Origin of the sequence: Enterobacter sp. 301B (genome assembly GCF_003850715.1) — a bacterium.
Lineage (GTDB): Bacteria > Pseudomonadota > Gammaproteobacteria > Enterobacterales > Enterobacteriaceae > Enterobacter > Enterobacter intestinihominis.
Map to the genome: position 1 here is coordinate 1 of NZ_PQTC01000016.1, position 57,299 is coordinate 57,299.

Below are 57,299 nucleotides of genomic sequence, written 5' to 3' on the forward strand. Positions count from 1 at the left end.
TAAACTTCGTAATGAATTACGTATGTTCACTCAGAGACTTGGTATTCATTTTTCGTCCGAGGACGTTAAGAATCCATGTCACTTTGAGTGCCCACACAGATTGTCTGATAAATTGTTAAAGAGCAGTTGCGACGCGCTTCAGCGCTCTGTCGCGAGGTGGCGTATATTACGCTTTCCTCTTTCAGAGTCAACCCGTTATTTCAGGATTTTTTCTCTTCAACCGACCGGGTTGTCTGTGAAGTGATTCACATCCGCCGTGTCGATGGAGGCGCATTATAGGGAGTTCCCGAGCGACCGCAACAGAAAAGTTGCAAAAAAATGACTGACTGCTGTATTCCCCAGCAAAACCCCGCCTTATACCCTTTTACGCACAGAGTTATCCACAATCCATTGACGATCCCGGTGCGATCCCGCTAATTGAACACTATACTAGCGGCAAATATTCCTCTCGCAGACCAACCTGATGACGACACAACGACTTCAACGTGACTGGCGTATCCCAACCGCCGGGCTCGCCGTGCTGGTGTTACTTATGGCAGGTTTCGCACTGCATACGCACTGGAATGCATTTATTCAGTGGTGCCTCGCCGCTCAGATCACCCTGCACCGTTATCTGGTGATGTATTTGCTGCAACTTAATAATCATCAGTACAGCGGTGGGCTGTGGTTGTTAACCGGTGCGTTTCTTTATGGTGTACTCCATGCCGTTGGACCAGGACACGGCAAATTTATCGTCGCCACGTATCTCAGCACCAATAAAGAGAGCCAGCTCGCGGCGCGCGTCGTACCGTTTATCGGTAGCCTGATGCAGGGCGTCAGCGCGATCCTCTTTGTGTTTATCCTGGCGGTTGGATTGAACCTCGCGTCAGGAGATATTAGCACCAGCCGTTGGTACGTCGAGAAAATCAGCGCCTTACTGATTGCCGCCTTCGGTGCGTTTATCATTTATCAGGCGCTCAGCAGCCTGCGTCCGCGCAAAATGGCGATTAGCGCCATCAAGCCGCATCATCAGCATAATGAACACTGTGGCTGCGGCCATCACGGCGTAGGGGTGGATCTGGCTAAAAGCGACTGGAAAACCCGTCTGGGCGTGGTGCTGGCCATTGGCGCACGCCCGTGCAGCGGAGCAATTATGATCCTGATGTTCTCGAATGCGCTCGGCATTATTAGCTGGGGAATTGCTGCTGTGATGACAATGTCGCTGGGCACGGCGCTGTCGATTATGGGGCTGTCGCTGGCAGTACGTTACGCGCGTGAACGCACAGTAGCCTGGTTTAGTGGCGGCACTTCCCTGAACTGGGTAATGCCGATGGTCAAAATAGCCGGAGGAGTTGTTCTGATACTGTTCGCAACTATCCTCTTCCTGACGGTGATCCCCGTCAGCGTCAGCGGCGACTATATCGCCGCAGGATGCTAATAAAAGAAAACCCGCCAGCGGCGGGTTTTTTATCACTCGTTAATTCGCGGATGCTGGTCAACCAGGCGAGAACGTTTTTTCTGAAGCTCTTCAATCTCTGCGTCAATATCTTCAATCTTCTGCTCTACGTTATCGTAGTGCTCGCGCAGGATCTCCTTCGCTTCCTGAATATCGGACGCCGCAGGCGTTGCCCCTTTCAGTGGACGGTTCGCCGTCTCCTTCATAGTAATACCGGTAATCAGGCCAATCACCGCAATAACCATCAGATAGTAAGCAGGCATCATCAGGTTCTGCGTGCTCTCCACCAGTGAAGCAGCAAGCGTCGGCGTCAGGCCCGCAATCAGAACGGAGATATTAAAGGCTGCCGCCAGCGCACTGTAGCGAATATGCGTCGGGAACATTGCCGGTAGCGTAGAAGCCATCACCCCGATAAAGCAGTTGAGGATCACCGCCAGCATCAGCAGACCGGCGAAAATCAGCCCCAGCACATTGCTGTTAATCAGAATAAAGGCCGGGATTGCCAGCGCGAACAGTGCGACGCTACCGAGAATAATGAATGGCTTACGGCCAAAGCGATCGCTCAGCAGGCCCATAATCGGCTGCACGAACAGCATGCCTACCATGATGGCGATAATAATCAGCACACCGTGGTCTTCCGAGTAGTGCAGGTTATGCGACAGATAGCTCGGCATGTATGTCAGCAGCATGTAATAGGTCACGTTGGTGGAAATCACCAGACCGATACAGGTCAGCAGGCTGCGCCAGTGTTTGGTCGCAATCTCCTTGAACGACACTTTCGGGCCATCCTGCAACCCTTCACGGTCGCCCTGCTCCAGCTTTTCAACGTGCTGCTGGAACGCAGGCGTCTCTTCCAGGGCGTGACGCAGGTAAAGACCGATGATGCCAAGCGGCAGCGCCAGGAAGAACGGAATACGCCAGCCCCAGTCGAGGAAGTTCTCTTCACCCACTACGGTTGAAATCAGAACCACAACTCCCGCGCCCATGACAAACCCGGCAATCGAACCAAAGTCGAGCCAGCTGCCCATAAAGCCGCGTTTTCGATCCGGAGAATACTCGGCGACAAAAATCGATGCACCGGTATATTCGCCGCCAACGGAGAAGCCCTGCGCCATCTTACAGATCAACAGCAGGATCGGTGCCCATATACCAATGGTCGCATAGGACGGAATAAGGCCGATACAGAATGTACTTATCGACATGATGACAATAGTAATAGCCAGGATCTTCTGGCGACCATATTTATCACCCAGCATGCCGAAGAACAGGCCACCGAGAGGGCGAATAAGGAAGGGAACAGAGAACGTACCCAGCGCGGCAATCATCTGCAAGCTGGGATCGGCACCGGGGAAGAACACTTTACCAAGCGCATAGGCAACAAAGCCGTAGACACCAAAATCGAACCACTCCATCGCATTACCGAGCGAGGCCGCCGTAATCGCTTTGCGCAGTTTCGCATCATCAATAATGGTGACATCGCGCAGCGTGATGGGTTTTACTTTTTTCCTTCTAAGCATAGCTTTCCTCGTAGACTCAGCCCCGTCCGTTTCACAGCGCATTTGCAAGCTGTGAACCAGAGATCCGCTCCATGCGAATCTCCTTATTCAAGCGTAGCAGGTTTACTTACATTGACGTTTTACCTCAATACAACCGAACCTGTTGACGCCTGTCTGGGCAGTTAAAGACCTTTTTACCCTACCAGCGTTTATATATGTGATCAACTTCACATATATTTTTCCGGTTCGTAAGTTGGCTTCAGGTTTTGTCAATTCACGATAAATAAGGTCATTCTCACCCCCCTTTATCAAGCACATCTTAACACCCGTTATTATTCCTCTTAAAACAAAAAACAATCACATTTCTTCACATCGAATTTACACAAAATTTAATTATTAACAGCGGGCATTCCTGTTTACATTCAATATGTGACGCAGATAACTAAAACAGTGTTTTATTTTCATTGAATCGCAATTCCAAAGATCGCATGATAAACCCGAACACAATATCCCAGCGGCTTTCAAATGAAGGAATGCTAAGCACCTGAATTTCGCTTTACAGCATAAGTAACGAATCGATTGGTCTTCAAAAAAGGCAATCATTTGAATTTGTTGATCTATTTTTTGAGATTTCCGCCAGCCACGCGGGCGAGATGTGAGGGTTAATGATGAAGATTAAAGCAACAATAGAACGCATCCCGGGCGGGATGATGCTGGTCCCGCTGGTACTTGGCGCGATATTAAATACGCTGGCCCCGAATACCGGTGCTTATTTTGGCGGTTTTACAAAAGGTATGATCACCGGAACGGTGCCGATTCTGGCAGTCTGGTTCTTTTGCATCGGCGCATCTATTAATTTACGTGCAACTGGTACGGTATTACGTAAATCAGGGACGCTGGTCATTACTAAAATTGCGGTCGCCTGGGTCGTTGCCATGATCTGCGCGATGTTCATTCCGGAGAATGGCATACAGACCGGATTCTTCGCCGGATTATCCGTTCTGGCCATTGTTTCAGCAATGGATATGACCAACGGCGGTCTCTATGCCAGCCTGATGAATCAATATGGCACCAAAGAAGAATCAGGCGCGTTCGTGCTGATGTCCCTGGAGTCGGGTCCGCTGATGACCATGCTGATTCTGGGTTCTGCCGGCCTTGCCTCCTTTGAACCCCACCATTTTGTCGGGGCGATCCTGCCGTTCCTGATTGGTTTTGCGCTAGGCAACCTCGATCACGATCTGCGCGATTTCTTCAGCAAAGCCACCCCGGTACTGATCCCGTTCTTCGGCTTCGCGTTGGGCAATACCATCAATCTGAACGTGATTCTGGAAACCGGCCTGCTGGGTATTGTGCTGGGTGTTGCCGTCATCGTCATCACGGGTATTCCGCTAATTATTGCAGACCGCGTCATCGGGGGCGGTAACGGAACCGCAGGTGTGGCCGCCTCGTCGGCCGCAGGCGCTGCGGTAGCTAACCCGGTGATTATCGCCCAGATTAACCCGGCCTTTGAACCAGTGGCGGCTTCCGCCACGGCCCTGGTTGCCGCCAGCGTGATTGTGACGGCGATTCTGGTCCCGATCATCACGGCGCTGTACGCCAGACGTTTTGGACAGGTTCCGGAAACCCAGGCAGAGCCGAAAGCGGTAGAAATGCACCACTAAGCCGTTCGCCCCCTCCTTAAAAAGAGGGGGCAATCACGCACTAAATATCTCTTCCACCATGCCATCCACCAGCCGTTTTGCCGAACAGAGTCTCGGCATACCCAGCGCGACCGTTTGCCAGCTCTGCGTCACTGACCAGCTCACCGGATGTTTATCCGCCTGACACCAGTCCCCCAGCCAGCCAAGCATATCTTTATAATCCATCAGACCAGGAGAAGCGGGCGTCGTCAGCCACTGATGGTAAAAATGCCGGGTGGTGGGAGAAGCGTTAATCCCCTGTGCCAGATAGTTTGCGGCCATGCTGCGCAGGTTATCTTTCAGCATGGCCGCCACATCACTATTCGCCAGACGACAGGCATCGCCAAACGCGCCCCAGCGCAACTCTTCCAGCACGATAAAGCAGCGGCCAGCCAGCGACCAGCCGTCATACTGCCCGGCTCGCCAGCGGGTAAAAATTTGCTCGCTGTGCTCGCCCGCCTGAACCGTAAGGCCGCGCTGCGCGAGCGCTTTCTCTTTATAGGCGGCACGCTGGTTGAAATGTGCGGAGAGCGCCTCGTACTGTTGCAACAATCCGGAAGGTTGAGGGAGGCGTGGATTAACCTGCTGGCGCAGGGCTACCAGCTTGTCGGACATGCGGGTCAGCGCCAGGTGTCCAGGGTCGAGCATACCGGCCAGTTTCTCCGCCAGACCCAGCCGCAGTGCTGCATTTTCGTTGAGCATTCCCGCCATTGCCCATGGCCGCAACCGGGTCTGCGTAACGATCTCCTGCGTCAAACGCTCACGAAATTGCAGTTGCTGTGGCCCCAGGAGGGTGTGACGAGCAGCATCCGCCCCCTGGACCAAATCGACCATAAATTTTGGATGAATACACTCCAGCGTCCGCCCGGGACCGTCCAGTAGCTGTGTTGTCATGGTTGCTCTGCCGCGAATAAGGTTTGAATATCATCGCGTAACAGTCGGGTATCTTCCTGAATCCACGCCGCTGTGGTCATACTTTGCTTCAACAACTGGCTAAGCGCCCGGGTTGAATGCTCATTCTGCTGCCGCACGGCAAGGCTATCACGCAAGCTTTCCTGTAACCCGGTCAGGCACAACGAAAACTCTGCAAAGAACGTTGCCATACCTGCCGTAACAGAGACATCGACCTGCGCGGCCAAAGCTTTACGTATTTGATCGCAAAACTGATCGGTATGCTGCGTAAATTTGCCATGAAGCTGGGCGATATCGATGACATATCGGGTGCGCGTCTCCACATACGCTTCCCAGCCCCAGCCGGGATGATTGAGCCAGCGCGAGACGGTATTACGTACGCTGCCCGCCCCTGCAGGCTGACTGGCGGGAGGGGTGTCCTGCACAATGGCATCATTAAATAAGCCGCGCGTATTGAAGTTAAGCTGGTTTGCCTGAAACGCCGGAAAGCTAATCCGCGCCCGAAAGCCGGCATGACTGAGCTGTTCCTTAATTTGCATCTCGATGGGGCGCATCGCCTCATTCAACGATCGGGCGAGCGTAGACTCCAGCTGATCGAAGCGTAACGCCAGCTCCCGGCTAATTCTGCTCTGCGCATTCAGCAAAATCTGCTCGCATGACGATCGGATCTTGCTCAGGACAATCTGTGCCTGCCCTTCATCGTCAAGCACCAGTTGCTGGTTCCCATCCGTGTCGTCTGTACGCATGCTGGATGGCTCGCGCCCGGCTAAATCAAGAATTAACGGGCGGCTAAACATGTCGTCCAGCGCCTGGTGAAGTTCGCCTTTCTGACTAAGCAGAAATGTATCCGCTGCGTTGAGCGCCTCTTCAACTTCATGCTGGACCTCATCGCTCACTACGCTCTGCCGCTGACGCAGCATCGCCATGTCCTCTTCCAGGCGCTTAATATTCCGCTCCAGCTCATCAAAGGCGACCGTCAGTCCCTGATGGCGAAAATCCAGGTATTCTCTGGCATTTTGCGCATAGTTCAGCAGCTTATGCGATGCCGACCGCAGGGCGAACAGCGAGGCGTTGGCGTAAGCCGCGTAAATCAGCTTGCGGATGGGCTGTTCGAACAGCGAATCCTCCCACAGCAGATCCGCCGCATGGCGAATATGGTCACTATCGTCGAGATCGGCCGTACGCCAGCGGCGGCCCAGCGCGGCCTCGGCAAAATCCTGCACCCAACGCTGATCCTGATGATCGGGAAGCCGCCCATGGGTGTTCATCTCATAGCGGGCGCGGTTTGCCAGGTAGGCCCACATGGAAGAGACCGGATAAATTTGTCCCGGAGAAATATTCCCTTTCATCAGCGTGCCGGAAATCATCGCCCGAACCTGCTCTTCATCGTCGCTGTTACGATCTTTCTGATCGAATTTATTGACCAGGGCGTAAAGCGGCACGGATTTCCCCGCCGCCGAAATTGCCTGCCGAACCTCGGCGTCGGAAATGGATTTAAGCTGGGTATAGTCCATCACCGCCAGCACGGCGGAGGCGCGCGCCAGCTGCTCGCTGAGCATTTTTTGCAGGTGCGGCTGACCGGCCTCGTTCGGCCCCGGCGTGTCGAGCAGCGTCAGTTGCCCCAGGTGCGCATCCAGACCGGCGAGGTGCACAAATTCCACCTCAATCACCGGAATATGTTCAATCGCGGCGTACTCAGAAAAAGGAAACTCCACGCCCAGCGCCTGAGAAAGCCGCACCAGATCGTTCAGGCTTTTCAGACAATGAAAGATGGGCTCCGCGCCCAGGTGATGTTTTCCGAACGCCTCACCTCTTTCGATGCGCTCCAGCAGCGTATTCATGTCCTTGTCGATTTCCAGACGCCGCGCCAGCTTGCCGCGATCTATATCGCACAATTTCGTCTGCAACTGGGAAATCAGGGTATCAATGGGCGCAACGTGCAAAAAATGCAGCACCGGCTCCTTCTGGCCCGGCGTATGGCGGATCAGCGTGGGCAGCGCCGTCATCGGACGATTGCGGTTCGGCAGCACTTCCGTGCCCACAATCGCATTAATGGTGGTCGATTTTCCCGCTTTCATGGTACCCACAATCGCCAGCACCATTTCGAGGCGGGTTATTTTGCGTAATTCGTTATTCAGCAACGCCTGCTGAGCGTCGACACCCCGCGCGCTAAAATGTAATGGCAAAACGTTGTTATTAACGCCGCTCATGGCAGCGGCTGTGCTATCCAGCTTTGCAATCGGCATTGATTTTAATGAATCAAGATTGTTCAGAGCCAGCTGTAACAAACGTTCGGCTTCCTGGCTTAATTCAAATATGGTCTGTGTGTGCATGATAAAAGCCTTCCCTTAACGCAAATTTATTACTTTTATTAAGCCACGTTTTTTTAATTATACTGTTCAGGCTTATATGATCACGTATGGAAAACATGTTCATTTAATACAAGTAACTGAAGATAATGAGAATTTAAATCTCACCCTTCTAATACGTGTAAAACATCCCTCTGGTCAGAAGACCAAAAGTAAATAGACAAAACGCATTTTCAGGAAACATCAGGAGATATCATCGTTATTTACCCACCAAAAAAGAGAGGTATTCCCTGACACCAAAAGATGTATAGCATCAGAAAGGATAGATAAATAACGGTTTGTTCCTTCACCTTATCCGAAATGGCACAGCGTAGCAATTTGCTGTAATAAAATATTCGATATATTTATCATCATAACGATCACTGCCGTGCAGGGCATAAGCTTCCCTTAATTCACTGACAGTTCGTGTCATCTTTTACGCATTTTTGCGCTATTTTTCTAAAACAATATCACCGACAAAAGTGGGGATTTGCGTTATACTCGCTGCCTTTTTCGGCACACTGCCGTCATTTAGCTGGCGTTTTCCAGCGTGTTAACACTTTTGAGGATACCAACATGCAACTTCCACACTGCCCGAAATGCAATTCTGAATACACCTATGAAGACAATGGCATGTTCGTTTGCCCGGAATGCGCCCATGAATGGAACGATGCGGAGCCTGCGCAGGACAGCGATACGCTGATTGTGAAAGACGCGAACGGCAACCTGCTGTCAGACGGCGACAGCGTTACCGTTGTGAAAGATCTGAAGGTAAAAGGCAGTTCTTCCATGCTGAAGATTGGTACCAAAGTGAAAAACATCCGTCTTGTTGAAGGCGATCATAATATCGATTGCAAAATTGACGGCTTCGGTCCGATGAAACTGAAATCTGAGTTCGTGAAAAAGAACTGATTGACCCGCCCGGTGACGCTTCGCTTACCGGGCGTCCGGGAACTACACTTAACGGGCTTTTCTTACGTGAGGTAAAGATTATGCCGTTAAGTCCCTACATCTCTTTCGCTGGCAACTGTGCGGAGGCCACCGCCTTCTATCAGCAGGCCGTCGGCGCAGAACTCCTCTACAAAATCACCTTCGGCGAAATGCCTAAAGACGAAAACAGCGAAGAAGGCTGTCCGTCCGGCATGAACTTCCCGGATACCGCCATCGCCCACTCTAACGTCCGCATCGCGGGCAGCGACATTATGATGAGCGACGGGATACCGCCTGGCAGCAGCGCGCAATACGCGGGTTTCACACTGGTGCTCGACACCCAGGATGTGTCGGAAGGCAAGCGCTGGTTCGACAACCTCGCCGATGGCGGCAATATTGAAATGGCCTGGCAGGAGACCTTCTGGGCGCACGGATTTGGCACTGTGACCGACAAATACGGCGTGCCGTGGATGATTAACGTCGTTAAATCGTAGGCTGGATAAGCGCAGCGCATCCGGCAATAGCGTCCGGTGGCGCTGCGCTGACCGGGCCTACGGTGATTGTCATCAAATCCCCCTCAACTCTTCAAACTCCCGCAACCAACACTTAACCTGAATGTCATATTGATGCGCCAGCATGAGGCCACATTTATCGTGAGGCCCAGCACATGCAAACTGTCATTCGCGTCGAGAAACTGAGCAAAACCTTCCATCACAACAAGGCGCTGCATGCCGTTGATCTGACCGTCCAGCAGGGCGAAATGGTGGCGCTGCTGGGGCCATCCGGTTCAGGAAAATCCACCCTTCTTCGTCACTTAAGCGGCCTCATTACCTGTGACAAAACGCCGGAAAGCCGCGTCGAGCTGCTGGGTAACACCGTGCAACATGCGGGGCGTCTGGCAAGCGATATTCGCAAAAGCCGCGCGCAGACGGGCTATATCTTTCAGCAGTTCAACCTGGTGAACCGCCTGACGGTGCTCGAGAACGTGCTGATTGGCGCGCTCGGCAGCACCCCGTTCTGGCGCACCTGCCTGCGCTGGTTCTCCCCTTCCCAGAAACAAGAAGCCTTACAGGCGCTGACCCGCGTCGGCATGGCGCATTTTGCCCACCAGCGCGTCTCAACGCTCTCCGGCGGACAGCAGCAGCGCGTCGCCATCGCCCGCGCTCTGATGCAGAAAGCCAAAATCATTCTGGCCGATGAGCCTATCGCCTCGCTGGATCCGGAATCGGCCCGCATCGTGATGGAAACCCTGCGCGACATCAACCAGAACGACGGCATCACCGTGGTGGTGACGCTGCATCAGGTGGATTACGCCCTGCGCTACTGCGAGCGCATCGTCGCCCTGCGTCAGGGCCACGTGTTCTTCGATGGCGCCAGCCATCAGTTTGATAACGAACGTTTTGATCATCTCTACCGCAGCGTAAACCGCGTCGAAGAACGCGCGCAGGCTGCTTAACGCCCCGATAACGAGGAATGGAAATGAACTACAAAGCCGTTGCCGCGCTGGCCTTCACCAGCATGTTCAGCATCAGCACCCTGTTAAGCCCGGCCTGGGCAGAGGAACAGGAAAAAGCGTTGAACTTTGGCATCATTTCAACGGAATCACAGCAAAACCTGAAGCCGCAGTGGGAACCGTTCCTGAAAGATATGGAAACCAAACTGGGGATCAAAGTGAACGCCTTCTTCGCCCCGGACTACGCGGGCATTATCCAGGGAATGCGCTTCAACAAAGTCGACATCGCGTGGTACGGCAACCTCTCTGCCATGGAAGCGGTAGATCGCGCCAACGGCCAGGTCTTTGCCCAGACCGTTGCAGCAGACGGCTCCCCGGGCTACTGGAGCGTGCTGATCGTTAACAAAGACAGCCCGATCAACAACCTCAACGATATGCTCGCCAAACGCAAAGAGCTGACCTTTGGTAACGGCGACCCGAATTCTACGTCCGGCTTCCTCGTCCCGGGTTACTACGTCTTCGCGAAAAACAACATCTCCGCCAGCGACTTCAAGCGCACGGTTAACGCCAGCCACGAAACCAACGCCCTGGCCGTAGCGAACAAGCAGGTAGACGTTGCCACCAACAACACTGAAAACCTCGACAAGCTGAAGACCTCCGCGCCGGACAAGCTGAAAGCGCTGAAGGTGATCTGGAAATCGCCATTGAACCCGGGCGACCCGATTGTGTGGCGTAAAAACCTCTCCGAAAGCACCAAGGACAAGGTCTACGACTTCTTTATGAACTACGGCAAAACGCCGGAAGAGAAAGCAGTGCTGGCGCACCTGGGCTGGGCACCGTTCCGCGCGTCCAGCGATTTGCAGCTGGTGCCGATTCGCCAGCTGGCGCTGTTTAAACAGATGCAGGGCGTGAAGGACAACAAAGGTCTGAAGGAAGAAGAGAAGACCAGCAAAGTGTCGGAAATTCAGGCGCAGCTGGACGATCTCGACCGCCTGACCGCCGCGCTCGGGGCGATGACCAGCGTGAATAAAGCGGTGCAGTAACTCAAGTCCCCTCTCCCTTGAGGGAGAGGGTTAGGGTGAGGGGGAAAGGCGCACGCTGATGCCCTCACCCCGGCCCTCTCCCACAGGGAGAGGGAGAACAGATTAAGGAGCCAACATGCAAACCATCACCCTCCCGCCGCCAAAGCGCAGCTGGTTCTCGCTCATAAGCTGGGCTGTTCTGCTGGCGGTGCTCGTTATCTCCTGGAAGGGCGCGGAGATGGATCCGCTGCTGCTCTTCAGGGACTCGGGCAACATGGCGACCTTCGCCGCCGACTTCTTCCCACCTGACTTCAGCCAGTGGCAGGACTACCTCAGTGAAATGGCCACCACCCTGCAAATCGCCGTCTGGGGCACCGCCCTCGCCGTGATCCTCTCCATTCCGTTTGGCCTGATGAGCGCCGAAAACATCGTGCCGTGGTGGATCTACCAGCCGATGCGTCGCCTGATGGACGCCTGTCGCGCCATCAACGAAATGGTCTTTGCGATGCTGTTCGTGGTCGCCGTCGGCCTGGGTCCGTTCGCTGGCGTGATGGCGCTGTTCATCCACACCACCGGCGTACTCTCCAAGCTGCTCTCCGAAGCGGTTGAAGCCATCGAGCCCGGCCCGGTGGAAGGCATCCGCGCAACCGGCGCGAACAAAATCGAAGAGATCCTCTACGGCGTCCTGCCGCAGGTCATGCCGCTGCTCATCTCCTATTCGCTATACCGCTTCGAGTCCAACGTTCGCTCCGCCACCGTGGTCGGCATGGTGGGCGCAGGCGGTATTGGCGTCACCCTGTGGGAAGCGATTCGCGGTTTCCAGTTCCAGCAAACCTGCGCATTGATGGTGCTTATCATCGTCACCGTCAGCCTGCTGGATTTCCTCTCTCAACGTTTGCGTAAGCACTTCATCTGAGAAGCGAGGCTTTGATTGGTATGCACTTATCCAGACATCCGACCAGTTACCCTACCCGCTGGCAAGAGATTGCGGCAAAGCTCGAAGTGGAGCTGCGCACGCACTATCGGTGCGGCGACTACCTGCCTGCCGAGCAGCAGCTTGCCGACCGCTACGAAGTGAATCGCCACACCCTGCGTCGCGCCATCGATCAGCTGGTGGAACGCGGCTGGGTCCAGCGTCGTCAGGGCGTCGGCGTGCTGGTGCTGATGCGCCCGTTTGACTACCCGCTCAATGCTCAGGCGCGTTTTAGCCAGAACCTGCTCGATCAGGGCAGCCACCCCACCAGCGAAAAGCTGCTGTCTGTCCTGCGCCCGGCCTCCCGCCACGTAGCGGACGCGCTGGGGATTCAGGAGGGCGACAACGTCGTTCACCTGCGCACGTTGCGCCGGGTGAACGGCGTGGCGGTCTGTCAGATCGACCACTACTTCGCGGACCTCTCCCTCTGGCCCGTGCTGCAACATTTCGCCAGCGGTTCCCTGCATGATTTTCTTCAGGAGGCGACGGGTATCGCGCTCAAACGCACCCAGACGCGCATCAGCGCCCGCCGCGCGCAGGCTAAAGAGAGCAAGGTGCTGGAGATCCCCAACATGGCCCCGCTGCTCTGCGTGCGCACCCTCAACCACCGTGACGGCGACGTCAACGCAACGGAATACTCCGTCAGCCTGACCCGCGCCGACATGATTGAATTTACCATGGAGCACTGAATGCACTTCGACACCTCCACTCGTCAGCGCTGGATGCGCGTGCTGGCCCACAGCCAGCCTGCTGCGCTGGCTGCCCGCATGAACGCGCTCGGCCTGACGCCGGACTACGACACGATCCGCGCGCCGGAGATCGGCCTGGTGCAGATCCAGGCACGCATGGGCGGCACCGGTGAGCGCTTCTTCGCCGGCGATGCCACCCTCACCCGCGCGGTGATCCGCCTGAGCAGCGGCACGCTGGGCTACGGCTACGTACTTGGGCGCGACAAAACGCACGCCGAGCGCTGCGCGGTTATCGACGCGCTTTTACAGGAACAGCCGCATTTTCAGACCTTAATGGAAACCCTTATTGCCCCGCTGGAAGCTGACCGCGCCGCACGCCTTGCCGCGCGTCAGGCCGAAGTGAATACCAGCCGGGTCGACTTCTTTACGCTCGTTCGCGGAGACAACGCATGACGCTTCAACCTGCCTTTACCCTGGCCGTCCAGGATGCCCAACAGAGTTTCCGTCGCCTGCTGAAAGCCATGAGCGAGCCCGGCGTGATCGTCTCGCTGCACCAGCTTTCGCAGGGCTGGCTGCCGCTGAACCTCGCCTCTACCAGCGTGCTGCTGACGCTGGCGGACAACGACACGCCGGTATGGCTGTCAGGGGCATTGCTGAACGATATCGCCAGCCAGAACCTGCGCTTTCATACCAACGCGCCGCTGGTCGAGCAGCCCCAGCAGGCGGTCTTCGCCGTGGCAGACGAGCAAATCAGCCACGAGCAGCTTAACGCCCTGAGCGAAGGCAGCGCCGTCGCCCCGGAAACCAGCGCCACGCTGATTTTGCAGGTCTCCAGCCTGAGCGGTGGTCGCATGCTTCGCCTGACGGGTGCAGGCATCGCCGACGAGCGGATGGTCGCCCCCCAGCTGCCGGAGTGCATCATTCATGAGCTGACCGAGCGCCCGCATCCGTTCCCGCTCGGCATTGACCTGCTCCTGACCTGCGGCGAGCGCCTGCTGGCGATCCCGCGAACTACCCACGTGGAGGTGTGCTGATGTACGTTGCCGTCAAAGGGGGCGAGAAGGCGATCGCCGCCGCCCATGCCTTGCAGGCGCACAGACGCCGGGGGGATGACGCTCTTCCCGAGCTGAGCGTCGCCCAGATTGAACAGCAGTTAAATTTGGCCGTCGACCGCGTGATGACCGAAGGCGGCATCGCGGACCGTGAGCTGGCGGCGCTGGCGCTGAAACAGGCCAGCGGCGATAACGTGGAAGCCATCTTCCTGCTGCGCGCTTACCGCACAACGCTTGCGAAGCTGGCGGTGAGCGAGCCGGTAAATACGGCGGAAATGCGTTTAGAGCGCCGTATTTCTGCGGTGTATAAAGATATTCCTGGCGGCCAGCTGCTTGGCCCCACCTACGACTACACCCATCGTCTGATGGACTTCGCTCTGCTGGCGAACGGTGAAACACCGCAGCTCAGCGCCTCTGACGCTGAACAAGACGCCTCCCCGCACGTCTTTAGCCTGCTGGCAAACCAGGGGCTGGCGAAGGCGGAAGAAGACACCGGCAGCACACCGGATGACATCACCCGCACGCCGCCGGTCTATCCCTGTTCGCGCTCGTCCCGTCTGCAACAGCTGATGCGCGGCGACGAAGGCTATCTGCTGGCGCTGGCCTACTCCACGCAGCGCGGCTACGGGCGCAACCACCCCTTCGCGGCAGAGATCCGCAGCGGCTATCTCGATGTCGAAATTGTGCCAGAAGAGCTGGGGTTTGCGGTGAACATCGGCGAACTGCTGATGACCGAGTGCGAAATGGTCAACGGTTTTGTCGCGCCAGAAAATGAAGATCCACACTTTACCCGCGGCTACGGGCTGGTGTATGGCCTGAGCGAGCGCAAGGCGATGGCGATGGCGCTGGTTGACCGTGCGCTCCAGGCGCCGGACTACGGCGAGCATATTGCAGGGCCGGCACAGGACGAAGAGTTCGTGCTGGCCCACGCGGATAACGTTGAGGCCGCGGGCTTTGTCTCGCACCTCAAGCTGCCGCACTACGTCGATTTCCAGGCCGAACTGGAACTGCTGAAACGCCTGCAACGGGAGCGCGCCAATGGCTAACTTAAGCGGCTACAACTTTGCCTATCTGGACGAGCAAACTAAACGCATGATCCGCCGCGCCATCCTTAAGGCTGTGGCGATCCCCGGCTACCAGGTGCCGTTCGGCGGCCGCGAAATGCCGATGCCCTACGGCTGGGGCACCGGCGGTATTCAAATCACCGCCAGCGTGATTGGCGAAGCGGACGTGCTGAAGGTCATCGACCAGGGGGCAGACGACACCACCAACGCCGTGTCGATCCGCAACTTCTTTAAGCGCGTAACGGGCGTCAACACCACTGAAAAAACCGAAGACGCGACGCTGATCCAGACCCGTCACCGCATTCCGGAGACCCCGCTGACGGAAGATCAGATTTTGATTTTCCAGGTGCCGATCCCGGAGCCGCTGCGCTTTATCGAGCCGCGGGAAACCGAAACCCGCACCATGCACGCCCTGGAAGAGTACGGGATCATGCAGGTCAAACTGTATGAGGACATCGCCCGCTTCGGCCATATCGCCACCACCTACGCCTACCCGGTGAAGGTGAACGGCCGCTACGTGATGGACCCGTCGCCGATCCCGAAATTCGATAACCCGAAGATGGACATGATGCCCGCCCTGCAACTTTTTGGTGCCGGACGTGAAAAACGCATCTACGCCGTACCGCCGTTTACCCGCGTAGAGAGCCTGGATTTCGACGATCACCCGTTTACGGTGCAGGAGTGGGACGAGCCGTGCGCCATCTGCGGATCCAAACACAGCTATCTGGATGAAGTGGTGCTGGACGACACGGGCAAACGGATGTTTGTCTGCTCCGACACCGATTACTGCCGCCAACAGAGCGAGGCGAACAGCCAATGAAACCGCTGCTTTCGGTTAATAACCTGACTCACCTTTATGCGCCGGGCAAAGGCTTTAGCGACGTGTCGTTTGAGCTGTGGCCGGGCGAAGTGCTGGGCATTGTCGGCGAGTCCGGCTCCGGTAAAACCACCCTGCTGAAGTCCATCTCCGCGCGCCTGACGCCGCAGAATGGCGACATTTTGTATGAGGGCGTGTCGCTGTATGGCATGAGCGAAGCCGAGCGCCGCCGCCTGCTGCGCACCGAGTGGGGCGTGGTGCATCAGCACCCGATGGACGGCCTGCGCCGTCAGGTGTCAGCGGGGGGCAACATCGGCGAACGGCTGATGGCCACCGGCGCACGCCACTACGGCAATATCCGCGCCACGGCGCAGCACTGGCTGGAGGAAGTTGAAATCCCCGCCTCGCGCATCGACGACCTGCCGACCACCTTCTCCGGCGGCATGCAGCAGCGTTTACAGATTGCCCGCAATCTCGTCACCCATCCGAAGCTGGTGTTTATGGACGAACCGACCGGCGGGCTGGACGTATCCGTGCAGGCTCGCCTGCTCGACCTGCTGCGCGGCCTGGTGGTGGAGCTGAACCTGGCGGTGGTGATTGTCACCCATGATTTAGGCGTCGCGCGCCTGCTGGCGGACCGTCTTCTGGTGATGAAGCAGGGTCAGGTGGTGGAAAGTGGGCTGACCGACCGGGTGCTCGACGATCCCCATCATCCGTACACCCAGCTGCTGGTGTCGTCGGTGTTGCAGAACTGAGGGCGCTGTTGCCGGGTGGCGCTGCGCTTACCCGGCCTACGAACAGCGCACCTGTAGGCCGGGTAAGGCGAAGCCACCACCCGGCAAAACGAACACCGCACCCGTAGGCCGGGTAAGGCGAAGCCACCACCCGGCAAAACGAACACCGCACCCGTAGGCCGGGTAAGGCGAAGCCGCCACCCGGCAAAACGAACACCGCACCCGTAGGCCGGGTAAGGCGAAGCCGCCACCCGGCAAAACGAATCGCGAGGCAAAAATGATCCACGTTGAAAATGTCAGTAAAACCTTTGTGCTCCACCAGCAAAACGGTGTCCGCCTGCCGGTACTGCAAAATGCCTCATTAGAGGTCAGCAACGGCGAATGCGTGGTGCTGCATGGCCATTCCGGCAGCGGAAAATCCACCCTGCTGCGCTCCCTGTATGCCAACTACCTGCCGGACGAAGGCCATATCCATATCCGCCATAACAATGAATGGGTCGATCTGGTCCAGGCTCCCGCGCGCAAGGTGCTGGAAGTACGCCGCTCGACGATCGGCTGGGTCAGCCAGTTCCTGCGGGTGATCCCGCGGATCTCTGCCCTGGACGTGGTCATGCAGCCCCTGCTGGATCTCGGCGTGCCGCGCGAAACCTGCGCCGCTAAAGCCGCCAGCCTGCTGACGCGTCTCAACGTACCGGAGCGTCTGTGGCACCTCGCCCCGTCGACCTTTTCCGGCGGCGAACAGCAGCGCGTGAACATCGCCCGCGGCTTTATCGTCGATTACCCGATTTTACTCCTGGATGAACCCACCGCCTCGCTCGACAGTAAAAACAGCGCAGCGGTGATGGAACTGATCGAACAGGCCAAAGCGCGCGGCGCGGCGATCGTCGGGATCTTCCACGACGACGCCGTACGCCATCGCGTGGCGGACAGACTGCACCCGATGGGGACAAACGTATGATTATCAATAACGTCAGGCTGGTACTGGAAAATGAAGTCGTGAACGGCTCGGTTGAGGTCCGGTACGGTGTCATCCGCGCGTTTGCTGAAACCCAGAGCCGCTCACCGGACGCGATGGATGGCGAAGGCGGCTGGCTGCTGCCGGGGCTGATTGAGCTGCATACCGATAATCTTGATAAATTTTTCACGCCCCGCCCGAAGGTCGACTGGCCTGCTCATTCAGCGATGAGCAGCCACGACGCGCTGATGGTCGCCAGCGGCATCACCACGGTGCTGGACGCGGTGGCGATCGGCGACGTGCGCGACGGCGGCGATCGGCTGGAGAACCTGGAGAAGATGATCAACGCCGTGGAGGAGACGCAAAAGCGCGGCCTCAACCGCGCCGAGCACCGCCTGCACCTGCGCTGCGAGCTGCCGCACCACACTACCCTGCCGCTGTTTGAAAAGCTGGTGGGCCGCGAGCCGGTCTCGCTGGTTTCCCTGATGGATCACTCGCCGGGGCAGCGCCAGTTCGCCAACATTGAAAAGTATCGCGAATACTATCAGGGCAAATACGCGCTCAATGATGCCGAGATGGCGCGCTATGAAGAAGAGCAGCTCCAGCTTGCGGCGCGGTGGTCGCAGCCGAATCGTCTCTCCATTGCCGCGATGTGCCGTGACCGTAATATTGCCCTGGCCAGCCATGATGACGCCACGCACGACCATGTCCGAGAATCCCACCAGCTTGGGAGCGTGATCGCCGAATTTCCCACCACGTTCGAGGCGGCAGAGGCATCGCGTAAGCATGGCATGAACGTGCTAATGGGTGCGCCGAACATCGTGCGCGGCGGGTCGCACTCCGGAAACGTGGCGGCAAGCAAGCTCGCCTCCCTCGGCCTGCTGGATATCCTCTCATCTGACTATTACCCCGCCAGCCTGCTGGACGCGGCCTTCCGCGTCGCGGACGACGAAGGCAATAGCTTCACGCTGCCGCAGGCGATTCGCCTGGTGACGAAAAACCCGGCCTCGGCGCTTAATCTTCACGATCGCGGGGAAATCGCCGAGGGGAAACGGGCCGATCTGGTGCTGGCGCACCGTAAGGGCGAGCACATTCATATCGACCACGTCTGGCGTCAGGGAAAAAGGGTGTTCTGATGGGAAGACTCATCTGGTTAATGGGCCCGTCCGGCTCCGGGAAGGACAGCCTGCTGTCGGCGTTACGGCAGCGGGAACACTCACAGCTGCTGGTGGCGCACCGCTATATCACGCGCGATGCCAACGCCGGAAGCGAAAACCATATCGCCCTGAGCGAGCAGGAGTTTTTTACCCGCGCCGGACAAAACCTGCTGGCGCTAAGCTGGCATGCCAACGGTTACTACTATGGCGTCGGCATTGAGATCGACCTCTGGCTGCACGCGGGGTTCGACGTGCTTGTTAACGGCTCACGGGCGCATCTCCCGCAGGCTCGCGCCCGGTACGAAGCGGCGCTGCTCCCGGTCTGTTTGCAGGTTTCCCCGGAGGTTCTGCGTAGCCGGCTGCAAAAGCGGGGGCGCGAAAACGCACGCGAGATCGACCAGCGGCTGGAACGGGCGGCGCGCTACACCCCGTCGGGTTGCCATCTCCTCAATAACGACGGAAGTTTGCTACAGTCAGTCGAGACCTTTCTATCGCTTATTCGCCAGAAGGAGAAACAGCATGCCTGACTGCCAGCTTCGCCCCGCCATCGCCGACGATGCGCCGATCGTTTACGCTCTGATCTGCGAACTTAAACAGGCCGAGTTCGATCATCAGGCGTTTCACGCCGGGTATCTGGCCAACTTGCAGGATCACAATATGCGCTACCAGCTGGCCGAGCTGGACGGGAAGATCATCGGGATGATCGGCCTGCACATGCAGTTTCACCTGCACCACGCCCGCTGGATCGGCGAGATCCAGGAGCTGGTGGTGATGCCGCAGGCGCGCGGATTGAAAGTGGGCAGCCAGTTGCTGGCCTGGGCAGAGGAGATCGCACGCCAGGCAGGCGCCGAGCTGACCGAGCTTTCCACCAGCGTGAAGCGCGTGGACGCGCACCGTTTTTATGTTCGTGAAGGGTATACGCAAAGCCATTTCCGCTTCACCAAACCGCTGTAGAGGTGCGTTATGAGTCTGACGATCACGCTGACAGGAACCGGAGGGGCGCAGCTGGTGCCGGTGTTTGGCTGCGACTGCGCGGCGTGCCGACGGGCGCGTTTACAGGAAAATTATCGCCGTCGCCCCTGCAGCGCGGCGGTGAAATTCAACGATGCGGTCACCTTGCTGGACGCAGGTATTCCAGACCTGATGGACGACTGGCCCGCAGGGAGTTTCAGGCAGTTTTTGCTTACCCATTATCATATGGATCACGTTCAGGGGCTGTTTCCTCTGCGCTGGGGCGTGGGGGCGACCATTCCGGTTTACGGTCCGCCGGACGACGCAGGCTGTGACGACCTGTTCAAACATCCGGGCCTTCTCGATTTCAGCCACACGGTGGAGCCGTTTGTGACGTTTGAACTTCAGGGCTTGCGGGTCACGCCGCTGCCGCTCAACCATTCAAAACTCACATTTGGCTATCTGCTGGAGTCCGCCCACAGTCGCGTGGCGTGGCTTTCTGATACCGCCGGGCTACCGGATAAAACGGTGACATTTCTGCTAAATAATCAGCCGCAGGCGATGATTATTGACTGTAGCCATGAACCGCGCCAGGAGACGCCGCGCAACCACTGTGATTTGAATACGGTGATTGCGCTGAACGAGGTGATTGGCTGTCCGCAGGTGATCCTGACGCATATCAGCCATCAGTTTGACGTCTGGATGATGGATAACCCGCTGCCGGACGGCATTGAAGCGGGGTATGACGGGATGGTGCTGGTGCTGGATTAGGTTTTGCCGGGTGGCGGCTGCGCCTTACCCGGCCTATGCGTTGCGATACCGGGGTTTACCACCGATCGTAATCATCCTCTAACCGGCGCTCATCCTCCTCTAACCGACGCCGGTCGTCATCCAGCTGCCGCTGACGCTCGTCTAAGCGCTGGCGTCGGTCTTCTAACTGCCGGCGACGATCGTCGTACTGGCGGCTGTCGGTTTGACGGCTGCGATCGTAACGATCGTCGTCATCGTCATTACGGCTGCTGCCGGGGTTATAGGCGTCGTTGATCGCCTGCTGAATATTGCCAATAGCATCATCAATCACATCGGCATGCGCCAGTTGGCTGGTTAAAGTCAGCAGACCCAATAACAGAGCGGTAGAGTAACGTTTCATAAGGCCAGACTCGCAGGTGAACTGGCCTTAAAGTAATGACTGGCTGTTAGCGGGAGTAGCGGAGGAATCTCAAATTACCCTCACCTTGCGCAGCGCCTGCGCCAGCTGTGCGCGGGTGAACGGTTTTCGCAGTAACGGAACGTCCGGCAGCTGCGGGTTATGCGCCGGGCGCAAATCCTGCCCGCTGATCAGCAGAACCGGCAACTGCGGATAGTGGCTGCGTACATGGCCGATCACCTCCGCACCGCTCAGGCCGCCCGGCAACATCAGGTCGCTGATAAACATACCGATATCCGGCGACGCGTCCAGCATGTTCAGCGCCTGCTCGCCGTTTTCGGCTTCAAGTGTCAGGTAGCCAAGCTGGTGCAGTTGCTCGCACAGGGTCTGACGCACGCCCGCCTCATCTTCCAGGACCAGCACAAGCAGCTCACTTTCTGCCGGGGCCGTGGTCGCCAGCGCGGCATCATCGGAGAACGCGGGCAGCGTCGAGCGCGGCAGCTGGAGCCGCACGGTGGTTCCCTGCCCCGGCGCGCTTTCGATCTCAACGCGCCCCCCGGACTGACGCACAAAGCCGTACACCATCGACAGCCCTAACCCGCTGCCGCTGCCGGTCTGTTTGGTGGTGAAGAACGGTTCAAAGACCTGCGATTTCACCTCCTGCGACATCCCGCAGCCGTGGTCAATCACCTCCAGCGCGACCATATCCTGCCTGCGCCCGTCGCTGCGGGTCACACGCTGGTTCCAGGTGCGGATTTTGATCACACCGTATTGCCCCTCCATTGCATCACGGGCGTTCATCACCAGGTTGATAATGGCGTTTTCCAGCTGGCTGACGTCAATCCATGCGGGCCACGCCGGGGTTTGCGCTTCAATATCCAGCGTCAGCGTGGCGGGAAGCGAGTGCCGCATCAGCTCGCTCAGGTTCTCCAGCAGCGGCTTCATCTCTACCGCATGGGGTTGCAGGGATTGCTTGCGCGAGAAGGCCAGCAGACGCTGGGTGAGCATGGCTCCGCGTTCCGCGGCTTTAAGCGCACGGGTGATGCGCGGCGCGTCCGGTGATGCCGAATCGGTCAGCTCCAGACTGCCGATAATCACCGCCAGCAGGTTATTAAAATCATGCGCCAGGCCACCCGTCAGTTGCCCGACCGCCTTCATTTTCTGGCTGTGCAGCAGCGCCTCCTCCAGCCCCTGACGTTCGATGCGGTCAACCTCCATCTGTGAGGTCTTCTCCTTCAGCAGCCGCGTGGTGTGCTCCAGCGAAGCGGTATTGCGGGCGAAAACGTTAAACGCGCGCGCCAGTTCCCCCAGCTCATCACGCCGCTGTAGCGCGGGCACCGACACATCCTGCTCCCCATGAGCGAGACGCGACATCGCCCTTGAGATAGCCGTCAGGTTGGAGCCCAGATTGCGGTAAATATACCAGCAGGCACAGCCGGTGATGATCAGCGCCAGCACCGCGAAGATGCTGATAAACACGCTGATGGATTGCAGCTCGTGATGGCTCTGGGCCGTGCGAAGACGGGAAGCCTGCGCCACCTGTTCAACGTACTGATTAATGTCGCTGTTTAATATCGCCACCAGCGCCTTGATGTGGAACATGTACCAGCTGATGGACAGATCGCTCTCCTCCAGCTGCGTCGACAGTGGTGCGAGCTTGCGCAGCTCATCATTAAAATCCGGGAGCACCAGGTTGGCCACCGGTTGCAGGGCGCTCGCGGGTAACCCCGCGGTTACTGCATCCAGCTGCTGCACCGTGGCGCGCGGTGAAGGGGTATCAATGGCGGCAACGATCAGCCTGTCCATCTCTGCAAGCTGTCGGGCGTCTGGCACATTGCTCGCGTAACGGCGGTTGATATCCTGCAAATGACGCAGGTAGCTTTGGCTTTGATAGAGCGAGCTGAGCAGCGCGTTACGCTCCAGATGCCGCTTTTGCCCGCGCTCCAGCATTCCCGTCACGCTCTGCTGTAATTCATTACTCCTGCGAATAATTCGCGCCACCAGCGCCGGCTCCTGCTGCGCCAGCGGCGCATCGGCAAGTTGATCCAGCGAGTGGCGCAGCGCCATCTGCGTCTGTTTCAGCCGCTCGGCTTCGCCTTTGTACTCCAGCGCACCGACCACCTGCGACAGCCGCACCGCCGCCGTTGCCACATTTGCGGTATCACGGGCGAGGTTCATGCTGCCGGTCATGTCATCCAGCGTTTGCTGTTGGACCTGCTCCTGGATCTGGCTGGCGTGACGAAAGCCGAGCACCGCCACACCGCTCACCATCAGCGTGACGGCGACCACCAGCAGATTAAAAATCAGCAGGCGTCCGCGGGCGCTGGTGAAGAACGGGGGGCGTGAAGACATGGGTTTGGGCTCCTCTGCGGATTGGTGCCCTCACCCTGGCCCTCTCCCACAGGGAGAGGAAAAAGGAAAATGTGATGGCGATTAGCTATTCATAACTATGACAAATATGAACAGCTTCTGACATTTTGCATTTACGCGCCTGTGATGAAGTGCAGATATCGACATTCACAGGAGATCCGCCATGAGCAGAACCCCGGTTTTAGAGATGCGCAATATTGCCAAGACGTTTGGCAATTTCCACGCGCTCAAGGGCGTGGATTTGACGGTTTTCCCCGGAGAGATCCACGCGCTGATGGGGGAAAACGGCGCCGGAAAAAGCACGCTGATGAAGATCCTCGCAGGTGCCTATGCCGCCAGCAGCGGCGACATCCTCATCGACGGTAAGCCGTTTCATATCAAAGGGCCGAAGGATGCGCTGGCCGCAGGCATTACCCTGATTTATCAGGAGATGCAGCTTGCTCCTAACCTGACCGTGGCGGAAAACATTTTTCTCGGCAGCGAGCTGTCGCGCGGCGGGCTGGTCCAGCGCAAAGAGATGGCTGCCCAGGCGCAGGCGGTCATTGACCGCCTCGGTGCGCAGTTCAGCGCCACCGACCTGGTCATGAAGCTGACGATCGCCGAGCAGCAGCAGGTGGAGATCGCCCGCGCCCTGCACCGCAACAGCCGCATTCTGGTGATGGACGAACCTACCGCCGCCCTCTCCTCACGCGAAACCCACCGTCTGTTCGAACTGATTTTGCGCCTGCGCGATGAAGGCATGGCGATTATTTACATCAGCCACCGGATGGCGGAAGTGTATGAACTCTCGGACCGCGTCAGCGTGCTGCGCGACGGGCAATACGTCGGCAGCCTGACGCGCGACAGGCTCAACGCCTCCGAGCTTGTGCGCATGATGGTGGGCCGTCCGCTCAGCGATCTGTTTAACAAAGAGCGCGATATTCCCCTCGGCAGCCCGCGTCTTAACGTCCACCACCTCACCGACGGCAAAAAAGTACAGCCGTGCAGTTTGCAGGTGCGCTCCGGTGAAATCGTCGGGCTGGCAGGGCTGGTCGGGGCCGGGCGTTCCGAGCTGGCGCAGCTGATCTTCGGCGTGCGCAAAGCCACCGGCGGCATGATTGAGGTGGACGGCGAACCGGTGGTGATCCACTCCCCGCGCGCGGCCATTGAGAACGGCATCGGTTTTCTTACCGAGAACCGCAAGGAGCAAGGTCTGTTTCTGGAGCTGGCGGCGCAGGAGAACATCACCATGGCGACGCTGGAGCGCGACGCCACCTTCGGCTGGCTGAACCGCAAAAAAGCGCAGTCGATTTCCGATGACGCCATCGCCCTGCTCAATATCCGCGTGCCCCATTCACAGGTGCGCGCGGGCGGGCTCTCCGGCGGCAACCAGCAAAAACTGCTGATCTCCCGCTGGGTGGCGATAGGCCCGCGCATTCTGATTCTGGACGAGCCCACGCGCGGCGTAGACGTCGGCGCAAAAAGCGAGATCTACCGCATCATGAACCAGATGGCGCGCAAAGGCGTTGCGATTCTGATGATCTCCAGCGAGCTGCCGGAAGTAGTAGGGATGAGCGACCGGGTGTACGTGATGCGGGAAGGCAGCATTGCGGGTGAACTGCACGGGCGCGACATCTCTCAGGAAAACATCATGACGCTGGCAACCGGCGTAAACGACACACATCATCAGGCGGTGTAATTATGACAACTCCAACCCATCCGCAGCAGGTGGCGAAATCCGCCTCCGCCAAAAAAATGCTGATGAGCGATCTGATGCAAACGATCGGCATTTTGCCGATTTTAATCCTGATTGTGGCGGTATTTGGCTTTATCGCCCCGAACTTTTTCACCGAGAGCAACCTGCTCAACATTACCCGGCAGGCGTCGATCAACATTGTGCTGGCGGCCGGGATGACCTTCATCATCCTGACCGGCGGGATTGACCTCTCCGTGGGCTCGATTCTGGGCACCACGGCAGTGGCGGCGATGGTAGTGTCGCTTATCCCTGAATTTGCGATGCTCTCCATTCCGGCGGCGCTGATGCTCGGTATGGTGCTGGGGCTGTTCAACGGTGCGCTGGTGGCCTTCGCCGGACTTCCGCCGTTTATCGTCACGCTCGGCACCTATACGGCGCTGCGCGGCGCGGCCTATCTGCTGGCAGACGGCACGACGGTTATTAACTCCAACATTAACTTCGAGTGGATCGGCAATAACTACCTCGGCCCGATTCCGTGGCTGGTGGTGATCGCCCTGGCGGTGATTGTGGTGTGCTGGTTCATCCTGCGCCGCACCACCCTCGGCGTTCACATCTATGCGGTTGGTGGCAACATGCAGGCGGCACGCTTAACCGGCATTAAGGTCTGGCTGGTGCTGCTGTTTGTCTACGGCATGAGTGGCCTGCTCTCGGGCTTAGGCGGCGTGATGAGCGCTTCACGTCTCTACAGCGCCAACGGCAACCTCGGCACGGGGTACGAGCTGGATGCGATTGCGGCGGTGATCCTCGGCGGCACCAGCTTCGTCGGCGGGATCGGCACGATCACCGGCACCCTGGTGGGCGCGCTGATCATCGCCACCCTCAACAACGGCATGACGCTGATGGGCGTCTCCTATTTCTGGCAGCTGGTGATCAAAGGGGCGGTGATCATCATAGCGGTGCTGATCGACAAATACCGTACCCGACACCATCAAAGTGCATAACAACAATACCCTACGTGAGGAATACAGCATGAGATTGAAGCCCTTAGTGACCGCGCTCTGTGCTGGCGCGCTGCTGGCCGCAACCCCGTTTGCGCAGGCAAAAGATCTGAAATCCATCGGCGTGACGGTGGGTGACCTGGCTAACCCGTTCTTCGTGCAGATCACCAAAGGTGCCGAGCTGGAAGCGCGCAAGCTGGCGGGGGACAACGTCAAGGTGACGCTGGTCTCCAGCGGGTACGATCTGGGCCAGCAGGTGTCGCAGATCGATAACTTCATTGCGGCGAAAGTAGACATGATCATCCTCAATGCCGCGGATTCCAAAGGGATCGGCCCCGCGGTAAAACGCGCTAAAAAGGCGGGGATCGTGGTCGTGGCGGTGGACGTGGCGGCGGAAGGGGCCGATGCGACCATCACCTCCGATAACACTCAGGCGGGAGAAATGGCCTGTAAGTACATTACCGACCGCCTGAAAGGTAAAGGCAACGTGGTGATCATCAACGGACCGCCGGTTTCTGCGGTACAAAACCGCGTGGAGGGCTGCCAGACCGAGTTCAGGCGCCACCCGGATATCAAAGTGCTCTCGGATAATCAGAACGCCAAAGGCAGCCGCGAAGGCGGCCTGGAGGTCATGACCTCCCTGCTGGCTGCCAATCCGAAGATCGACGGCGTATTCGCGATTAACGATCCGACCGCGATCGGCGCCGATCTGGCGGCTAAACAGGCGCAACGCAATGAATTCTTTATCGTTGGCGTAGATGGCAGCCCGGATGGTGAAGAAGCCCTGAAGCGCGAAAACTCGCTGTTTGTTGCTACCCCGGCGCAGGATCCGCAGGTGATGGCGGCGAAGGCGGTGGAGATCGGCTATGACATTCTTCAGGGCAAACCTGCGCCGAAAGAGCCCGTGCTGATCCCGGTGACGATGATCGATAAAAAGAACGTCGGCACATATAAGGGGTGGACGGTTAAGTAAGCCCCTCACCCCGACCCTCTCCCCAAAGGAGAGAGGGTGTTCAAGTTCCCTCTCCCCTTTGGGGAGAGGGTTAGGGTTAGGGGGCGGCAAAAACTCAAGGAGTCCCCATGAAACGCTCCGACATCAATGAAATCCTCGGCCACACGCGGCAGTTCTTCTCCATGCACGGCGTGCATCTCCCGCCGTTTGCCAGCTTTCCGCCGACAAAATGGCAGCAGCTTGACCAGGCAGCATGGCAGGAGGTGTTTGACCTCAGGCTCGGCTGGGACGTGACGGCATTTGGTGGCAACAACTTCGCTGCACAGGGGTTAACGCTGTTCACCCTGCGCAACGGCTCCCCCAACGGCGTGCCCTATGAAAAGTGCTATGCCGAAAAAATCATGCACGTCCGCGACGGCCAGGTGACGCCGATGCATTTTCACTGGCGCAAGCGGGAGGACATTATTAACCGCGGCGGCGGGAATCTGATTATTGAGTTATGGAATGCGGGCGCGCATGAAGAGACCGAAAACACCGACGTGACCGTCACGATAGATGGCTGTCGGCAGACGCACATGCCCGGCAGCCAGCTGCGCCTCACGCCAGGGGAGAGCATCTGCCTGACGCCCGGCCTGTACCACAGTTTCTGGGGTGAACGCGGCTTTGGTGACGTGCTGGTGGGCGAAGTGTCGTCGGTCAATGACGATGAACACGACAACCACTTTTTACAGCCCATTGACCGCTACAACACCATTGAAGAAGACGAACCGGCGGTGCTGGTGCTGTGCAACGAGTACACCCTCTTTCGGATATAAGGAGTGAATGATGCCATTGATTTCTCTTGCCGACGGTCTGGCCCTCGCCAGGGAACACCGCTACGCCCTGGGCGCGTTCAACGTGCTCGACTCCCATTTCCTGCGCGCGCTGTTTGCCGCCGCGAAGCAGGAACGCTCGCCGTTTATCATCAACATCGCCGAAGTGCATTTTAAGTACGTGTCTCTGGAGTCGCTGGTGGAAGCGGTGAAATTCGAAGCTGCCCGCCACGATATTCCCGTGGTGCTTAACCTCGACCACGGCCTGCATTTTGAGGCGGTGGTGCGCGCCCTGCGTTTAGGGTTCAGCTCGGTGATGTTCGACGGCTCCACGCTGAGCTATGAGGAAAATATCCGCCAGACCCGGGAAGTGGTGAAGATGTGCCACGCGGTGGGCGTCTCGGTAGAGGCGGAGCTGGGCGCGGTAGGCGGGGATGAAGGTGGCGCGCTGTACGGTCATGCGGATGAAGCCTTCTTTACCGACCCGCAACTGGCGCGCGAATTTGTTGATTCAACCGGCATCGATGCGCTGGCGGTTGCCATTGGCAACGCGCACGGCAAATACAAGGGCGAGCCGAAGCTTGATTTTCCGCGTCTGGACGCCATTCGCCAGCAGACGGGCCTGCCGCTGGTTTTACACGGTGGCTCTGGCATAAGCGACACTGATTTCCGCCGCGCCATTGAACTCGGTATTCATAAAATCAATTTCTATACCGGCATGTCGCAGGCCGCACTTGCCGCCGTTGAGCAACGCATGGCGAACCGACAATCGCTTTACGATGAGTTTGCCGAGCTGCTGCTGGGCATTGAAGAGGCCATTACCGATACGGTTGCGGAACAGATGCGCATCTTCGGCAGTGCGGGGCAGGCCTAATGGAACGCAAAGGGATCGTCGCCGCAGGCAATATGCTGGTGGATCACGTCCACCAGATCGTACAGTGGCCGGAGCGCGGCTGGCTGGCAGAAATCACCCACAGCGAACGCTCAACCGGCGGTGCGCCGCTCAACGTTCTGCTGACGCTGGCAAAAATGCACGTCGGCCTGCCGTTACAGGCGGTGGGGCTGATTGGGGAAGACAGCGACGGAGACTATATTCTGGCGATGCTCGACCAGTATCACGTCAATCGCCAGCGCGTGCAGCGCACGACGTTCTCCCCAACGTCGATGTCGCAGGTGATGACCGACCCCAGCGGACAGCGCACCTTTTTCCACTCGCCGGGCGCCAACCGCCTGCTGGATCTTCCCGCCTTCGATCGTTTAGACGGATCGCTGAAGATCTTCCATCTCGGCTATCTGCTGCTGCTCGACAGCCTGGATATGCCGGACGAGGAATTTGGCACCCGCAGCGCGCGGTTACTGGCACAGATGCACGATCAGGGGTATGAAACCTCGCTCGATCTGGTGTCCCGCAAGGGCGACCCGCGCTATCAGCCGCTGGTGCTCCCTGCCCTGCGCCATCTTGATTATCTGGTGATTAACGAGCTGGAAGCCGGTGAGTTTAGCGGGCTTGAGATCCGCGACGGCCATGATGCGCTGAACATGGCCCATATCGCCGACGCTGCCGCACAGCTGCTGGCGGCAGGCGTGCGACAGCGGGTGGTGATCCACTGTCCGGAAGGGGCATGGGGTGAAGCGCCGGGTGAAAAAGGGCAATGGGTTCCGTCGTGGAAGCTGACGCAGGACGAGATTATCGGCAGCGTCGGCGCGGGCGACGCGTTTTGCGCGGGCTTTTTATACGGCTGCCATGAATCCCTGCCGCTGACGGAGAGTATTTATCTGGCGCACGCCTGCGCGCGGGCCAGCCTGCTGGCGGCTAATGCAATTGACGGCGCGAAAACGCTGGCCGAGCTTCAGACGTTTATTCAGGAGAACGGTCAGGCGGCTTTCTCATGATGGGAAACGTCCGTGGCAAAAACATAGCCCAGACCGCGAATGGTTTTGATCAGCAGAGGCTGGTGCGGATTGACCTCAATTTTTCGCCGCAACCGCATGATCAGCACGTCGATAGTGCGGTCAAAGACCTCAGCGCTTTCGCTGTGGGTCAGTTCAAGCAGTTGTTCACGGCTCAGTACCCGGCGGGCGTTTTGCGTTAATGCCAGCAGCAGGCCATATTCGCCCTGGGTTAACGGCACGGTATTACGCTGCGGATCGCTCAGCTCGCAGCGGGTGGTGTCCAGCGTCCAGCCGTTAAAGGCAATACCTTCAACGCGCGGCGCGGCAGGCTCCGCGGCCAGCGCACCGGTACGACGCAGCACCGCCTTAACGCGGGCGACCACCACGCGCGGATTGAACGGTTTTCCGATGTAATCATCAGCGCCCATTTCCAGCCCGACGACCACATCTGATTCACTTCCCAGCCCCGTCAGCATCACCACCGGTAGCGACGGTCGCCGCTTTTGCATCTGCAGCAAAACCTGTAATCCGTTGATATCCGGCAGCATCATGTCCAGCAGAACCAGCGCAATGCCGGAGTCCTGCTGGACACGGTTCACCGCTTCCTGACCGGTGTGACACGTCAGCACGGTAAAGACGTGCTCGCTGAGCACATCCTGTAGCAGTTCGCAGACTGCGACATCATCATCAACCACCAGAATCGCCGGTTTCATCGCATGCTTCCGTCAGGGAATTATGTTAAGTCTGAACCATTCTGCCGCTGGCTCCAGCCGAATTGTTTTTTACGTGACGGAAATTCAATCCATGTCACATCCCCTGCCCTTTCGACACGTCAATTTTGACGATTGGCTGTTTTTCGTCAGGGTTTTGCCCCGCAAAGGGTCGTAAAGTCAGGAAATACCCATAGTAAAAACATGGCATAGAAGCTGCATATTGGGCAGGTAAGAACTGTTTAACTGGAGCAAAGTGATGAAAAAAGTCGTCACGGTTTGCCCTTATTGTGCCTCAGGTTGCAAGATCCACCTGGTGGTCGATAACGGCAAAATCGTCCGGGCGGAAGCGGCGCAGGGTAAAACCAATCAGGGCACGCTGTGCCTGAAAGGGTACTACGGCTGGGATTTTATTAACGATACCCAAATCCTCACCCCGCGCCTGAAAACCCCTATGATCCGCCGCGAGCGCGGCGGCAAGCTGGAAGCCGTCTCCTGGAATGAAGCGCTGGATTATGTTGCCACGCGCCTTAGCGCCATCAAGGCCAAGTATGGCCCGGATGCGATTCAGACCACCGGCTCCTCACGCGGAACCGGGAATGAAACCAACTATGTGATGCAAAAATTCGCGCGCGCCGTTATTGGTACCAATAACGTCGACTGCTGCGCTCGCGTCTGACACGGCCCATCGGTTGCAGGTCTGCACCAGTCGGTCGGTAACGGCGCAATGAGTAATGCCATCAACGAGATAGATAACACCGATCTGGTGTTCATCTTCGGCTATAACCCGGCGGATTCTCACCCTATCGTCGCGAATCACGTGATTCGCGCCAAACAGAACGGGGCGAAAATCATCGTCTGCGATCCGCGCAAAATTGAAACCGCGCGCATTGCCGATATGCACATCGCACTGAAAAACGGCTCAAACATCGCGCTGTTGAATGCGATGGGGCACGTCATTATTGAGGAGAACCTCTACGACCAGGCGTTTGTCGCGAGCCGTACGGAAGGGTTTGAAGAGTATCGCAAGATTGTCGAAGGCTATACGCCGGAGTCCGTAGAGGCGATAACCGGCGTCAGCGCACAGGAGATCCGCCAGGCGGCGCGGATGTACGCCGGAGCGAAAACCGCCGCTATTCTGTGGGGTATGGGCGTGACCCAGTTCTACCAGGGCGTGGAAACCGTGCGCTCGCTCACCAGCCTCGCCATGTTGACCGGCAATCTGGGTAAAGCGCATGTGGGCGTGAACCCGGTACGTGGTCAGAATAACGTGCAGGGCGCGTGCGACATGGGCGCGCTGCCGGACACCTATCCGGGCTACCAGTACGTCAAATTCCCGGAAAATCGCGAGAAATTCGCGAAGGCCTGGGGCGTGGAGAGCCTGCCTGAGCACACGGGGTATCGCATCAGCGAGCTGCCGCACCGCGCGGCGCACGGTGAAGTGCGTGCGGCCTACATCATGGGTGAAGATCCGCTCCAGACCGACGCCGAGTTGTCTGCGGTGCGTAAGGGCTTTGAGGATCTGGAGCTGGTGATTGTTCAGGATATCTTTATGACCAAAACCGCGGCGGCGGCGGATGTGATTTTACCGTCGACCTCCTGGGGAGAGCATGAAGGTGTCTATACGGCGGCAGACCGCGGCTTCCAGCGCTTCTTCAAGGCTGTCGAGCCGAAGTGGGATCTGAAAACGGACTGGCAGATCATCAGCGAAATCGCCACCCGCATGGGCTACCCGATGCACTACAACAACACCCAGGAGATCTGGGACGAGTTGCGGCATCTGTGCCCGGACTTTTATGGGGCAACCTATGAAAAAATGGGTGAGCTAGGCTACATCCAGTGGCCATGCCGGGATGAGTCAGAGGCGGATCAGGGAACGTCGTACCTCTTTAAAGAAAAATTCGACACCCCGAACGGGCTGGCGCAATTCTTCACCTGCGACTGGGTCGCGCCGATCGATAAACTCACCGACGAGTATCCGATGGTGCTCTCCACCGTGCGTGAAGTGGGCCATTACTCCTGCCGTTCCATGACCGGCAACTGCGCCGCGCTGGCGGCGCTGGCGGATGAACCGGGCTACGCGCAGATCAACACCGCCGATGCCGAACGGCTCGGTATTGAAGATGAAGCGCTGGTGTGGGTGAACTCGCGTAAAGGCCGCATCATTACCCGCGCGCAGGTCAGCGACCGTCCGAACAAAGGCGCGGTCTATATGACCTACCAGTGGTGGATTGGCGCCTGTAACGAGCTGGTGACGGAGAACTTAAGCCCGATAACCAAAACGCCGGAGTATAAATACTGCGCCGTAAACGTGGAGCCCATAGCGGATCAGCGCGCAGCGGAACAGTACGTGATCGACGAATATAACAAGCTGAAAGCCCGCCTGCGTGAAAGCGCAATGGGATGAAGCTGTTAATTAATCGCTGACTAAATGGGGTGAGATATTCACCCCATTATTATTTCTGGCATCGCTATTAATAATATCAATATATTTCTCTGAAGACGTCTCGCAGAAAAATGTAATTTGCGCGAAAATTAATTACATCTTTGCATTTTAATTCAGAGGGATAAGATATACGGCGGGTGCTTAAGACTTTCTGTCTTGAGCATTGTTGAGGGACAGAAAGTGGAAAGCCCCGGGAAATTTGCATTTACCCGAGGCTACCCCTCAACCCCAACAAGTTGAGAGTAGCCTCTTATTCTTTTTTTCACAAGGAGTAAAAGGCATGACGCCATTAAAAACTGCGTTAGGCATCGTTTTTATTATTTGCCTGACGATAGTGATCTTTACCTTTATTACTCGCGGTAAGTTATGTGAGTTTTCAATAAAGAGTGAACATCAGGAGGTGGCGGCGAAATTAGCCTGTAATGCAGGCTAACCTCTTCGGGCGGAACCCGTGTTCCGCCCGGCTTGTGGGATTCTGAGGTCTTAACGCACCCGTTTTTTTCTTCTGTCACCGCGATTATACTGCGCGGCGTGTACCCAGATGATAAGAATCCATGAAAACCCTTTTTCTGTTGTTGTTATTTTTAACCGCGTTTGCCCATGCCGATGAGATAGGCAGCCAGTATAAAAAGCAGGCTGAAGCGGGCGATGCGCGCGCACAGTATTATCTTGCCGATACCTGGTTCAGTTCCGGCGACAGCAAGCAGGCCGCGCTGTGGGCCGAGAAAGCGGCGAAAGGCGGCAATGTCGACGCCATGGCGCTGCTGTCGCAAATCCTCTTTACGCAGGGCGACTACGCACAGGCCAAAGCTCTGGCCCAACAGGCAAACATTGCGGGCAGCAAACGCGGCGCGATCATGCTGGCGCGGGTGCTGGTGAATACGCAGGCAGGCAAGACCGACTACCCGCAGGCCATTAAACTGCTGCAAACGGCGACCGAAGACATCGATAGTGACTCGGCGGTAGACGCGCAACAGCTGCTGGGGCTGATCTATGCCAACGGCGTTGAAGTCCCTCAGGATGACGTGCAGGCTGCGGCGTGGTTCAAGCGGAGTTCGGCTCTGTCCCGGACGGGTTATGCGGAGTACTGGGCAGGCATGCTGTTCAGGCAGGGTGAAAAAGGCTTTATCACACCGAATAAACAGAAAGCGCTTTACTGGTTAAACCTGAGCTGTACGGAAGGGTTTGATACCGGGTGTGAAGAGTTTGATGCGTTGAGCGGAGAGTAAATTATTGCCCGGTGGCGCTGCGCTTACCGGGCCTACGGTTATGTAGGCCCGGTAAGGCGAAGCCGCCACCCGGCATTTTTACATCATTGGTCAGCCGTTTTATCAAAACGACCCAGCACCTCGCGTTCATACGCCAGCGCTTTTTTACGGTCGAACTTGTGTTCCCACTTGGAGATTACCAGCACCGCCAGCGCATTACCCACCACGTTCAGCGCGGTACGCGCCATGTCGAGGATACGGTCCACACCGGCGATAAACGCCAGGCCTTCCAGCGGAATACCGACGCTGCCCAGCGTCGCCAGCAGCACCACGAAGGAGACGCCCGGCACGCCTGCGATACCCTTTGAGGTCACCATCAGGGTCAACACCAGTACGATTTCCTGCCACAGCGACAGGTCAATGCCGTACAGCTGAGCGATAAAGATTGCCGCAATACTCTGATATAGCGTTGAACCATCCAGGTTGAAGGAGTAACCGGTCGGTACAACGAAGCTGGTAATGGACGCCGGTGCACCGTAGGCCTCCATCTTCTCAATGATACGCGGCAGCACGCTCTCGGAGCTTGCCGTGGAGTACGCCAGAATCAGCTCATCTTTCAGAATGCGGATTAGGATCCAGATGCTCAGCCCGCACAGGCGCGCCACAATCCCCAGCACTACCAGCGCGAAGAACAGGATCGCGAAGTGCACCAGAATCACCAGCTTCGCCAACGGCCACAGGGAAGCAAAGCCGAAGTTCGCCACGGTTACGGCGATCAGCGCAAAAACACCCACCGGCGCATAGCGCATCACCATGTGGGTAACTTTGAACATGGTTTCAGAGATAGAGCGGAACACCGTTACCAGCGGTTCACGGTGCGTCGCGGGCAGGGAAGAAAGCCCCAGACCAAAGAGCACCGAGAAGAAGATGATCGGCAGCATCTCGCCCTTCGCCATTGACGCGATAATGTTGGTCGGCACCAGTGACAGAATTGTGCCCATCAGACCGTGCGAATGGCTCTGCACGTCGGCGGTGGTGCTTTGATATTTCGAAATATCCACCGTCGCCAGCTGCGACATATCAATCCCGGAACCTGGCTGGAACACGTTCGCCAGGGTGATACCAAGAATGATGGCAACCGTGGTGATCACTTCGAAATAGAGAATGGTTTTAACGCCGATGCGGCCTAACTGTTTCGCATCACCTACCCCGGCAATACCGACCACCAGCGTCGAGATCACAATCGGCACAACAATCATCTTGATCAGATGAATAAAGATATCGCCCGCTGGCGAGAGAAGGTTCGCAATCAGCCACTCGCGGCTGTCGCTATGGTAATGGAGGTAACTGCCCAGCAAGATGCCCAGCACAAGGGCCAGCAGGATCTGCCAGGCCAGGCTGACTTTCAAATTTTTCATAGAAACTGACTTCCTCAATGAAATCTCCGCACCAGCAAAACTGCATGAATATGGAGACATACTGAAAGGGTATGAATTGTGTTGCGTTGGTTTATGGGATTTTTTAACGCGCCGTATGAGTATCATTTGCACGGCATGCTGCGCAAGCCTTAAAGAACAAGGCATTTCACTGCAAAAAGCGTCATTGACGGTAATTAATAGCAATCCACATCAATAACCGATTGTTATGAAAAAACTTTTACAAACAAAAAAGTGAATAATTCTTCAGATGAATTATTTCCCTTCAAAGTTTCATTCGCTCAATTTTCATACTCTTCAGACATTGCGTGATCTGTCGCCCAAATACTAAACAAAGCTTGTAAAGCCCCTACTATTAACGTTTTTGCGACATATTATTAACATCTTACAAGGAGAAAAAAAGCCATGAGCCAAATACACAAACACGACATTCCCGCAAACATTGCGGACCGTTGCCTGATAAGCCCGGAGCAGTACCAGGAGAAATACCAGCAGTCCATTTCCAGCCCTGACGCATTCTGGGGTGAACAGGGCCACATCCTCGACTGGATCAAACCTTATCAGAAGGTAAAGAACACCTCTTTCGCGCCGGGCAACGTCTCCATTAAATGGTATGAAGACGGCACGCTGAACCTGGCGGCGAACTGCCTGGACCGCCATCTTGCCGAACGCGGCAACGAAACGGCCATTATCTGGGAAGGCGACGATGCCTCTCAGAGCAAACACATCTCATATAAAGAGCTTCATCGCGACGTCTGCCGCTTCGCCAACGTGCTGCTGGCCCAGGGCATTAAAAAAGGCGATGTGGTGGCGATCTATATGCCGATGGTGCCGGAAGCCGCGGTGGCTATGCTGGCCTGCGCGCGCATCGGCGCGATCCACTCCGTTATTTTTGGTGGCTTCTCGCCGGAGGCGGTTGCCGGACGTATCGTCGACTCGAACTCAAAGCTGGTGATCACCGCTGACGAGGGCGTGCGTGCCGGGCGCGGCATTCCGCTGAAGAAAAACGTCGATGACGCGCTGAAAAACCCGAACGTGAAATCCATCCATAACGTCATTGTCTTCAAACGCACGGGCGGCAACATTGACTGGCACGAGGGCCGAGACCTGTGGTGGAGCGATCTGATTGAAAACGCGAGCGACCAGCATCAGCCGGAAGAGATGAACGCGGAAGATCCGCTGTTTATCCTTTATACCTCCGGATCCACCGGTAAGCCGAAAGGCGTGCTGCATACCACCGGCGGCTATCTGGTTTACGCGGCCACCACCTTTAAATACGTTTTCGACTACCATCCGGGCGACATCTACTGGTGTACCGCCGACGTGGGCTGGGTCACCGGTCACAGCTACCTGCTGTACGGCCCGCTGGCCTGCGGCGCAACGACGCTGATGTTTGAAGGCGTACCTAACTGGCCAACGCCGGCGCGTATGTGCCAGGTGGTCGATAAGCATCAGGTCAACATTCTCTACACCGCGCCAACGGCGATCCGTGCGCTGATGGCGGAAGGCGATAAAGCCATCGAAGGGACCGACCGCTCTTCCCTGCGCATCCTCGGTTCCGTGGGCGAGCCGATCAACCCGGAAGCCTGGGAGTGGTACTGGAAGAAGATCGGCAACGAGAAGTGCCCGGTGATGGACACCTGGTGGCAGACCGAAACCGGCGGCTTTATGATCACCCCGATGCCGGGCGCCACGCAGCTGAAAGCCGGTTCGGCCACCCGTCCGTTCTTCGGCGTACAGCCTGCGCTGGTGGATAACGAAGGCAATCCGCAGGAAGGCGCCACCGAGGGCAATCTGGTGATCGTCGATTCCTGGCCTGGCCAGGCGCGTACCCTGTTCGGCGACCACGAGCGGTTCGAGCAGACCTACTTCTCGACCTTCAAAAACATGTACTTCAGCGGCGACGGCGCGCGCCGGGATGAAGACGGTTATTACTGGATCACCGGACGCGTGGACGACGTGCTGAACGTCTCTGGCCACCGTCTGGGCACGGCGGAGATTGAGTCTGCGCTGGTGTCGCATCCGAAGATTGCCGAAGCGGCAGTTGTCGGCATTCCTCACAACATCAAAGGCCAGGCAATCTACGCCTACGTCACCCTGAACCACGGCGAAGAGCCGTCGCCAGAGCTGTATACCGAGGTGCGTAACTGGGTGCGTAAAGAGATCGGCCCGCTGGCCACACCGGATGTGCTGCACTGGACCGACTCACTGCCGAAAACCCGTTCCGGAAAGATTATGCGCCGTATTCTGCGCAAAATCGCAGCGGGCGACACCAGCAACCTCGGTGATACCTCAACGCTTGCCGATCCTGGCGTGGTGGACAAACTGCTCGAAGAGAAGCAGGCCATCGCAATGCCTTCCTAGTGTTTTCTCCCTCTCCCCGTGGGAGAGGGCCGGGGTGAGGGCATCAGACCGCACCTTCCTTCCATCACCCTAACCCTCTCCCCATAGGGGAGAGGGGATAAAAACAAACCAACCTTACCTTTGGAGACTCTGTGATGAATAACGATATTTGTCAGCAGATAGAGAATAGTGCGCACTACAGGGAGCTCGTCGAAAAACGGCAACGGTTTGCCTTTATCCTTTCCATCATCATGCTAGTTATTTACGTCGGCTTTATTCTGCTGATCGCCTTTGCGCCGCAGTGGCTCGGTACGCCGCTGCACGCCGGAACCAGCGTTACGCGCGGCATCCCAATTGGCATTGGCGTTATCGTTATTTCGTTTGTGCTGACAGGTGTGTATGTCTGGCGTGCGAACGGTGAATTCGATCGTCTTAACAGAGAAGTTCTGCGCGAGGTAAAAGCATCATGAAGCGAGTCCTGACGGCGCTTGCCGCCACACTTCCCTTTGCTGCCCATGCGGCAGATGCCCTTACCGGCGAGGTCCAGCGCCAGCCAACCAACTGGCAGGCGATTATCATGTTCCTGATTTTCGTGGTGCTAACGCTTTACATCACCTACTGGGCGTCGAAACGCGTGCGCTCCCGTAACGATTACTACACCGCGGGCGGCAACATTACCGGCTTCCAGAACGGGCTGGCGATTGCGGGAGACTTTATGTCTGCCGCCTCGTTCCTCGGGATCTCCGCGCTGGTTTATACCTCGGGGTATGACGGCCTGATCTACTCCCTCGGCTTCCTCGTCGGCTGGCCGATCATTCTGTTCCTGATTGCCGAGCGCCTGCGTAACCTTGGCCGCTACACCTTTGCAGACGTAGCTTCATACCGCCTCAAACAAGGCCCCATCCGCATGCTCTCCGCCTGCGGTTCGCTGGTGGTGGTGGCGCTGTACCTGATTGCGCAGATGGTCGGCGCGGGCAAACTGATCGAGCTGCTGTTCGGTCTGAATTACCACGTCGCGGTGGTGCTGGTAGGCGTGCTGATGGTGATGTACGTCCTGTTCGGCGGCATGCTGGCCACCACCTGGGTACAGATCATCAAAGCGGTACTGCTGCTGTTCGGCGCCAGCTTTATGGCCTTTATGGTGATGAAACACGTCGGGTTCAGCTTCAATAATCTGTTTACCGAAGCCATGTCAGTGCACCCGAAAGGGGAAGCGATCATGAGCCCGGGCGGGCTGGTGAAAGATCCGATATCCGCGCTCTCGCTCGGTCTCGGCCTGATGTTCGGTACCGCTGGCCTGCCGCATATCCTGATGCGTTTCTTCACGGTGTCTGATGCACGTGAAGCGCGTAAAAGCGTGTTCTACGCCACCGGGTTTATGGGCTACTTCTACATACTGACCTTTATCATCGGCTTTGGCGCGATCATGCTGGTGGGGGCAAACCCGGCGTTTAAAGACGCGGCGGGCGCGCTTATCGGCGGTAACAACATGGCGGCGGTGCATCTGGCCGACGCGGTAGGCGGTAACCTGTTCCTCGGCTTTATCTCTGCCGTGGCCTTCGCCACCATCCTCGCGGTGGTTGCCGGGCTGACGTTGGCTGGTGCGTCTGCGGTATCGCACGATCTCTACGCCAACGTTTTCCGCAAAGGCGCAAGCGAGCGCGATGAGCTGAAAGTCTCCAAAATCACCGTACTGGTGCTGGGCGTCGTCGCCATCCTGCTGGGGATTTTGTTCGAGAAGCAGAACATCGCCTTTATGGTGGGGCTGGCCTTCTCGATTGCGGCAAGCTGTAACTTCCCGATCATTCTGCTCTCCATGTACTGGTCAAAACTGACCACCCGTGGGGCGATGATTGGCGGCTGGCTGGGGCTGCTGACGGCGGTGATTCTGATGATCCTCGGCCCGACCATCTGGGTGCAGATCCTCGGTCACGAAAGCGCTATCTTCCCGTATGAATACCCGGCGCTGTTCTCCATTGCCGTGGCGTTTATTGGGATCTGGTTCTTCTCAGCGACCGACAACTCGCCGGAGGGTAACCTGGAGCGTGAGAAATTCCGCGCCCAGTTTATCCGCTCGCAAACCGGCCTGGGTGTTGAGCAAGGCCGCGCGCACTAAACCTTTTCTCCCCGGTCGCTCTGGCCGGGGAACTTAAAACATCACCCACGCCACCAGCGGCGCGATTAATACCATTGTCACGCCCGAGAGCATCATCACCAGGCTTGCAACAACGCCTTCCTGCTGTCCCAGCTCATACGAACGTGCCGTCCCCGCCCCGTGCGACGCCGCGCCAAACCCTGCCCCTTTCGCCATCCCTTCGCGAATGGAAAGGCGCAGAAACAGCACATCCCCCACTGCCATGCCGAACACGCCGGTCACCACCACAAACAGCGCCACCAGATCCGGCTGTCCGCCGAGCGGTTTAGCCGCCGCCAGCGCGAACGGTGTGGTCACCGAGCGTACCGCCAGGCTGCGCTGGATTTCATCAGACAGGGTAAACAGCCGCGCCAGCCAGACCGAGCTGCACACCGCCACTACCGTCGCGGTGACGACTCCCGCGCTGAGCGACATCCAGTGGCGTTTAATAATTGCCAGGTTGTCATACACCGGCACCGCAAAGGCGATAGTCGCCGGGCCGAGCAGCCACAGCAGCCAGTGGGATTCACCAATGTAGTTCTGCCAGGAGATATGGCCGAAGACCAGCATCAGCACCAGCAGGATCGGCGTAAAGACCAGCGGCATCAGCGGCAGCGTGCGAAAGCGGCGATACAGGCGCTTGTTGGCAAAGTAAATGACGACTGTCGCAATCAGGCATAGCACGCTTATCTGAAAGTTAGTCATGCTTCTGCCTGCTGATTTCAAAGCGATACACTTTATCCACCACCCAGGCGGTGGCGCCCAGCACCATCAGCGTGCTCAGGGCGATAACCGCAAAGATGCGCCAGCCGTCGACCATCAGCAGTTGCGCATAATTCACCACCGCCACCACGGCCGGAACGAAGAACAGCAGCATCTCCGCCAGCAGCCAGCGCGCACCGGCCCGCACCCAGCTAAGGGGCAACGCGCGACAGAGGATCAGCGTCAGCATCAGCACCATTCCCACCAGGTTGGCGGGTAAAGGCAGGTTCAGCCAGTCGACAAGATATTCAGCAAAAACAAACAGTCCCGCGTAGAGCAGTACCTGAACCGGTACCTGGAGTCGTTGAACAACGGCAGGCGTAACACGGCTTAACGCCACGGCCATGGGGGTTTTCCTCAGAAATGAGACGAGGCGCCAGTATAGTGAGCGTACGGTATCGACTGAAATGAATTAAAATCATCGAAGGTATAGTTTCGAGGAATAATCATGGACATAAGAACGCTGCGCTATTTTGTCGAGGTGGTTCGCCAGCAAAGTTTTACCCGCGCAGCGGAGAAGTTATTCGTAACCCAGCCTACCATCAGTAAGATGCTGAAAAACCTCGAAGATGAGCTGAACTGTACCCTCCTGATCCGCGACGGGCGCAAGCTGCTGCTGACCGATACCGGTCGCGTGGTGTTCGAGCGCGGGCTGGCAATTCTGGCGGAGTTCCGCCAGCTGGAGGCCGAGCTTGGGGACATCAACCACCTGACAAAAGGGCTGCTGCGGCTCGGCATTCCGCCGATGGTCGGCATGATGATGGCCGGGCCGATTAGCCTGTTTCGCCAGCGCTATCCCGGCGTTGAGCTAAAAATTTCTGAATTTGGCGGCCTGACCGTGCAGCAGGCGGTGATGAACGGTGAACTGGACGTGGCCATGACGGCCCTTCCCGTGGAAGAAGAGAGCGGGCTGGCAACGCTGCCGCTGTTCAGCCACCCGCTGTGCGTGCTGGTGCCGCGCTCCGGCGACTGGCTGAAGATTGAATCAGTAAAACCCGAGCTGCTCGGCGAACACCCGCTGCTAATTTACAACGAAGATTTCGCCTTAAGCCGCCAGCTGATGGCGCTGTTTAACCAGCACAACGTAAAGCCGCGCATTGCGGTGCGCAGCGGCCAGTGGGATTTTCTGGCAGCGATGGTACAGGCGGGCGTGGGGATAGCCATTCTGCCGCAGCCGATCTGCGAGCGGCTGGATAAAAACACGCTGCGCTGGATCCCGCTGGAGAGCGATCTGCACTGGCAGTTAGGGATGATCTGGCGTGAAGGGGTGTATCTGTCGCACAGCGCACAGGCGTGGTTGCAATGCTGTGAGGGGTTTTGGGTACCCTCACCCTAACCCTCTCCCATAGGGCTGAGGGTTCCCCAGTAATTTTTTTATGCAGAAGCAATAAAGTTGCTTTCTAAATGACTGAGGGCTGTCAGCGATGCCCTGGTCCGGCTGTAAATCGCTGAGGCGTTTGCCTTCCGGCCGGGGCGAGGCGCAGGGATGCGCCGAGAGGGCGGCTTTACAGGGACGTTGCCTCCCCCCGTACCCGATAAGCCGGAAGGAATAAGCCGAGGGCACCGCGAAGCGGCGATTTACCGCCGGGAGCCCGGGTCGCCAGGGTGGTGGCGACTGAGCCACCCTGGCACGTTCACCGGTCATGTCGTTACAGAGTAGCAAGGAACATAAAGTGAACGGAATGACCACCACCGCCGTATGTTCCCCTCACCCTAACCCTCTCCCCGGAGGGGCGAGGGGATTGCTCAGTGCTCGCATTAATTTGTGGGGAACCCTCAGCCCATAGGGAGAGGGAACCGATCGAGCACGTAGGCCCGGTAAGCGCAGCGCCACCGGGCAATTACAGCGCTACTGATTCTCTATCAACAACGCTTCCAGCAGATCCAGATCGTGCAGCAGCTTTTGCAGCGTCTCGTTGCTGATCTGCCGCGTCGCGCGCAGGTGATACAGCTCGGCACGCTCGGAGCGCAGCGCCGCCAGGCGGAAACGGCGCTCGAGGTTCTCTTCCTGCAACGAACTTTCCACGTCGTTACGTCCGTCAGCACGGCGACGCAAATTACCAATCACGCGTGAACTGACTTCCTTCAGCAGCTGGTTATCAATGTTCTCTTCGGCATCGGCGGCCAGACGCTCCTCCATCTTCTCGATGGCGACAATCGCTACTTCCGCCGTCGCCGCGCGGGCAATCCGCTCTTCCTTATGCTGCTGCGAGGTGTCACCCGCATCAATATGCTGCAGCAGAATCGGCAGCATAATTACGCCGACAAACAGGGAGAAGAGGATCACGCCCGCCGCCAGGAACACCAGCTCGTAGCGCGCCGGGAAGACGTCGCCCGTCGGCAGAAGCAGAGGAATGGAGAGCACACCAGCAAGGGTGATCGCCCCGCGAACGCCCGCGAAAGAGGCAATCAGCAGCTCGCGCGTGGTCCAGGAGCCGAACTCCATCGGCTTTTTGGTCAGGAAGCGAACGCTGAACTTCTTCATCGTCCACAGCCAGCCGAAACGCACCAGCATCAGCGAAAGGTAGATGAGTACGATATCGGTAAACAGCATCCACACTTCAACGTTTGGATCCGCTTCGGCCGCGATCAGCGAAGATTCCATAATGCCCGGCAGTTGCAGGCCCAACAGCAGGAACACCATGCCGTTAAAGACAAACTCGAGCATCGCCCAGGTACTGTTCGCGCGAAGACGCATCGCCAGCGGCGCCCGGCGCATCACGCCGGAGCGGGTGATGGTCATCCCCGCGGCTACCGCCGCCAGAATGCCCGACACGCCGATATGTTCGGCAATCAGGTAAGAGGCGAACGGCAGCAGGAACAGCAGGACGATCTGCGTCGCCGGTTCATCGCCGCCCCAGCGGCTGAGGAAGCGCAGCGAACGACCGTACAGCCAGCTTACAACAAAGCCTGCGAGGATACCGCCAATCGCCACCTTGAAGAATTCGAGGGTTGCACCGCCGACGGTAAAGACCATGGTGCCCATGGCTACCGCCACGGCAAACTTCAGGGCGACCAGGCCGGAAGCGTCGTTCATCAGCGCCTCGCCCTGCAAAATGCCCATGATTTTCTTAGGAATGCGCCCTTCGCCCACAATGCCGGACAGCGCCACGGCGTCGGTCGGCGACAGCACGGCAGCCAGCGCAAAGGCGGGTATAAGCGGGATCCCCGGTACGGCCCAGTAGATCAGGAAACCAATCCCGACCACGGTAACGACCACCAGCGCCAGCGCCAGACCGAAGATCTCTCGCCCGTGCTCAAGAAATTCGCGCGTCGGCGTTTTCCAGCCATCGGCAAACAGCAGCGGCGGGATAAACAGCACGAGGAACAGTTCCGGATCGAACTCCACGTGCAGACCGAACGTCGGCCACGCCAGCAGCGCACCGATAGCTATTTGCATTAAAGGCAGGGGGACCTGGAAGGGCAGTACGCGTGTAACCACCCCGGATAATGAGACCACAAGGGTCATGATGAGTATTGTGAAGAAAATTTCCATGCGTTCCCTGTTTGCTGTGTTTCTTTTTAAGCCAAACCTGAGGCGTCGTGCCTCTTATTCTATCCTCTCCAGAGTAACGTAAAAGACAACGGGATGAGTCCTGAAAATAAAAACGGGCGGCCTGAGCCACCCGTTTTCGCATCAATGGATAACTTAAATTGCCCAGCCGCCCGCGTAGAACGCCACCAGCGCAACGGCGATGACAACGGTACCGATGTTCAGCTTGCGCCACTCACCGGAGACCAGACGCCCAATCACCAGCGAGGCGAAACCGATCATAATGCCGGTCACGATGTTACAGGTCAGCACGATAAAGACCGCGGTGATCAGACCGGACATGGCATCAACAAAGTCAGCAAAGTCGATTTTCGCCACGTTGCTCAGCATCAGCAGGCCGACGTACATCAGCGCAGGTGCAGTCGCGTAAGCTGGCACCAGATAAGAGAGCGGAGAGAGGAACAGGATCAGCAGGAACAGTACGCCAACGGTAATAGCCGTCAGGCCGGTTTTGCCGCCTGCCGCCGTACCCGCTGCGGACTCAATGTACACTGCCGCTGGCGCTGCACCCACCAGGCCAGAGAAAACGCTGCTCAGGGAGTCGGTGGTCAGCGCTTTGCCGCCGTCAATGATCTGGCCGTCTTTGTCCAGCAGGTTAGCCTGCCCCGCCACCGCGCGGATGGTCCCGGTGGCGTCAAACACCGCGGTCATTACCAGCGCCAGCACGCTTGGCAGGATCACCGGGTTCAGCGCGCCCACAATATCCAGGCTGCCAATCAGGGAGTTACCGTTGTCATCGCTCAGCGACGGCATGGCGAAAATCCCGGAGAAATGAACGGACGGGTCGAAGATCAGACCGACGATGGACACGCCGATAATGGTCAGCAGAATGCCGCCCGGCACTTTCAGTTTTTCCAGGCCAATGATCACCGCCAGACCCACCAGCGACATAATTACCGGGAAGCTCGCGAAGTTACCCAGCGCAACCGGCAGGCCGTCCAGCGGGTTCTTGATGACCAGACCCACGCCGTTGGCAGCGATCAGCAGCAGGAACAGGCCGATGCCGATACCGGTGCCGTGCGCCACGCCCTGCGGCAGGTTGCGCAAAATCCAGCTACGGATGCCGGTAGCAGAGATCACGGTGAACAGTACACCCATCAGGAACACCGCGCCGAGCGCTACCGGGACGCTGATATGCTGGCCCAGCACCAGGCTGAAGGCGGTAAACGCGGTCAGGGAGATGGCGCACCCGATCGCCAGCGGCAGGTTCGCCCACAGGCCCATCACAATCGAACCCACACCCGCAACCAGGCAGGTGGCAACAAAGACCGCCGCTGGCGGGAAGCCCGCTTTGCCGAGCATGCCCGGCACCACGATGACGGAGTACACCATCGCCAGAAACGTCGTCAGACCGGCAACAACTTCCTGGCGCACGGTGCTGCCGCGAGCAGAAATTTTAAACATGGCGTCAAGTGAACCGCCGGTACGCGCAGATGGCGTAGACATAGAAAACATCCCCTGAAAATTTTTATTGAAAGTCCGTAAGCGTGGTGGAGACTCCACTGCCAGCGAAACGTCAAATCCTTGTGCTGCGTTTGCGACGAAAGGGGCGTCACAAAAAAAGCAAACGTTTAGCTCCGCGCTTACAAAACGGGTGGTCAAATGTAGGCAAACGATTATCTAGCCTAATACCCGCCCTTTTCAACTGAACTTTCTCGTTTTTCGCTAAAATTGCCTCATGACGATGAAGAATTAAGCAGAGGATGCGCAAACGTTATCGTCCATGCGCAATTTCGTTACATTTCATCCCCCGCCGGGTATCGTCAGCGGGCCGCCTTTCGCAAGCGTTGTCTGCCAGCCCGGACGTGCCTCCACTCTCTGTTTCCACGCCGCTATGTGGTCGAGATTGTCGATGCCGCCTCTCGCCAGCAGGGCGAAGAGGGGAAAACTCATCTGGATGTCCGCCATGGTCAGCGTGTCGCCGGCAAACCAGCTGTTTTCGGCAAGATGATCGTTAATAAAGCGCGCATGCGTTTCCAGCTGGCGGTTGAGATACGCTTTTTGCACCCCCTGCCCCAGCGCCTTACCCAGCGTGCGCAGGCCAAACGGGACGGGGGGTTTGCCGAGGCTGTTAAATACCAGCTTCATTAACAGCAGCGGCATCAAGGACCCTTCGGCGTAATGCAGCCAGAAGCGATACTGCACTTTATGGGCGGGATCTAACGGTTTGAATCGTGACGCCGAATCGTACGTTTCCTGAAGATATTCCAGAATCGCGCCTGATTCAGCCAGAACCAGTCCGTTATCTTCCAATACCGGGGATTTTCCCAGCGGATGCACTTTTTTGAGCGCGTCTGGTGCGAGCATGGTTTTTTCGCGCTGGTAGCGCACAATCTCATATGTCAGACCCAGCTCTTCCAGCGCCCAGAGGACGCGATGGGAACGAGACTGGTTAAGGTGGTGGACCGTTAGCATGATGTTCTCCGGTGATTCATACTTTTTAACTATAGAAAACTGAACAACTTCACGAAAAAAATTCGGCTAAAATCTCATCATCTCCGGTGGCAAAAACGGCGGCCGGGCATAGAATTAAAGTGTCAGTACAAACCGGAACCTCCTCCATAAGCTCGACACGAGGAGTACTGATGTCGGGGGAAACCCTCCCGTGAGCCAGCGGGATAGAGAGAAAGACAAAGACCGGAAAAAACTAAAGCGCCCTTAGTGGCGCTTTAGTTCTTTATGCTTGTTGCCGGGTGGCGGCTGCGCCTTACCCGGCCTACAAAACCGAGAGCGAAGGCCGGGTAAGCGAAGCACCCGGCAAACACCTCTCAATCCTCCTCCAGCAACCGCGCCCCTGTTCCCTGCTCGCCCAGCCTGTCACCCGGGTTACGCAGCGGACAATCACTACGTGATAAACACCCGCAACCAATGCAGCCATCCAGTTCATCGCGCAGGGCCACCAGCGTGTGAATACGACGATCCAGTTCTTCTCGCCACTGGGACGACAGCTGCTTCCACTCTTTCGCGCTCAGCGAGTGTCCTTCCGGCAATACGCCGAACGCGTCGCCGATGGTAGCCAGGGGGATGCCGATACGTTGCGCAATTTTGATAATCGCCACGTAGCGGAGCACATCGCGGGTATAGCGCCGCTGGTTTCCGGCGTTACGGATACTTTTTATTAACCCTTTGCTTTCATAGAAGTGGAGCGCCGACACCGCTACGCCGCTTCGTTTCGCCACTTCACCGGGGGTTAACAGCGCTTTGATGCGCGGTAATCTCTTTTCCATAAAACCTCTTTACCTCAAGTTAACTTGAGGAATTATACTCCCCCGCAGAGAAAACGACGAATCAACCAGGACAGATGTCTCCACAGAGGGGTAACCTTATGTCGCATCAGCAAATTATTCAGACGCTTATTGAATGGATTGATGAACATATCGACCAGCCGTTGAACATTGATGTGGTCGCTAAGAAGTCGGGCTATTCGAAATGGTATTTACAGAGAATGTTCCGCACCGTAATGCATCAAACGCTGGGTGACTACATTCGCCAGCGCAGGCTCCTGCTGGCGGCGCAGGCGTTACGCTCAACGCAGCGGCCCATTTTTGATATCGCAATGGATCTGGGCTATGTGTCGCAGCAGACCTTTTCCCGCGTCTTCCGCCGCGAGTATGACCGTACGCCGAGCGACTACCGCCATCAGCTCAATTAATGCGTGTTAACGCAAGGGTTGCTGCTGCCAGGCCATAAATGCCTGGGGCGGCATCGCTTTCGCGAAGTGCCATCCCTGACAATACTGCACGCCACGCTTCAGCAGCCAGCTCACCTGCTCCCCCGTCTCGACCCCTTCCGCAATGGTTTTCAGCCGCAGGCTTTGCGCCATCTCAATGATGTGCTCGGCAATCAGGTGGCTGGTGCTGTTGGTGGTTAAGGTATCGATAAAAGATTTGTCGATTTTCAGGATATCGACGTTCAGCGAATAGAGGTTATGCAGGTTAGAGTAGCCGGTTCCGAAATCATCAATCGCCACTTCATACCCCGCCTGGCGAAACGCCTGAATGACCGGCGTGGTTTTCGGCACGTCAATAAACCCCCGCTCCGTCACCTCAATTTTTATTTGCTGCGCGCGAACCGAGTAAAAGCGGGCTTTGTCGGAGATCAGGGCAATAAGACGCGAAGAGTGAAAATCTGACGCCGACAGGTTAATCGAGACATACAGATCGGGGTGAGCGGCAAGAAAATGGCCCAGATCGGTGAACACCTCCTCCACGACGTAATCCGTAATGCGCTCAATCATCCCCTCTTTTTCGGCCAGGGGAATAAATTCCGCCGGGCTCATAACCTGACCGTTGAATCCTGGCCAGCGCAACAACGCCTCTGCTCCCACGCACTGGTTATTTTTTATATCAATAATGGGCTGATAATGGACGCACAGCTGGCGTTTATTCAGCGCCCGGTGCAGAAGTCGGCCAGGCGAATTGAATTCACGGTGTGTTCGCGACCACACCAGCAAAATAATAATGCTGCAAATCATCCCCAGCGGTAGCGTCAGAGTAGCCTGATGATAAAGCGTTTTATAAAAACGGGCATTGGAGGTTGAAACGATGGCCGCAATGGGCCTCTGTTCTGATTTTACGATCGTATAAAAACGGTCATCTTTCTGAAAAGTCGTTTCCTGATGTCGGAGCATCGAATGCAATAAAGAAATATTGGCTTCCTGACTCACAGAAAAGAATGCATTGCTGACGGTGTCATACACTCCCCACGACAGGGAACGATCGTCTGACATCACCTCACTGTACGAAAGCGGGTTGACCACTGCGACATAATTTCCGCGCTGCATATATATCATTTTATAACCATTAAAAAATGGCGTATCGCGAAAATAATAGATAGCAACGTCGGGTTTACGTGTGTAATTGGCAGCGGGGATGATGTAAGGATGATCCGGCGTAAAAAGGGTCGAGCAGAGAAAGTCCTGGCCTTCAGCATAAATTAAATCGGCAACAAAAAGGCGACCGCGGGAAACGTTCAACATATATTGACGATGCTCCGGCGTACACACTTTACCCTGATATTTTTCCGCGTCTTCCCGGGCCATATCAACCTGTTGAATAACCCGTTCAGTTTTGTTTAAAGCAAGTTCAGCAAACGTGCGCAGCTGAGCGCTGATTTCCGACACAGCTCTAAGCTGGGCAAACCATAGCGCAAGCATCACCGGCAGCATAACTACCATGATAATCCCGACCGCTTTGAGCATTTTGCGCCGCGCGCTACGATTCATTTCCCGCTCTGTATCCCTGCATGTTGTACGCCTGTAGCAATGAAGACCGGCTGCTTTGATAAACAGGTGATTACGTTGTATGAATCATGGGAAGTTAGCAACTGACTTTTGGTATTAAAAATCCTAAAATTCGTGATGCCGATAATATTTTCCCGTAAGCCAAACTAAAAGTATTCATTTCGTTTCTGATAAGGATAATAATTACCCGCGACATGTGTGGAAAATTTGTTGGCTGAAATAGCCTGCTCTTTGTTCTTATGCTGATTTATAAATAATCAGACGCCAGAACCGTTTTTCCTCTTCCCGTACGCTTGGCGTCATATAATGCCTGATCGGCACGCATCAGTATGGCAGAAGTATCCCGTTGCCCGTGACAGACTTCAACCACCCCGGCGCTGAAAGAGAGCACCAGCGTTTTATCGCCCACACGCAGCGGTTTTGAGATCAGCGCGGCACGCAGCCGGGAAGAGAGCAACGTAGCGGCCATACCATCCGTACGCGCCAGCAGAAGAACAAACTCTTCGCCCCCTACCCGTCCCAGTGCCGACCCGGCCGGGCTCACTTCGCGAATACGGTCGCAAAAGTGAATCAATGCCGCATCGCCAACCTGATGTCCCCACCGATCGTTGATCTGCTTGAAATAATCGAGGTCGAACATCAGGAGACAGAAGTGGCTACTGACATCCTGCGGCGAACTGGCTGCCAGCGCCATTTTGAGCCGCTGTAAAATTGTCGAGCGATTCAGACAGCCCGTCAGATCGTCCGTGGTGGCTTTGACGGTCAGCTGCTGTTCTGCTTTTTTACGTTCGGTGATATCGAGGCCAATATTGAGAATGGAGTTATCCGGTAAAAGGATGTTTGACCAGAGGATGGTTAACGGCGTCCCGTCTTTACGCACCGGGTGCCATTCGTACATATCCTTAAGTGGTGCGAAACGAACCGACTCCTGCACGCGCTGTCGCTCCTCGGGATCCGGGTAAAACAGGGCCAGCGGATCGGGGTGCTCACCGATTTCAGTCATACTCCAGCCAAAGACTTTTTCGCATTCGGCGTTCCACAATACACACCGGTTATGTCTGTCAAAGGCGTTCATCAATACCGGAGCACGTTCAAATAAAGTTTTATATTGCGTGACGACGCGCTGCATCTCTTGCGCTGTTTTTTCCCGCACGATGATGTCATCAAAATAATCTTTTAGCTTCTCGACCAATACCACCACGATATTTTTCAATATCGGCAACGAGGTCAGTTTTTCATTAAAAGCCAAAAAGAAATAACCACTGCACTGTCTGCCATGCGCTGAGAGTTTACACAGCACGCCGCTTTGCAGCCGCGCATAGCCCGGGTGCTGAGGGGAAAATACCGCCCGGCCAATATGCTCTTTCCAGTAGATAACGCGCCAGGCGCGGTGATGCCGCTGCAACAGGGTGCTGGCAAGAAAATCCGCCACGTTGAAGGCGTGACACGTCACGTCGCCGGCACAAACCACGCGCGGCCCGTCTGCGGATTCGACACTGACCCACGAGAGATTTGCCCCCAGTGCGCTGTTGATGATTTCCAGCATTTCAACCGGCGAAAACTGCGCGTTGAGTTGTGGCATCAGCTTCGCCAGGGCGTGCAGAGCCTGCATGCTGTCGTTAATAATCTCGCGTCTTTTTTCTTTCATTATCTTTTCGCAGGTCATTAATCGAGAGAGCAACCGCAATAACTCATATCTGAATAAAAGAATAAGACCACGAAATCAAAGAGTATGCTGAGTGTTAAAAAAGAATAAAAATCCAAAAAAAACCAAATAATTCAATGTGATGAATTATTTTTGCGGGTACATTTATTGTTCCACACAAGCATAATCCATAGACATACTGCTGTAAACGCTATACAGCCGAGGGTGTTTTGCAAAGGTTTTGCTATCTGAATGAATTAAAAATAAAAATTCCGGCTAAGCGCCGATCTGAGCGAGTACGATATATTTTCCCCGGTTATAAACCCACTTTTACCTCATACGATACTGGCGAATAAAACAGCAAATGTGATATAGTTCACACATCTTATGTAACGAGAAACATTGTTTCATTCCAGTTCGTCTGTTTTGTCGAGGATGGGTTTTATGGCAACCATTACCACCAGCATGGTGCTCCTGCGCTGGCCGTTGTTGAGCGCGGTTTTGATGTTCCTGGCCAGCACGTTAAACATTCAGTTCCGAAAGTCCGACTACGCAGGTCTTGCTGTGATTAGCACCCTGTTAGGGTTGGGTGCCGCATGCTGGTTCGCGACAGGTTTGCTCGGCATTACGCTGGTGGATATGGCCGCCGTCTGGGAAAACATTAAAGTGGTGATGGTTGAAGCCATGAGCCACACTCCGCCAGACTGGCCGATGGTGATTACCTGATAGCCTGTTATAAAAAAACCCAGACATTGTCTGGGTTTTTTGTGTTTCACGCGTCTGGATATCAGAACGGGATATCGTCGTCGAAGTCCATTGGCGGTTCGTTAGACGGTGCCGGAGCAGACTGCTGCTGAGGACGAGACTGCGCGCCGCCGCTGAACTGATTGCCGCCCTGAGGCTGTTGAGGCTGACCCCAACCGCCCTGCTGCTGGCCGCCACCTGCCGGTGCGCCACTGCCCTGACGACCACCCAGCATCTGCATGGTGCCGCCTACGTTGACCACCACTTCCGTGGTGTATTTTTCCTGACCGGATTGATCGGTCCATTTGCGGGTACGCAGCTGGCCTTCGATATAGACCTGAGAACCCTTACGCAGATACTCACCGGCCACTTCAGCCAGTTTGCCAAACAGCACAACGCGGTGCCATTCGGTCTGCTCTTTCATTTCACCGGTCGCTTTATCACGCCAGGATTCGGAAGTAGCCAGCGTAATGTTGGCAACTGCGCCACCACTCGGCATGTAGCGTACTTCCGGGTCCTGGCCCAGATTACCGACGAGAATCACCTTGTTTACGCCTCTGCTGGCCATGTTCGTGTCTCCTGAATACGTTTCTTAATAGTGTAAACGCGCGAGTGTACCATTTCCATGCGACACTTTGATAGTTGCGTAGCATGTTCCAGAGTTCTCTCGCGGACTCGACATTGTTACACAGTGAATCAGAAAATGCATTCCAATACTGTATATTCAAACAGGTCATTTTGTGTCATAATTAGCCGTTTCTGACAGCCGTTTGTCCTTCAAACAAATCAGGCAATCCGTGTTCCAACCGGGAAAGGTGAATGGATAAGATCGAAGTTCGGGGCGCCCGCACCCACAATCTCAAGAATATCAACCTCATAATCCCTCGCGACAAACTCATCGTCGTGACCGGGCTTTCGGGGTCTGGCAAATCCTCACTGGCTTTCGACACTTTGTATGCCGAAGGACAGCGTCGTTACGTTGAATCGCTCTCGGCGTACGCGCGTCAGTTCCTGTCGCTGATGGAAAAACCGGATGTCGACCACATTGAAGGGTTGTCTCCTGCTATCTCCATTGAGCAGAAATCCACATCGCATAACCCGCGTTCTACGGTCGGTACCATTACCGAAATCCATGACTACCTGCGTCTGCTGTATGCGCGCGTGGGCGAGCCGCGTTGTCCGGATCATGACGTTCCGCTGGCGGCCCAGACCGTCAGCCAGATGGTGGATAACGTGCTGTCTCAGCCGGAAGGCAAACGCCTGATGCTGCTGGCGCCAATCATTAAAGAGCGTAAGGGTGAACACACCAAAACGCTGGAAAACCTGGCAAGCCAGGGCTATATCCGCGCCCGTATCGATGGCGAAGTGTGTGACCTGTCCGATCCGCCAAAGCTGGAGCTGCAAAAGAAACACACCATCGAAGTGGTGATTGACCGCTTTAAGGTACGTGAAGATCTGGCGACGCGTCTGGCGGAATCCTTTGAAACGGCGCTGGAACTGTCGGGCGGCACGGCGGTGGTGTCAGACATGGACGATGCGAAAGCGGAAGAGCTGCTCTTCTCCGCCAACTTCGCCTGCCCGATTTGCGGCTACAGCATGCGCGAGCTGGAACCGCGCCTGTTCTCGTTCAACAACCCGGCGGGCGCGTGCCCGACCTGTGACGGCCTCGGCGTTCAGCAATATTTCGACCCGGACCGCGTGATCCAGAACCCGGAGCTGTCGCTGGCGGGTGGCGCCATTCGCGGCTGGGATAAGCGTAATTTTTATTACTTCCAGATGCTGAAATCGCTGGCAGAGCACTATAAGTTCGACGTTGAAGCCCCGTGGGCCAGCCTGAGCGCGAACGTACATAAAGTGATCCTGTTCGGTTCCGGCAAAGAGAACATCGAGTTCAAGTACATGAACGATCGCGGTGACACTTCCGTGCGTCGCCACCCGTTCGAAGGGGTGCTGCACAACATGGAGCGCCGCTACAAAGAGACCGAATCCAGCGCGGTGCGCGAGGAGCTGGCGAAGTTCATCAGCAACCGCTCCTGCGCCACCTGCGAGGGTACACGTCTGCGTCGCGAAGCGCGTCACGTGTTTGTCGAAAACACGGCGCTGCCGACCATCTCAGACATGAGCATCGGCCACGCGATGGACTTCTTCAACAACCTGAAGCTCTCCGGCCAGCGCGCGAAAATCGCCGAAAAAGTGCTGAAAGAGATCGGCGATCGCCTCAAGTTCCTCGTGAACGTCGGCCTGAACTACCTGACGCTTTCCCGATCGGCTGAAACGCTCTCCGGCGGTGAAGCCCAGCGTATCCGCCTGGCGAGCCAGATTGGCGCGGGCTTAGTCGGCGTGATGTACGTGCTGGATGAGCCGTCTATCGGCCTGCACCAGCGCGACAACGAACGCCTGCTCGGCACGCTGGTTCACCTGCGTAACCTTGGCAACACGGTGATTGTGGTTGAGCACGACGAAGACGCCATTCGCGCCGCAGACCACGTGATCGACATCGGCCCGGGCGCTGGCGTGCACGGCGGACAGGTGGTGGCAGAAGGGACGCTGAAAGACATTATGGCGGTGCCCGAGTCGCTGACCGGCCAGTACATGAGCGGCAAGCGCAAAATTGAAGTGCCAAAACAGCGCGTGGCGGCGAACCCGGAAAAAGTGCTGAAGCTAACCGGGGCGCGCGGCAACAACCTGAAAGACGTGACCCTGACGCTGCCTGTCGGGCTGTTTACCTGCATCACCGGCGTGTCCGGTTCCGGTAAATCGACGCTGATCAACGATACGCTGTTCCCGATTGCGCAGACGGCGCTGAACGGCGCGACGCTGGCCGAGCCTGCACCGTACCGCGACATTCAGGGGCTGGAGCATTTCGACAAGGTTATCGATATCGATCAGAGCCCGATTGGCCGCACCCCACGTTCCAACCCGGCGACCTATACTGGCGTCTTTACGCCCGTCCGTGAACTCTTCGCGGGTGTACCGGAAGCGCGTTCGCGCGGCTACACGCCAGGACGTTTCAGCTTTAACGTGCGCGGCGGCCGCTGTGAAGCGTGCCAGGGCGACGGCGTAATCAAGGTTGAGATGCACTTCCTGCCGGATATCTACGTGCCGTGCGACCAGTGTAAAGGCAAGCGCTATAACCGCGAAACGCTGGAGATTAAGTACAAAGGCAAGACCATCCACGAAGTGCTGGATATGACTATCGAAGAGGCGCGCGAGTTCTTTGACGCCGTCCCTGCGCTGGCGCGTAAGCTGCAAACCCTGATGGATGTGGGTCTGACCTATATCCGTCTGGGGCAGTCAGCGACAACGCTGTCCGGTGGTGAAGCGCAGCGCGTGAAGCTGGCGCGTGAGCTGTCCAAACGCGGAACCGGTCAGACGCTGTATATTCTGGACGAGCCGACCACCGGCCTGCATTTTGCGGATATCCAGCAGCTGCTGGACGTGCTGCACCAGCTGCGCGATCAGGGCAACACCATCGTGGTGATTGAGCACAACCTGGACGTGATTAAAACCGCGGACTGGATTGTCGATCTCGGCCCGGAAGGCGGCAGCGGCGGCGGTGAAATCCTCGTCTCCGGTACACCAGAGACCGTTGCAGAGTGCGAAGCCTCGCACACCGCGCGCTTCCTTAAACCGTTGCTGTAATCGTTACACGGAGAGCTGCTGTCGGATCGTTTCCGGCAGCAGTTCTACCGCCTGTTGATACGACGCATCTACCAGGTAGTAAATTTGCGAATCTGGCAGCGAGCCGTCGAGAAACACCGTACTCCAGTGTGCTTTATTCAGATGCTTGCTTGGCCTGACATCATCGTGCTGCTGGCGCAGTAAGTCGGCCAGTTCAGGACTGGTTTTCAGCGATGCCGCAGGACGTCCCTCCACCTCTTTTACCATCGCGAACAACACATCACCCACTTTGATCTGCGTGGCTTTCCAGTCGCTGTGAACGCTCTGTTCTGCGCCCGGCTTGCTCATGCAGTACTGAAGTATCTCCGAAATTGTCATCTTTATTCCCCTTGTAGCGTTGCGATAATTTTACGCGAACCACCGTGAATGCGATGTTCTCCCAGCCAGATCCCCTGCCACGTTCCCAGCAGCAGCCGTCCGTTGTGGACCGGCAGCATCAACGAGACCCCCAGCAAAGAGGATTTGATGTGCGAAGGCATATCATCCGCCCCCTCGTAATCATGGTCATACGGGGCGTTATCCGGGACGGTTTTCAGAAAATGCCGCTCCATGTCAGACCGGACGGTGGGATCGCAATTTTCATTGAGCGTGAGAGAAGCAGACGTGTGCTGAAGCAGCAGATGCAGCAAACCCGTTTTGACGCGCGACAGGTCGCGGATTTGCCCGATGACTTCGTCCGTCACCAGGTGAAATCCGCGTGGTTTTGCGCTTAAGGTCAGGGTCTGTTGATACCACATGTGCTGCTCCGTGTTGAAAGATGAATCTTTCTAAGTGTGCAGCAAGAAAGCGAAAGGTAAAACCCGCGCGGCGAGATTTGCTTAAAAAAGCATTCACCCCGCCGTTAATGCATCAGTATTCGGAGTTAACGATCACCTCTTCACCAAATTTTCCGGCCATTGGCAGCGGCCGGTAGGTGGAGTTCGAGGCGCGTAACACCCGGATGCCTCTGGCTCCCACATCGTGCGCCGCGGTGATGTCGTTATCTGAATCACCGTAGAACACCTTGATATTTTTCTTTTCCAGCCACTGGGTTTTGGTGTTTTGCCCTTCCTGGTCCCCGGCAAAAATGACCGGATTCATGCTGGCCGCCGGGATCAGAAAATCATCCTGTAGCGTTTTCGAGACGGTTTCGGTTTTGGTCTGGCTACGTCCTGTCACGAAGTAAATGCTGTCGCCGCGCTTTACGTGCATGGCGATCAGCGCGCGGGCAACCTCTTTCGGGATACTGAACTCATCCCAGCCGTTGTTCATCTTTTCCCAGAATTCCGGGTTTTTCAGATAGGCTTCGCTGTCCGGGGAGTACGTTTTTTTGCCGCGCCAGAAACCGGGGCTGGAGAAGAGAACGGTATCATCAATATCGAAGCCCACGGCCATCGGCGGGCGACCCGTCAGGCTGTTTTCGATTTGTGCCACTGAAACCCAGTGAATGGGGGCCTGTTCGGCAAGAATGGCGGCGGTGGTTCCGGTGTAAAGCGGCGTGGGTGCAGAAGCCCGCGCAACAACGGTACTATTAAGCGAGAACAATAAGCAGGCGGCGCTGAGCGCCAGTGTGATCTTGCGCATGTTTTCCCCTGAATATTCAGTTTGTTATCTTTTTATTTTGAGCGGATGGTCAAAAACTATCCGACCATAACCCCAGCGGGAGGGGAAGAAAAGGAGTTTTTGCTTATGAAGCTGAATAAAAAGAAGACGATCACAAAGTGTGGATGAGTGATGTAGGCCCGGTAAGGCGCAGCCGCCACCGGGCAAGATTTTCTGCGGCCTGATGCCCTCACCCCAGCCCTCTCCCACAGGGAGAGGGAGATAATAAGTAGTGAGTACTTACATCACAGCTGCAAACGCCTGCGCCACGCGCTGGACGTTGCCGGCATTCAGCCCCGC

54 protein-coding genes (1 of these 54 running past the window's edge) are annotated in these 57,299 nt (G+C 56.8%); 34 read left to right on the forward strand and 20 right to left on the reverse strand.

Features of this window, described 5'->3' with window-relative positions:
* The first annotated feature begins 463 nt into the window (after positions 1-463).
* Positions 464-1,417, forward strand: a complete 954-nt coding sequence (locus tag C3451_RS17055) for a nickel/cobalt transporter (RefSeq protein WP_045620942.1) — start codon at positions 464-466, stop codon at positions 1,415-1,417.
* Between the two features lie 32 nt (positions 1,418-1,449).
* Here the strand turns inward: C3451_RS17055 and proP are convergent, their stop codons facing one another.
* Positions 1,450-2,952, reverse strand: a complete 1,503-nt coding sequence (gene proP / locus C3451_RS17060) for a glycine betaine/L-proline transporter ProP (protein ID WP_022646793.1) — start codon at positions 2,950-2,952, stop codon at positions 1,450-1,452.
* Between the two features lie 647 nt (positions 2,953-3,599).
* On the opposite strand from proP, the gene kdgT reads away from it, so the two are divergent.
* Positions 3,600-4,592 (forward strand): 2-keto-3-deoxygluconate transporter, encoded by a 993-nt coding sequence (kdgT, locus tag C3451_RS17065; RefSeq protein ID WP_022646792.1) that lies wholly within the window; start codon positions 3,600-3,602, stop codon positions 4,590-4,592.
* A 33-nt stretch (positions 4,593-4,625) separates the two neighbouring features.
* Here kdgT and C3451_RS17070 read toward each other — a convergent pair whose 3' ends face one another.
* Entirely contained in the window at positions 4,626-5,504 is an 879-nt protein-coding gene (locus C3451_RS17070; RefSeq protein WP_022646791.1) for a diguanylate cyclase regulator RdcB family protein, read from the reverse strand.
* Complete coding sequence (gene crfC, locus C3451_RS17075) at positions 5,501-7,855, reverse strand: clamp-binding protein CrfC (RefSeq protein WP_045620941.1); 2,355 nt, start codon at positions 7,853-7,855, stop codon at positions 5,501-5,503. Before crfC ends, C3451_RS17070 begins: the two co-directional genes overlap by 4 nt.
* 591 nt (positions 7,856-8,446) lie before the next feature.
* Here crfC and C3451_RS17080 point away from each other — a divergent pair.
* The 16 genes from C3451_RS17080 (at position 8,447) to phnP (ending at position 20,438) form a co-directional block, all read left to right on the forward strand.
* Complete coding sequence (locus tag C3451_RS17080; protein ID WP_022646789.1) at positions 8,447-8,782, forward strand: zinc ribbon domain-containing protein YjdM; 336 nt, start codon at positions 8,447-8,449, stop codon at positions 8,780-8,782.
* 80 nt (positions 8,783-8,862) lie between these two features.
* Positions 8,863-9,294, forward strand: a complete 432-nt coding sequence (gene yjdN / locus C3451_RS17085) for a VOC family metalloprotein YjdN (protein ID WP_022646788.1) — start codon at positions 8,863-8,865, stop codon at positions 9,292-9,294.
* A gap of 173 nt (positions 9,295-9,467) precedes the next feature.
* On the forward strand, positions 9,468-10,256 hold the full coding sequence (gene phnC / locus C3451_RS17090; protein WP_003860210.1) for a phosphonate ABC transporter ATP-binding protein: 789 nt from the start codon (positions 9,468-9,470) through the stop codon (positions 10,254-10,256).
* 23 nt (positions 10,257-10,279) lie between these two features.
* Positions 10,280-11,296: a phosphonate ABC transporter substrate-binding protein gene (phnD, locus tag C3451_RS17095; RefSeq protein ID WP_124304355.1), complete on the forward strand. Its 1,017-nt coding sequence runs from the start codon at positions 10,280-10,282 to the stop codon at positions 11,294-11,296.
* 115 nt (positions 11,297-11,411) lie between these two features.
* A complete protein-coding gene (phnE, locus tag C3451_RS17100; RefSeq protein ID WP_022646785.1) occupies positions 11,412-12,191 on the forward strand; it encodes a phosphonate ABC transporter, permease protein PhnE in 780 nt (259 codons plus the stop codon).
* A 20-nt stretch (positions 12,192-12,211) separates the two neighbouring features.
* Entirely contained in the window at positions 12,212-12,937 is a 726-nt protein-coding gene (phnF, locus tag C3451_RS17105) for a phosphonate metabolism transcriptional regulator PhnF (protein ID WP_022646784.1), read from the forward strand.
* Positions 12,938-13,390 carry a phosphonate C-P lyase system protein PhnG gene (phnG, locus tag C3451_RS17110; RefSeq protein WP_023299115.1) on the forward strand — a complete coding sequence of 151 codons (453 nt, stop codon included), beginning with the start codon at positions 12,938-12,940 and terminating at the stop codon, positions 13,388-13,390. It abuts the gene before it with no gap.
* Positions 13,387-13,971, forward strand: a complete 585-nt coding sequence (gene phnH / locus C3451_RS17115; protein WP_023305278.1) for a phosphonate C-P lyase system protein PhnH — start codon at positions 13,387-13,389, stop codon at positions 13,969-13,971. The genes phnG and phnH overlap by 4 nt, the downstream gene beginning before the upstream one ends.
* Positions 13,971-15,035: a carbon-phosphorus lyase complex subunit PhnI gene (locus tag C3451_RS17120; protein WP_022646782.1), complete on the forward strand. Its 1,065-nt coding sequence runs from the start codon at positions 13,971-13,973 to the stop codon at positions 15,033-15,035. Before phnH ends, C3451_RS17120 begins: the two co-directional genes overlap by 1 nt.
* A complete protein-coding gene (gene phnJ / locus C3451_RS17125) occupies positions 15,028-15,873 on the forward strand; it encodes an alpha-D-ribose 1-methylphosphonate 5-phosphate C-P-lyase PhnJ (protein WP_022646781.1) in 846 nt (281 codons plus the stop codon). Before C3451_RS17120 ends, phnJ begins: the two co-directional genes overlap by 8 nt.
* Positions 15,870-16,625 (forward strand): phosphonate C-P lyase system protein PhnK, encoded by a 756-nt coding sequence (gene phnK / locus C3451_RS17130; protein ID WP_003860225.1) that lies wholly within the window; start codon positions 15,870-15,872, stop codon positions 16,623-16,625. Before phnJ ends, phnK begins: the two co-directional genes overlap by 4 nt.
* Before the next feature lie 256 nt (positions 16,626-16,881).
* Positions 16,882-17,562 (forward strand): phosphonate C-P lyase system protein PhnL, encoded by a 681-nt coding sequence (phnL, locus tag C3451_RS17140; protein ID WP_022646780.1) that lies wholly within the window; start codon positions 16,882-16,884, stop codon positions 17,560-17,562.
* Positions 17,559-18,695 (forward strand): alpha-D-ribose 1-methylphosphonate 5-triphosphate diphosphatase, encoded by a 1,137-nt coding sequence (phnM, locus tag C3451_RS17145; RefSeq protein ID WP_124304356.1) that lies wholly within the window; start codon positions 17,559-17,561, stop codon positions 18,693-18,695. Before phnL ends, phnM begins: the two co-directional genes overlap by 4 nt.
* Complete coding sequence (phnN, locus tag C3451_RS17150; RefSeq protein ID WP_032621424.1) at positions 18,692-19,243, forward strand: ribose 1,5-bisphosphokinase; 552 nt, start codon at positions 18,692-18,694, stop codon at positions 19,241-19,243. The genes phnM and phnN overlap by 4 nt, the downstream gene beginning before the upstream one ends.
* Positions 19,236-19,670, forward strand: coding sequence for an aminoalkylphosphonate N-acetyltransferase (gene phnO, locus C3451_RS17155; RefSeq protein WP_045620940.1), 435 nt, complete (start codon positions 19,236-19,238; stop codon positions 19,668-19,670). Before phnN ends, phnO begins: the two co-directional genes overlap by 8 nt.
* A 9-nt stretch (positions 19,671-19,679) precedes the next feature.
* Positions 19,680-20,438 (forward strand): phosphonate metabolism protein PhnP, encoded by a 759-nt coding sequence (gene phnP, locus C3451_RS17160; protein ID WP_045620939.1) that lies wholly within the window; start codon positions 19,680-19,682, stop codon positions 20,436-20,438.
* A 55-nt stretch (positions 20,439-20,493) separates the two neighbouring features.
* Here the strand turns inward: phnP and yjdP are convergent, their stop codons facing one another.
* The gene (gene yjdP, locus C3451_RS17165) at positions 20,494-20,817 is read right to left on the reverse strand and encodes a DDRRRQL repeat protein YjdP (RefSeq protein ID WP_017382647.1); all 324 of its coding nucleotides are present in this window, start codon (positions 20,815-20,817) and stop codon (positions 20,494-20,496) included.
* Positions 20,818-20,886: 69 nt separating this feature from the next.
* Complete coding sequence (locus C3451_RS17170) at positions 20,887-23,166, reverse strand: hybrid sensor histidine kinase/response regulator (protein ID WP_045620938.1); 2,280 nt, start codon at positions 23,164-23,166, stop codon at positions 20,887-20,889.
* Positions 23,167-23,347: 181 nt separating this feature from the next.
* Here C3451_RS17170 and C3451_RS17175 point away from each other — a divergent pair, with 181 nt between their 5' ends.
* From C3451_RS17175 to C3451_RS17200, 6 genes are all read left to right on the forward strand, one after another.
* The gene (locus C3451_RS17175; protein ID WP_045620937.1) at positions 23,348-24,862 is read left to right on the forward strand and encodes a sugar ABC transporter ATP-binding protein; all 1,515 of its coding nucleotides are present in this window, start codon (positions 23,348-23,350) and stop codon (positions 24,860-24,862) included.
* A gap of 2 nt (positions 24,863-24,864) precedes the next feature.
* Entirely contained in the window at positions 24,865-25,860 is a 996-nt protein-coding gene (locus C3451_RS17180; protein WP_003860239.1) for a ribose ABC transporter permease, read from the forward strand.
* A gap of 28 nt (positions 25,861-25,888) precedes the next feature.
* The gene (locus C3451_RS17185; RefSeq protein ID WP_045620936.1) at positions 25,889-26,830 is read left to right on the forward strand and encodes an ABC transporter substrate-binding protein; all 942 of its coding nucleotides are present in this window, start codon (positions 25,889-25,891) and stop codon (positions 26,828-26,830) included.
* Positions 26,831-26,937: 107 nt separating this feature from the next.
* Positions 26,938-27,624 (forward strand): D-lyxose/D-mannose family sugar isomerase, encoded by a 687-nt coding sequence (locus C3451_RS17190; RefSeq protein ID WP_045620935.1) that lies wholly within the window; start codon positions 26,938-26,940, stop codon positions 27,622-27,624.
* Positions 27,625-27,634: 10 nt separating this feature from the next.
* Complete coding sequence (locus C3451_RS17195; protein WP_045620934.1) at positions 27,635-28,495, forward strand: ketose 1,6-bisphosphate aldolase; 861 nt, start codon at positions 27,635-27,637, stop codon at positions 28,493-28,495.
* Positions 28,495-29,514 carry a carbohydrate kinase family protein gene (locus C3451_RS17200; RefSeq protein ID WP_023299104.1) on the forward strand — a complete coding sequence of 340 codons (1,020 nt, stop codon included), beginning with the start codon at positions 28,495-28,497 and terminating at the stop codon, positions 29,512-29,514. The genes C3451_RS17195 and C3451_RS17200 overlap by 1 nt, the downstream gene beginning before the upstream one ends.
* On the opposite strand, the gene C3451_RS17205 is transcribed toward C3451_RS17200, so the two are convergent.
* Positions 29,496-30,227: a response regulator transcription factor gene (locus C3451_RS17205; protein WP_022646769.1), complete on the reverse strand. Its 732-nt coding sequence runs from the start codon at positions 30,225-30,227 to the stop codon at positions 29,496-29,498. The two genes, C3451_RS17200 and C3451_RS17205, sit on opposite strands and share 19 nt — an antisense overlap.
* A 256-nt stretch (positions 30,228-30,483) precedes the next feature.
* Here C3451_RS17205 and fdhF point away from each other — a divergent pair, with 256 nt between their 5' ends.
* The 3 genes from fdhF (at position 30,484) to C3451_RS17220 (ending at position 33,899) form a co-directional block, all read left to right on the forward strand.
* The gene (gene fdhF / locus C3451_RS17210; protein ID WP_080298763.1) at positions 30,484-32,631 is read left to right on the forward strand and encodes a formate dehydrogenase subunit alpha; all 2,148 of its coding nucleotides are present in this window, start codon (positions 30,484-30,486) and stop codon (positions 32,629-32,631) included.
* A 319-nt stretch (positions 32,632-32,950) separates the two neighbouring features.
* The gene (locus C3451_RS17215; protein ID WP_023299102.1) at positions 32,951-33,103 is read left to right on the forward strand and encodes a Hok/Gef family protein; all 153 of its coding nucleotides are present in this window, start codon (positions 32,951-32,953) and stop codon (positions 33,101-33,103) included.
* A gap of 121 nt (positions 33,104-33,224) precedes the next feature.
* Positions 33,225-33,899: a tetratricopeptide repeat protein gene (locus tag C3451_RS17220; protein WP_045620932.1), complete on the forward strand. Its 675-nt coding sequence runs from the start codon at positions 33,225-33,227 to the stop codon at positions 33,897-33,899.
* A gap of 83 nt (positions 33,900-33,982) precedes the next feature.
* Here C3451_RS17220 and gltP read toward each other — a convergent pair whose 3' ends face one another.
* Entirely contained in the window at positions 33,983-35,296 is a 1,314-nt protein-coding gene (gene gltP, locus C3451_RS17225) for a glutamate/aspartate:proton symporter GltP (protein ID WP_022646765.1), read from the reverse strand.
* Positions 35,297-35,719: 423 nt separating this feature from the next.
* Between gltP and acs the strand changes: the two genes are divergently transcribed.
* The 3 genes from acs (at position 35,720) to actP (ending at position 39,773) form a co-directional block, all read left to right on the forward strand.
* Positions 35,720-37,678 carry an acetate--CoA ligase gene (gene acs, locus C3451_RS17230; RefSeq protein ID WP_045620931.1) on the forward strand — a complete coding sequence of 653 codons (1,959 nt, stop codon included), beginning with the start codon at positions 35,720-35,722 and terminating at the stop codon, positions 37,676-37,678.
* Positions 37,679-37,812: 134 nt separating this feature from the next.
* On the forward strand, positions 37,813-38,127 hold the full coding sequence (locus C3451_RS17235) for a DUF485 domain-containing protein (protein WP_022646763.1): 315 nt from the start codon (positions 37,813-37,815) through the stop codon (positions 38,125-38,127).
* Positions 38,124-39,773, forward strand: a complete 1,650-nt coding sequence (gene actP / locus C3451_RS17240) for a cation/acetate symporter ActP (RefSeq protein WP_023299099.1) — start codon at positions 38,124-38,126, stop codon at positions 39,771-39,773. Before C3451_RS17235 ends, actP begins: the two co-directional genes overlap by 4 nt.
* A gap of 33 nt (positions 39,774-39,806) precedes the next feature.
* Here the strand turns inward: actP and C3451_RS17245 are convergent, their stop codons facing one another.
* Together C3451_RS17245 and C3451_RS17250 are read right to left on the reverse strand one after the other, a co-directional pair.
* Complete coding sequence (locus C3451_RS17245) at positions 39,807-40,496, reverse strand: LrgB family protein (RefSeq protein ID WP_022646761.1); 690 nt, start codon at positions 40,494-40,496, stop codon at positions 39,807-39,809.
* The gene (locus tag C3451_RS17250; RefSeq protein WP_022646760.1) at positions 40,489-40,899 is read right to left on the reverse strand and encodes a CidA/LrgA family protein; all 411 of its coding nucleotides are present in this window, start codon (positions 40,897-40,899) and stop codon (positions 40,489-40,491) included. Before C3451_RS17250 ends, C3451_RS17245 begins: the two co-directional genes overlap by 8 nt.
* 102 nt (positions 40,900-41,001) lie before the next feature.
* On the opposite strand from C3451_RS17250, the gene C3451_RS17255 reads away from it, so the two are divergent.
* The gene (locus C3451_RS17255) at positions 41,002-41,889 is read left to right on the forward strand and encodes a LysR family transcriptional regulator (protein ID WP_022646759.1); all 888 of its coding nucleotides are present in this window, start codon (positions 41,002-41,004) and stop codon (positions 41,887-41,889) included.
* 513 nt (positions 41,890-42,402) lie between these two features.
* On the opposite strand, the gene C3451_RS17260 is transcribed toward C3451_RS17255, so the two are convergent.
* The 4 genes from C3451_RS17260 to soxR form a co-directional block, all read right to left on the reverse strand.
* Positions 42,403-44,049, reverse strand: a complete 1,647-nt coding sequence (locus tag C3451_RS17260; RefSeq protein ID WP_022646758.1) for a Na+/H+ antiporter — start codon at positions 44,047-44,049, stop codon at positions 42,403-42,405.
* Positions 44,050-44,202: 153 nt separating this feature from the next.
* On the reverse strand, positions 44,203-45,552 hold the full coding sequence (gene ghxP / locus C3451_RS17265; RefSeq protein ID WP_022646757.1) for a guanine/hypoxanthine transporter GhxP: 1,350 nt from the start codon (positions 45,550-45,552) through the stop codon (positions 44,203-44,205).
* A gap of 297 nt (positions 45,553-45,849) precedes the next feature.
* Positions 45,850-46,521 (reverse strand): glutathione S-transferase, encoded by a 672-nt coding sequence (locus C3451_RS17270; RefSeq protein ID WP_022646756.1) that lies wholly within the window; start codon positions 46,519-46,521, stop codon positions 45,850-45,852.
* A gap of 353 nt (positions 46,522-46,874) precedes the next feature.
* Positions 46,875-47,333 carry a redox-sensitive transcriptional activator SoxR gene (gene soxR / locus C3451_RS17275; protein ID WP_003860275.1) on the reverse strand — a complete coding sequence of 153 codons (459 nt, stop codon included), beginning with the start codon at positions 47,331-47,333 and terminating at the stop codon, positions 46,875-46,877.
* Between the two features lie 98 nt (positions 47,334-47,431).
* On the opposite strand from soxR, the gene soxS reads away from it, so the two are divergent.
* Positions 47,432-47,758 (forward strand): superoxide response transcriptional regulator SoxS, encoded by a 327-nt coding sequence (soxS, locus tag C3451_RS17280; protein ID WP_045620930.1) that lies wholly within the window; start codon positions 47,432-47,434, stop codon positions 47,756-47,758.
* Between the two features lie 6 nt (positions 47,759-47,764).
* On the opposite strand, the gene C3451_RS17285 is transcribed toward soxS, so the two are convergent.
* Positions 47,765-49,330 carry an EAL domain-containing protein gene (locus C3451_RS17285; RefSeq protein ID WP_045620929.1) on the reverse strand — a complete coding sequence of 522 codons (1,566 nt, stop codon included), beginning with the start codon at positions 49,328-49,330 and terminating at the stop codon, positions 47,765-47,767.
* A 265-nt stretch (positions 49,331-49,595) separates the two neighbouring features.
* Positions 49,596-50,996, reverse strand: coding sequence for a sensor domain-containing diguanylate cyclase (locus tag C3451_RS17290; RefSeq protein WP_124304357.1), 1,401 nt, complete (start codon positions 50,994-50,996; stop codon positions 49,596-49,598).
* A 441-nt stretch (positions 50,997-51,437) separates the two neighbouring features.
* On the opposite strand from C3451_RS17290, the gene C3451_RS17295 reads away from it, so the two are divergent.
* Entirely contained in the window at positions 51,438-51,719 is a 282-nt protein-coding gene (locus tag C3451_RS17295) for a YjcB family protein (protein WP_022646751.1), read from the forward strand.
* A 61-nt stretch (positions 51,720-51,780) separates the two neighbouring features.
* Here the strand turns inward: C3451_RS17295 and ssb1 are convergent, their stop codons facing one another.
* Entirely contained in the window at positions 51,781-52,305 is a 525-nt protein-coding gene (ssb1, locus tag C3451_RS17300; RefSeq protein ID WP_045620928.1) for a single-stranded DNA-binding protein SSB1, read from the reverse strand.
* Positions 52,306-52,556: 251 nt separating this feature from the next.
* Between ssb1 and uvrA the strand changes: the two genes are divergently transcribed.
* Complete coding sequence (uvrA, locus tag C3451_RS17310; protein WP_003860287.1) at positions 52,557-55,379, forward strand: excinuclease ABC subunit UvrA; 2,823 nt, start codon at positions 52,557-52,559, stop codon at positions 55,377-55,379.
* Positions 55,380-55,382: 3 nt separating this feature from the next.
* On the opposite strand, the gene C3451_RS17315 is transcribed toward uvrA, so the two are convergent.
* The 4 genes from C3451_RS17315 to tyrB all read right to left on the reverse strand — a co-directional run.
* The gene (locus C3451_RS17315; RefSeq protein WP_006810472.1) at positions 55,383-55,736 is read right to left on the reverse strand and encodes an MmcQ/YjbR family DNA-binding protein; all 354 of its coding nucleotides are present in this window, start codon (positions 55,734-55,736) and stop codon (positions 55,383-55,385) included.
* A gap of 2 nt (positions 55,737-55,738) precedes the next feature.
* A complete protein-coding gene (locus C3451_RS17320) occupies positions 55,739-56,155 on the reverse strand; it encodes a secondary thiamine-phosphate synthase enzyme YjbQ (protein ID WP_023305263.1) in 417 nt (138 codons plus the stop codon).
* A gap of 112 nt (positions 56,156-56,267) precedes the next feature.
* Positions 56,268-56,981 carry an acid phosphatase AphA gene (gene aphA / locus C3451_RS17325; RefSeq protein ID WP_003860292.1) on the reverse strand — a complete coding sequence of 238 codons (714 nt, stop codon included), beginning with the start codon at positions 56,979-56,981 and terminating at the stop codon, positions 56,268-56,270.
* 258 nt (positions 56,982-57,239) lie between these two features.
* On the reverse strand, positions 57,240-57,299 hold the final stretch of the coding sequence (gene tyrB / locus C3451_RS17330) for an aromatic amino acid transaminase (protein ID WP_022646748.1). 1,134 nt of this gene lie beyond the right edge of the window; the window shows 60 of its 1,194 coding nt (coding positions 1,135-1,194); the start codon falls outside the window, past its right edge; the stop codon is at positions 57,240-57,242.

Bases quoted from the DNA above. Each gene is read 5' to 3' on its own strand.
- C3451_RS17055 (WP_045620942.1), top strand. From the start codon at position 464: ATGACGACACAACGACTTCAACGTGACTGGCGTATCCCAACCGCCGGG.
- proP (WP_022646793.1), bottom strand. From the start codon at position 2,952: ATGCTTAGAAGGAAAAAAGTAAAACCCATCACGCTGCGCGATGTCACC.
- kdgT (WP_022646792.1), top strand. From the start codon at position 3,600: ATGAAGATTAAAGCAACAATAGAACGCATCCCGGGCGGGATGATGCTG.
- C3451_RS17070 (WP_022646791.1), bottom strand. From the start codon at position 5,504: ATGACAACACAGCTACTGGACGGTCCCGGGCGGACGCTGGAGTGTATT.
- crfC (WP_045620941.1), bottom strand. From the start codon at position 7,855: ATGCACACACAGACCATATTTGAATTAAGCCAGGAAGCCGAACGTTTG.
- C3451_RS17080 (WP_022646789.1), top strand. From the start codon at position 8,447: ATGCAACTTCCACACTGCCCGAAATGCAATTCTGAATACACCTATGAA.
- yjdN (WP_022646788.1), top strand. From the start codon at position 8,863: ATGCCGTTAAGTCCCTACATCTCTTTCGCTGGCAACTGTGCGGAGGCC.
- phnC (WP_003860210.1), top strand. From the start codon at position 9,468: ATGCAAACTGTCATTCGCGTCGAGAAACTGAGCAAAACCTTCCATCAC.
- phnD (WP_124304355.1), top strand. From the start codon at position 10,280: ATGAACTACAAAGCCGTTGCCGCGCTGGCCTTCACCAGCATGTTCAGC.
- phnE (WP_022646785.1), top strand. From the start codon at position 11,412: ATGCAAACCATCACCCTCCCGCCGCCAAAGCGCAGCTGGTTCTCGCTC.
- phnF (WP_022646784.1), top strand. From the start codon at position 12,212: ATGCACTTATCCAGACATCCGACCAGTTACCCTACCCGCTGGCAAGAG.
- phnG (WP_023299115.1), top strand. From the start codon at position 12,938: ATGCACTTCGACACCTCCACTCGTCAGCGCTGGATGCGCGTGCTGGCC.
- phnH (WP_023305278.1), top strand. From the start codon at position 13,387: ATGACGCTTCAACCTGCCTTTACCCTGGCCGTCCAGGATGCCCAACAG.
- C3451_RS17120 (WP_022646782.1), top strand. From the start codon at position 13,971: ATGTACGTTGCCGTCAAAGGGGGCGAGAAGGCGATCGCCGCCGCCCAT.
- phnJ (WP_022646781.1), top strand. From the start codon at position 15,028: ATGGCTAACTTAAGCGGCTACAACTTTGCCTATCTGGACGAGCAAACT.
- phnK (WP_003860225.1), top strand. From the start codon at position 15,870: ATGAAACCGCTGCTTTCGGTTAATAACCTGACTCACCTTTATGCGCCG.
- phnL (WP_022646780.1), top strand. From the start codon at position 16,882: ATGATCCACGTTGAAAATGTCAGTAAAACCTTTGTGCTCCACCAGCAA.
- phnM (WP_124304356.1), top strand. From the start codon at position 17,559: ATGATTATCAATAACGTCAGGCTGGTACTGGAAAATGAAGTCGTGAAC.
- phnO (WP_045620940.1), top strand. From the start codon at position 19,236: ATGCCTGACTGCCAGCTTCGCCCCGCCATCGCCGACGATGCGCCGATC.
- phnP (WP_045620939.1), top strand. From the start codon at position 19,680: ATGAGTCTGACGATCACGCTGACAGGAACCGGAGGGGCGCAGCTGGTG.
- yjdP (WP_017382647.1), bottom strand. From the start codon at position 20,817: ATGAAACGTTACTCTACCGCTCTGTTATTGGGTCTGCTGACTTTAACC.
- C3451_RS17170 (WP_045620938.1), bottom strand. From the start codon at position 23,166: ATGTCTTCACGCCCCCCGTTCTTCACCAGCGCCCGCGGACGCCTGCTG.
- C3451_RS17175 (WP_045620937.1), top strand. From the start codon at position 23,348: ATGAGCAGAACCCCGGTTTTAGAGATGCGCAATATTGCCAAGACGTTT.
- C3451_RS17180 (WP_003860239.1), top strand. From the start codon at position 24,865: ATGACAACTCCAACCCATCCGCAGCAGGTGGCGAAATCCGCCTCCGCC.
- C3451_RS17185 (WP_045620936.1), top strand. From the start codon at position 25,889: ATGAGATTGAAGCCCTTAGTGACCGCGCTCTGTGCTGGCGCGCTGCTG.
- C3451_RS17190 (WP_045620935.1), top strand. From the start codon at position 26,938: ATGAAACGCTCCGACATCAATGAAATCCTCGGCCACACGCGGCAGTTC.
- C3451_RS17195 (WP_045620934.1), top strand. From the start codon at position 27,635: ATGCCATTGATTTCTCTTGCCGACGGTCTGGCCCTCGCCAGGGAACAC.
- C3451_RS17200 (WP_023299104.1), top strand. From the start codon at position 28,495: ATGGAACGCAAAGGGATCGTCGCCGCAGGCAATATGCTGGTGGATCAC.
- C3451_RS17205 (WP_022646769.1), bottom strand. From the start codon at position 30,227: ATGAAACCGGCGATTCTGGTGGTTGATGATGATGTCGCAGTCTGCGAA.
- C3451_RS17215 (WP_023299102.1), top strand. From the start codon at position 32,951: ATGACGCCATTAAAAACTGCGTTAGGCATCGTTTTTATTATTTGCCTG.
- C3451_RS17220 (WP_045620932.1), top strand. From the start codon at position 33,225: ATGAAAACCCTTTTTCTGTTGTTGTTATTTTTAACCGCGTTTGCCCAT.
- gltP (WP_022646765.1), bottom strand. From the start codon at position 35,296: ATGAAAAATTTGAAAGTCAGCCTGGCCTGGCAGATCCTGCTGGCCCTT.
- acs (WP_045620931.1), top strand. From the start codon at position 35,720: ATGAGCCAAATACACAAACACGACATTCCCGCAAACATTGCGGACCGT.
- C3451_RS17235 (WP_022646763.1), top strand. From the start codon at position 37,813: ATGAATAACGATATTTGTCAGCAGATAGAGAATAGTGCGCACTACAGG.
- actP (WP_023299099.1), top strand. From the start codon at position 38,124: ATGAAGCGAGTCCTGACGGCGCTTGCCGCCACACTTCCCTTTGCTGCC.
- C3451_RS17245 (WP_022646761.1), bottom strand. From the start codon at position 40,496: ATGACTAACTTTCAGATAAGCGTGCTATGCCTGATTGCGACAGTCGTC.
- C3451_RS17250 (WP_022646760.1), bottom strand. From the start codon at position 40,899: ATGGCCGTGGCGTTAAGCCGTGTTACGCCTGCCGTTGTTCAACGACTC.
- C3451_RS17255 (WP_022646759.1), top strand. From the start codon at position 41,002: ATGGACATAAGAACGCTGCGCTATTTTGTCGAGGTGGTTCGCCAGCAA.
- C3451_RS17260 (WP_022646758.1), bottom strand. From the start codon at position 44,049: ATGGAAATTTTCTTCACAATACTCATCATGACCCTTGTGGTCTCATTA.
- ghxP (WP_022646757.1), bottom strand. From the start codon at position 45,552: ATGTCTACGCCATCTGCGCGTACCGGCGGTTCACTTGACGCCATGTTT.
- C3451_RS17270 (WP_022646756.1), bottom strand. From the start codon at position 46,521: ATGCTAACGGTCCACCACCTTAACCAGTCTCGTTCCCATCGCGTCCTC.
- soxR (WP_003860275.1), bottom strand. From the start codon at position 47,333: ATGGAAAAGAGATTACCGCGCATCAAAGCGCTGTTAACCCCCGGTGAA.
- soxS (WP_045620930.1), top strand. From the start codon at position 47,432: ATGTCGCATCAGCAAATTATTCAGACGCTTATTGAATGGATTGATGAA.
- C3451_RS17285 (WP_045620929.1), bottom strand. From the start codon at position 49,330: ATGAATCGTAGCGCGCGGCGCAAAATGCTCAAAGCGGTCGGGATTATC.
- C3451_RS17290 (WP_124304357.1), bottom strand. From the start codon at position 50,996: ATGAAAGAAAAAAGACGCGAGATTATTAACGACAGCATGCAGGCTCTG.
- C3451_RS17295 (WP_022646751.1), top strand. From the start codon at position 51,438: ATGGCAACCATTACCACCAGCATGGTGCTCCTGCGCTGGCCGTTGTTG.
- ssb1 (WP_045620928.1), bottom strand. From the start codon at position 52,305: ATGGCCAGCAGAGGCGTAAACAAGGTGATTCTCGTCGGTAATCTGGGC.
- uvrA (WP_003860287.1), top strand. From the start codon at position 52,557: ATGGATAAGATCGAAGTTCGGGGCGCCCGCACCCACAATCTCAAGAAT.
- C3451_RS17315 (WP_006810472.1), bottom strand. From the start codon at position 55,736: ATGACAATTTCGGAGATACTTCAGTACTGCATGAGCAAGCCGGGCGCA.
- C3451_RS17320 (WP_023305263.1), bottom strand. From the start codon at position 56,155: ATGTGGTATCAACAGACCCTGACCTTAAGCGCAAAACCACGCGGATTT.
- aphA (WP_003860292.1), bottom strand. From the start codon at position 56,981: ATGCGCAAGATCACACTGGCGCTCAGCGCCGCCTGCTTATTGTTCTCG.